Annotated in this window: 46 protein-coding genes; 35 read left to right on the top strand and 11 right to left on the bottom strand. The window is 46.6% G+C overall.

The genetic code is table 11. The annotated features are described in order from the left end of the window. Positions 1-44 precede the first annotated feature (44 nt). Both DZC51_RS08675 and DZC51_RS08670 read right to left on the bottom strand, forming a co-directional pair. Positions 45-1,372 (bottom strand): IS3 family transposase gene (locus DZC51_RS08675; RefSeq protein ID WP_370513675.1). Its coding sequence is split into 2 segments (ribosomal slippage): positions 45-985 and positions 985-1,372, totalling 1,329 coding nucleotides; the frame shifts between segments, so codons are not numbered across the junction. 232 nt (positions 1,373-1,604) lie between these two features. Further along, a complete protein-coding gene (locus DZC51_RS08670; protein ID WP_157294992.1) occupies positions 1,605-2,264 on the bottom strand; it encodes a response regulator transcription factor in 660 nt (219 codons plus the stop codon). Between the two features lie 552 nt (positions 2,265-2,816). On the opposite strand from DZC51_RS08670, the gene DZC51_RS08665 reads away from it, so the two are divergent. The 8 genes from DZC51_RS08665 (at position 2,817) to DZC51_RS08630 (ending at position 11,557) form a co-directional block, all read left to right on the top strand. Continuing rightward, positions 2,817-3,419, top strand: a complete 603-nt coding sequence (locus DZC51_RS08665; RefSeq protein ID WP_157294988.1) for a CalY family protein — start codon at positions 2,817-2,819, stop codon at positions 3,417-3,419. A 153-nt stretch (positions 3,420-3,572) separates the two neighbouring features. Further along, positions 3,573-4,172, top strand: coding sequence for a hypothetical protein (locus DZC51_RS08660; RefSeq protein ID WP_157294987.1), 600 nt, complete (start codon positions 3,573-3,575; stop codon positions 4,170-4,172). After that, a complete protein-coding gene (gene sipW / locus DZC51_RS08655; RefSeq protein WP_157294986.1) occupies positions 4,138-4,716 on the top strand; it encodes a signal peptidase I SipW in 579 nt (192 codons plus the stop codon). Before DZC51_RS08660 ends, sipW begins: the two co-directional genes overlap by 35 nt. A 157-nt stretch (positions 4,717-4,873) precedes the next feature. Next, positions 4,874-5,095: a DUF2188 domain-containing protein gene (locus DZC51_RS08650; protein WP_157294985.1), complete on the top strand. Its 222-nt coding sequence runs from the start codon at positions 4,874-4,876 to the stop codon at positions 5,093-5,095. A 265-nt stretch (positions 5,096-5,360) separates the two neighbouring features. Continuing rightward, positions 5,361-8,144, top strand: coding sequence for a Cna B-type domain-containing protein (locus DZC51_RS08645; RefSeq protein ID WP_198304086.1), 2,784 nt, complete (start codon positions 5,361-5,363; stop codon positions 8,142-8,144). A gap of 13 nt (positions 8,145-8,157) precedes the next feature. Beyond that, a complete protein-coding gene (locus DZC51_RS08640) occupies positions 8,158-9,930 on the top strand; it encodes a SpaA isopeptide-forming pilin-related protein (RefSeq protein ID WP_157294983.1) in 1,773 nt (590 codons plus the stop codon). A gap of 120 nt (positions 9,931-10,050) precedes the next feature. Then, complete coding sequence (locus DZC51_RS08635; protein WP_157294982.1) at positions 10,051-10,887, top strand: class C sortase; 837 nt, start codon at positions 10,051-10,053, stop codon at positions 10,885-10,887. Continuing rightward, on the top strand, positions 10,874-11,557 hold the full coding sequence (locus tag DZC51_RS08630) for a class C sortase (protein ID WP_157294981.1): 684 nt from the start codon (positions 10,874-10,876) through the stop codon (positions 11,555-11,557). Before DZC51_RS08635 ends, DZC51_RS08630 begins: the two co-directional genes overlap by 14 nt. A gap of 276 nt (positions 11,558-11,833) precedes the next feature. Here DZC51_RS08630 and DZC51_RS08625 read toward each other — a convergent pair whose 3' ends face one another. Beyond that, positions 11,834-12,064 carry a hypothetical protein gene (locus tag DZC51_RS08625; RefSeq protein WP_157294980.1) on the bottom strand — a complete coding sequence of 77 codons (231 nt, stop codon included), beginning with the start codon at positions 12,062-12,064 and terminating at the stop codon, positions 11,834-11,836. Positions 12,065-12,573: 509 nt separating this feature from the next. Here DZC51_RS08625 and DZC51_RS08620 point away from each other — a divergent pair. The 3 genes from DZC51_RS08620 to DZC51_RS08610 all read left to right on the top strand — a co-directional run bounded on the left by DZC51_RS08620 (position 12,574) and on the right by DZC51_RS08610 (position 15,304). Continuing rightward, entirely contained in the window at positions 12,574-12,804 is a 231-nt protein-coding gene (locus tag DZC51_RS08620; protein ID WP_157294979.1) for a hypothetical protein, read from the top strand. Between the two features lie 182 nt (positions 12,805-12,986). Beyond that, the gene (locus DZC51_RS08615) at positions 12,987-13,925 is read left to right on the top strand and encodes an LCP family glycopolymer transferase (protein ID WP_157294978.1); all 939 of its coding nucleotides are present in this window, start codon (positions 12,987-12,989) and stop codon (positions 13,923-13,925) included. A gap of 68 nt (positions 13,926-13,993) precedes the next feature. Next, positions 13,994-15,304, top strand: coding sequence for an O-antigen ligase family protein (locus tag DZC51_RS08610; RefSeq protein ID WP_157294977.1), 1,311 nt, complete (start codon positions 13,994-13,996; stop codon positions 15,302-15,304). 23 nt (positions 15,305-15,327) lie between these two features. Here the strand turns inward: DZC51_RS08610 and DZC51_RS08605 are convergent, their stop codons facing one another. Then, positions 15,328-16,149 carry an SGNH/GDSL hydrolase family protein gene (locus DZC51_RS08605; protein ID WP_157294976.1) on the bottom strand — a complete coding sequence of 274 codons (822 nt, stop codon included), beginning with the start codon at positions 16,147-16,149 and terminating at the stop codon, positions 15,328-15,330. 174 nt (positions 16,150-16,323) lie between these two features. Between DZC51_RS08605 and DZC51_RS08600 the strand changes: the two genes are divergently transcribed. The 15 genes from DZC51_RS08600 to wecB all read left to right on the top strand — a co-directional run bounded on the left by DZC51_RS08600 (position 16,324) and on the right by wecB (position 34,028). Continuing rightward, a complete protein-coding gene (locus DZC51_RS08600) occupies positions 16,324-17,049 on the top strand; it encodes a YveK family protein (protein WP_157294975.1) in 726 nt (241 codons plus the stop codon). Positions 17,050-17,052: 3 nt separating this feature from the next. After that, positions 17,053-17,769: a CpsD/CapB family tyrosine-protein kinase gene (locus DZC51_RS08595; RefSeq protein ID WP_157294974.1), complete on the top strand. Its 717-nt coding sequence runs from the start codon at positions 17,053-17,055 to the stop codon at positions 17,767-17,769. A gap of 50 nt (positions 17,770-17,819) precedes the next feature. Then, a complete protein-coding gene (locus DZC51_RS08590) occupies positions 17,820-18,587 on the top strand; it encodes a tyrosine-protein phosphatase (protein ID WP_157294973.1) in 768 nt (255 codons plus the stop codon). A gap of 102 nt (positions 18,588-18,689) precedes the next feature. After that, positions 18,690-20,510 (top strand): polysaccharide biosynthesis protein, encoded by a 1,821-nt coding sequence (locus DZC51_RS08585; protein ID WP_157294972.1) that lies wholly within the window; start codon positions 18,690-18,692, stop codon positions 20,508-20,510. A 71-nt stretch (positions 20,511-20,581) separates the two neighbouring features. Next, complete coding sequence (locus DZC51_RS08580; RefSeq protein WP_157294971.1) at positions 20,582-21,811, top strand: hypothetical protein; 1,230 nt, start codon at positions 20,582-20,584, stop codon at positions 21,809-21,811. Beyond that, positions 21,799-22,320 (top strand): acyltransferase, encoded by a 522-nt coding sequence (locus tag DZC51_RS08575; protein ID WP_232524095.1) that lies wholly within the window; start codon positions 21,799-21,801, stop codon positions 22,318-22,320. Before DZC51_RS08580 ends, DZC51_RS08575 begins: the two co-directional genes overlap by 13 nt. Positions 22,321-22,322: 2 nt before the next feature. Continuing rightward, positions 22,323-23,723 (top strand): lipid II flippase MurJ, encoded by a 1,401-nt coding sequence (locus DZC51_RS08570; RefSeq protein ID WP_157294970.1) that lies wholly within the window; start codon positions 22,323-22,325, stop codon positions 23,721-23,723. Beyond that, on the top strand, positions 23,720-25,834 hold the full coding sequence (locus DZC51_RS08565) for a bi-domain-containing oxidoreductase (RefSeq protein WP_157294969.1): 2,115 nt from the start codon (positions 23,720-23,722) through the stop codon (positions 25,832-25,834). Before DZC51_RS08570 ends, DZC51_RS08565 begins: the two co-directional genes overlap by 4 nt. 6 nt (positions 25,835-25,840) lie before the next feature. Further along, positions 25,841-27,916 (top strand): alginate lyase family protein, encoded by a 2,076-nt coding sequence (locus tag DZC51_RS08560; protein ID WP_157294968.1) that lies wholly within the window; start codon positions 25,841-25,843, stop codon positions 27,914-27,916. Further along, a complete protein-coding gene (locus DZC51_RS08555; RefSeq protein ID WP_157294967.1) occupies positions 27,916-29,148 on the top strand; it encodes a glycosyltransferase family 4 protein in 1,233 nt (410 codons plus the stop codon). Before DZC51_RS08560 ends, DZC51_RS08555 begins: the two co-directional genes overlap by 1 nt. Further along, positions 29,145-30,419 (top strand): nucleotide sugar dehydrogenase, encoded by a 1,275-nt coding sequence (locus DZC51_RS08550; RefSeq protein ID WP_157294966.1) that lies wholly within the window; start codon positions 29,145-29,147, stop codon positions 30,417-30,419. The genes DZC51_RS08555 and DZC51_RS08550 overlap by 4 nt, the downstream gene beginning before the upstream one ends. Before the next feature lie 10 nt (positions 30,420-30,429). Continuing rightward, entirely contained in the window at positions 30,430-31,053 is a 624-nt protein-coding gene (locus tag DZC51_RS08545; RefSeq protein WP_157294965.1) for a sugar transferase, read from the top strand. Further along, the gene (locus DZC51_RS08540) at positions 31,050-31,688 is read left to right on the top strand and encodes an acetyltransferase (protein WP_157294964.1); all 639 of its coding nucleotides are present in this window, start codon (positions 31,050-31,052) and stop codon (positions 31,686-31,688) included. Before DZC51_RS08545 ends, DZC51_RS08540 begins: the two co-directional genes overlap by 4 nt. Next, the gene (locus DZC51_RS08535; protein WP_157294963.1) at positions 31,689-32,849 is read left to right on the top strand and encodes a DegT/DnrJ/EryC1/StrS family aminotransferase; all 1,161 of its coding nucleotides are present in this window, start codon (positions 31,689-31,691) and stop codon (positions 32,847-32,849) included. A gap of 78 nt (positions 32,850-32,927) precedes the next feature. Continuing rightward, positions 32,928-34,028 (top strand): non-hydrolyzing UDP-N-acetylglucosamine 2-epimerase, encoded by a 1,101-nt coding sequence (gene wecB, locus DZC51_RS08530; protein ID WP_157294962.1) that lies wholly within the window; start codon positions 32,928-32,930, stop codon positions 34,026-34,028. Positions 34,029-34,127: 99 nt separating this feature from the next. Here the strand turns inward: wecB and DZC51_RS08525 are convergent, their stop codons facing one another. The 3 genes from DZC51_RS08525 to DZC51_RS08515 form a co-directional block, all read right to left on the bottom strand. Next, complete coding sequence (locus DZC51_RS08525) at positions 34,128-35,477, bottom strand: ABC transporter permease (RefSeq protein WP_157294961.1); 1,350 nt, start codon at positions 35,475-35,477, stop codon at positions 34,128-34,130. Continuing rightward, complete coding sequence (locus DZC51_RS08520) at positions 35,455-36,144, bottom strand: ABC transporter ATP-binding protein (protein WP_157294960.1); 690 nt, start codon at positions 36,142-36,144, stop codon at positions 35,455-35,457. The genes DZC51_RS08525 and DZC51_RS08520 overlap by 23 nt, the downstream gene beginning before the upstream one ends. 341 nt (positions 36,145-36,485) lie before the next feature. After that, positions 36,486-37,025 carry a DUF6241 domain-containing protein gene (locus tag DZC51_RS08515; protein WP_157294959.1) on the bottom strand — a complete coding sequence of 180 codons (540 nt, stop codon included), beginning with the start codon at positions 37,023-37,025 and terminating at the stop codon, positions 36,486-36,488. Positions 37,026-37,439: 414 nt separating this feature from the next. On the opposite strand from DZC51_RS08515, the gene DZC51_RS08510 reads away from it, so the two are divergent. From DZC51_RS08510 to DZC51_RS08475, 8 genes are all read left to right on the top strand, one after another. Then, a complete protein-coding gene (locus DZC51_RS08510; RefSeq protein WP_157294990.1) occupies positions 37,440-37,880 on the top strand; it encodes a VanZ family protein in 441 nt (146 codons plus the stop codon). A gap of 87 nt (positions 37,881-37,967) precedes the next feature. After that, positions 37,968-38,444, top strand: a complete 477-nt coding sequence (locus DZC51_RS08505; protein ID WP_157294958.1) for a pyridoxamine 5'-phosphate oxidase family protein — start codon at positions 37,968-37,970, stop codon at positions 38,442-38,444. A 236-nt stretch (positions 38,445-38,680) separates the two neighbouring features. Further along, positions 38,681-39,067 carry a hypothetical protein gene (locus tag DZC51_RS08500; protein WP_157294957.1) on the top strand — a complete coding sequence of 129 codons (387 nt, stop codon included), beginning with the start codon at positions 38,681-38,683 and terminating at the stop codon, positions 39,065-39,067. A 367-nt stretch (positions 39,068-39,434) separates the two neighbouring features. Then, positions 39,435-40,004, top strand: a complete 570-nt coding sequence (locus tag DZC51_RS08495; protein WP_157294956.1) for a GGDEF domain-containing protein — start codon at positions 39,435-39,437, stop codon at positions 40,002-40,004. A gap of 297 nt (positions 40,005-40,301) precedes the next feature. Beyond that, positions 40,302-41,642 carry a sigma-54 interaction domain-containing protein gene (locus DZC51_RS08490; protein WP_157294989.1) on the top strand — a complete coding sequence of 447 codons (1,341 nt, stop codon included), beginning with the start codon at positions 40,302-40,304 and terminating at the stop codon, positions 41,640-41,642. Positions 41,643-41,838: 196 nt separating this feature from the next. Next, entirely contained in the window at positions 41,839-43,164 is a 1,326-nt protein-coding gene (locus DZC51_RS08485; RefSeq protein WP_157294955.1) for an acyclic terpene utilization AtuA family protein, read from the top strand. Beyond that, positions 43,157-43,465: an AtuA-related protein gene (locus tag DZC51_RS08480; RefSeq protein ID WP_157294954.1), complete on the top strand. Its 309-nt coding sequence runs from the start codon at positions 43,157-43,159 to the stop codon at positions 43,463-43,465. The genes DZC51_RS08485 and DZC51_RS08480 overlap by 8 nt, the downstream gene beginning before the upstream one ends. A gap of 19 nt (positions 43,466-43,484) precedes the next feature. Beyond that, positions 43,485-44,774: a CitMHS family transporter gene (locus DZC51_RS08475; protein WP_157294953.1), complete on the top strand. Its 1,290-nt coding sequence runs from the start codon at positions 43,485-43,487 to the stop codon at positions 44,772-44,774. Between the two features lie 200 nt (positions 44,775-44,974). Here the strand turns inward: DZC51_RS08475 and brnQ are convergent, their stop codons facing one another. From brnQ to DZC51_RS08460, 3 genes are read right to left on the bottom strand one after another with little or no spacing between them, the layout of a single operon-like run. Further along, the gene (brnQ, locus tag DZC51_RS08470) at positions 44,975-46,336 is read right to left on the bottom strand and encodes a branched-chain amino acid transport system II carrier protein (protein WP_157294952.1); all 1,362 of its coding nucleotides are present in this window, start codon (positions 46,334-46,336) and stop codon (positions 44,975-44,977) included. 43 nt (positions 46,337-46,379) lie between these two features. Continuing rightward, complete coding sequence (locus tag DZC51_RS08465) at positions 46,380-47,360, bottom strand: proline dehydrogenase family protein (RefSeq protein WP_157294951.1); 981 nt, start codon at positions 47,358-47,360, stop codon at positions 46,380-46,382. 15 nt (positions 47,361-47,375) lie between these two features. Further along, entirely contained in the window at positions 47,376-48,359 is a 984-nt protein-coding gene (locus DZC51_RS08460; protein WP_157294950.1) for a proline racemase family protein, read from the bottom strand. Between the two features lie 164 nt (positions 48,360-48,523). Between DZC51_RS08460 and DZC51_RS08455 the strand changes: the two genes are divergently transcribed. Further along, the gene (locus tag DZC51_RS08455) at positions 48,524-49,885 is read left to right on the top strand and encodes a sigma-54 interaction domain-containing protein (RefSeq protein WP_157294949.1); all 1,362 of its coding nucleotides are present in this window, start codon (positions 48,524-48,526) and stop codon (positions 49,883-49,885) included. 480 nt (positions 49,886-50,365) lie between these two features. Here DZC51_RS08455 and DZC51_RS08450 read toward each other — a convergent pair. Next, positions 50,366-51,921, bottom strand: a protein-coding gene (locus DZC51_RS08450) for an IS3 family transposase (protein WP_157294948.1) whose coding sequence is annotated in 2 segments (ribosomal slippage) — positions 50,366-51,270 and positions 51,270-51,921 — 1,557 coding nt in all. Because the reading frame shifts where the segments join, the coding sequence is not laid out codon by codon here. Positions 51,922-51,990: the final 69 nt, after the last annotated feature.

The raw sequence follows: 51,990 nt of genomic DNA, 5'->3' as shown, positions 1-51,990 counted from the left end.
TGAACCGAACCCTATAAAGCGGACAGCTTAATAAAAGACCCTGCTTATGCGGCGATGAGATGACTCCGGTATTGTGCCGGAGTCATCTTTTTTAGATTCCATTGATATCGGTGGTTGTTGTACTCGTAAACATACTCATCCACCAGTAGTTTGAGCTCATCGAAGGTTTGGCATTGCCTGTAGTCAATTTCATCTTTCATATGACCGAAGAAGGATTCCATCGGCGCATTGTCCCAACAATTTCCCTTTCGGGACATTGATTGTTTGATGTTCAGGTCCTTGATGCGTTTCTGATACTCGGGATGGGTGTAGTGGAACCCTTGGTCTGAATGAAGGACGATTTCCGGATGAAGATTCTCTCCAAGAGCTCCTTCAAGCTTGTCCAGCGTCCGGTAGACGATTGGCATGGAAAGGCTGGTCGTCAGTTCATGGACGAGGATTTCCTTGGTCGCCGCATCCTTTATCGTGGAAAGGTAGGCTGGCTGGCCTTTGCCGTGATACAGATAGGTAATATCAGTCAGGAGGACCTTGCCCGGCTCATCCTGTTGGAACTCACGATTCAGGTGATTAGACACCGTACGGTGTTCCTGCGTCGCCTTCGCCATCTTCCTGTAGGGATGGGCTCTCCGGATTCTGGCATGAAGGCCGAAGAGGCCAGTGAGGCGAAGGATTTTCTTGTGGTTCATGACTACGCCATATTCATTCCTCAAAATCATATGTAGGGTGCGGTATCCTGCTTTCCCTTTCTTCCGTTCCTGGATCTCGATCAGTAGAAGGGCATCCTCATAATCCGCCTCCGCACGGAGGTCGCGTGAATCACGGCGGATCAGCCATTCATAGTAACCCTGACGGCGGACTCCCGCGACCCTGCATAGATAGGCGACGGCTCTCTTGAGCCCAAACGTCCGGATCACTTCTTCAATCAATGCATATTTCTCTCCCGGTGTAAGCCTTACTTCCTCAGCCTCCTCTCGGCTGCCTCTAACTTTTTTAACAATTCCAGTTCAGCCTCTAGATACTTGATCTTAGCCTGTGCCTTTTTCAGTTGTTCTTCCGCAGACAGATCTCGTGTTACCGGCCGGCCAGTGCTTCCGCGGCCCCGACGCTCAGACAACAGTCCTTCCTCGCCAAGGGCGTCATACGATTTCCTCCATCGCTTTAGCGATTGTTTAGGTATATCCGTCCCAATCTGCTTGGGATCCAACCCTGCCTCCAGGAAGATTTCGTATGGCGTCTTGCCTTCCTGATAGGCCTTCACGGCGTTCAATTTAAATTCAGGCGAGTATTGTATGGTCTTATCCGTTACATGAAGGACATTGGGATTGTCCTCGAGAAGTCGGCGAATGGATTCATTGATAGGTTGGCGGCTCATTGAAAATCTCCTCCGTTCAACTTTGTGTTCAGTATAGCGGAGTTTTTGACCACGCAAAAACCCCGAACCGGGACTTTTTTAAAAGTGTCCGTAGTTCGGGGTTCAGTTCAACCGGCGGACGCCGGTGGCTTTATTTTTGATGTAGTGTTCGTTTCCTGGATGGAGCGAGGTACCACTGTCCCCATTGGGTAACCATTCTCAAGTGTAGCAGTAATTCAGAATTTCTTGCTTCTCACACAGAAACTTCGTATTGATACTGCACTAAACCAATTTCATTCGCATAGAGCGCAGCTTGTGTTCGATCGCTGAGCTCCAACTTAGCGAGAATTTGGCTCACATGCTTTTTTACAGTATTTTCTGTTATGAAAAGTTCTTTTGCGATTTGCTTATTTGAATAACCTTTACCTAAAGTCTGTAATACTTCTTTCTCTTTAGAAGTTAACAACATCAAACGGTTATTGTCCGTTTGGGGCTTGTTCTGACTATGAAGCATCATGTCCATAATGGCGGGGTCGTAATATTTTCCGCCTCTATGAATGGCTTGCAGGGCATAAACGAATTCTTCAGGGTACGCACCAAGTGAAATATATCCTTCAACTTTGGTTTCGGTGGTTATGGGGGGGAGCGATGGTATTGTGCCTTTTAAAGGAATAAGAACTGCAAATTTGCATGAACATCCGGATTCTCTTACCTCGGCAATTAGATCAAATCCGTTCTCTTTTCCTAAGTGCATGTCTACAATCGCCAAATCCGGTTTTTCCTTTTGAATCAGGTCCAGTGCTTCTTGTTTGTTTGTTGCTTCTCCTTTTATATCCATCTGCTCCTGCAGAGATAGGATTGAACGAAGGCCTTTCCTTACAAGAGTCTGATCATCCACCAATACAATTTTCATCAACGTAAAGCCCCCTTACTCAGATAGAAGAACACCGGCCGTAAGCTATTTGGGAATAATCGACAGCAACAACATTCAAAATCTCTAAGATGAGTAAAGCTTCCTATTTGTCCGAGTATCTTAAGTACTGCAATTGTAGTAGGGACAAATATACTATGTATGGATATATTAGCAAAAAGTGTCATGGGTGGAATGGTGCTTATGTGCCATAATTATTCGCCATCAGAGGGGTTCAAAATTATCCGATAGAGGGGCGAGCAACCGAAGCCCGTTCTTTATACTTAGCAATAGTTCCACTTGATTTAGCCAACCGGCGATAGATCAAAAGGAGGGGGTTGGGTCCTGGTTAAAAGTCACTCGTTTCATGGATCCGAGAGCAGGTAACTTTGAAATTTGAAACTGTGCAGCGCAATACAAGTTTTCCGGTGAAAAGGTAAAAATCTGGCCATGCAGAGAATCCGATGGTGCTTTAGGTTTACTTAAGTACTTGGATCAACCATTACATCGAAAAAGTCTTGAGACAACAACAACATTTCTGAGGAGGAATTCTAAATGGGTATTAAATCGAAACTTGGTATGGGTGCAGCAACGGGTGCTTTGGCGATTGCATTGATTGGCGGAGGAACGTTTGCTTACTTCAGCGACACTGAAGTGAATGCCAGCACGTTCGCAGCCGGTACGCTGGATATCAACATCCAAGGCAATGATACAGACAACGCAATCATTGATGTAAACAACCTGAAGCCAGGAGACACGATGCTGCGTACTTTCAAGCTGAATAATACCGGCAGCCTGGACGTGTCAAAAGTATTGCTGACTTCTTCTTATACAGTCGGTGATACAAACGGAAATAACGCAGGCGCGGATCTTGGAGAACATATTAAAGTAAAGTTTTTGGTTAACAATGACAAACGGACAGAGGTTGTTCATGAAACAACGCTTAAAAAGCTTTCCAGCACCGACGTTGTTGACCGAGATCTCTTGGGGTGGATTCTTGGCGGAGAAAATGATGGGCTAAGAGCCGGTACTACTGATACTCTCACAGTCCAATTTGAATTCGTTGACAACGGCAAAGACCAGAACGTCTTCCAAGGTGACTCTCTGAAGCTCAATTGGAAATTTGACGCGAAACAAACAAGTGGTTCCGCTAAGTGAGAAATTGTTAGGAGGGGAATTCTTCTCCTCCTTTCTTTCTATTTACTAGGTCCAAGTTCCTCCCTGTCATATCTATTTCTCAATACATAATTTACTTGTGTCTTGAGAAATGGGTATTTATCAGGATATTTGGGTGATGGAGGTAGAGCGAAGGTGAAGATAAAAAAAACCATTAATGGTAATTCGGAAAGTCATCATCTCTTCTTATATATAAAAACTGCCCTTATTATTTATCTACTGATTTTCGGATTAAGTTATATCACCTCCGACACTTCTGCGTCTTTCAGGAAGCAGGTAGGTTGGTCGGAGTCTGTCTCTTTTGGTGAGTGGGCTGAGGATGAGGAGCCGGTTGAGGAGGACGTGGATGAACAGGAAGAGGAAGAAAACGCAGATCAGGAAAAAGAAGTAACAGAAAACGAAGAAGTACCAAAGGAAGAGCAGATGCCATCGGATGAATCTGAGTCGGCACCTGAAGAAAATAAAACAGAAGGCAAAACGGAAACAGATCAGAAGCAAAAAGAACCGGGAACTGACAGCAAGAAAGACTCGGAAAAGCTGGAGGACACCCCTGAAAAACAGACCGAAGAAAAGAAGACGCCTGTGAAAGAGAAACCGGAGACTCCAACTTCTGAAAACAAGGCTCCGGAAGACGATCAGATAGAGAAAACAGAAGAAAAGCCGCAAGAAAATAACACAACGAAAGCAGAGGGGGATCTAAATGAACTCGAAAAAAGTGATGAAGTGGGTCAGTAATCTTGTCACAGCCGTATTAATGGTCCTGTTGATCGGGATGGGAGCTTTGGTCATGGTGACAAAGCTATCGGGAGAAGAACCCCAGGTGTTCGGCTATCAGATCAAAACCGTTCTTTCCGGATCAATGGAACCTGAAATCCTTACAGGCTCTGTAATCGCTGTGAAACTGGCAGAGAAGAAAGAGCATTTTAAGAAAGGCGACGTCATTACCTTCCAGACGGAAGAGAACATTCTGATCACGCACCGTGTGACAGAGGTTTTGGAAAGTGGACAATCTGTGATGTACCGGACAAAAGGAGACAATAACAACGCAGAGGACATGGAGCCGGTGCTTTCTCAGAACGTAGTGGCTGAGTATACCGGGAAGACCGTTCCTTATCTGGGGTACTTCCTCAGTTTCGCTCAGTCAAAGAATGGCGCTTTCCTGCTCTTGGTTCCCGGGTTTCTACTGCTCCTCTATTCGGCCTTTACCATTTGGCGGGCCATCTCACAAATTGAATTGCACCAGAAAAGACCGGAAGAGGCAACGAGCGAGAAGCAATGAAAAGCAATGTGACGCAGAGGGGAACTAGTTCTCCTCTGCGTTTTTCAATGTAATCACCGTCAATAATAATTATAGCGGGGCATTAAACGGGAACTGACTTGCCGGAAAGCCTTCTTGGGTATAGATGAGTAAAGTTATTACGGAAGGACTGAGACGCATGGGCAAAAATCAGCATGTCATCCCGGTGAAAGGCGGATGGGCAGTAAAAGCGGAAGGGGCTTCGGAGCCCACCCATACTGCTGGCACCCAGCAGGAAGCCTTTGAGATCGGGCGGGATATCGCCAAAAAGGAATGCTCTGAACTGCTCATCCATGGCGAAGACGGGAAGATTCGGGAAAGGAACACGTACGGAAAAGACCCTTATCCACCGGAAGGATAATGAAGAATCTCATAAAAAACAACGAGCCGCCGCTGCCCTCCAATTGGAGGCAACGGCGGCTTTTTAACTTTCTGCTCATCTGGGTTTGATGAAAATTGATACATAAGACCTTAACTCGAACAAACGAATTTTAAAATTTATTTCTTCTTTTAGGTCATAAATCCTCTATCTGTTTCATAGATATGGTATGTAGGGCCTTTTTTGCTCTATTGAAAAAAGAGTTTAAGAGATGATCCGTCACTCAGTGACGAAAGGAGGAGGGATTATGTCGAGATTAAAGGGGCTATCGGCTGTGCTGGCTGTGCTTTTGGTCCTGCAGCTGATGGTTCCGGTTTTCGGAAATCTCGCCGGATCGGCATCCGCCCAGTCGGATGATGCCGGACGAATCAAGATCGAGAAAACCTCACAGACCGCGGAAGCCATCCAATGGCGGGTGACGGTCAACGCGTCCGGTGCCGAACATGACGGCATCCAGACGAAAATCAGTTTCGGCGCGGGCCTATCCCCGGCTGGAATCACTAACACCGGAGAGGCCAAGGCTTCCCAAACCGGTGATGGCTATGAGGTCCAATCGCCGGCGGGCAGCGGCACGACTGCATTCAGCATCACCGCAGGAGTCACCGATCCCGGTGCCGCTTTCCATGAAGTAAAAGCAGTCGCCGCCTACACAGACGGAACCTTCAAGGCATTCGATCGGGCCGAGGCGATCAAGCCGGAGGTCAAGGAAGCGGAAAAACCTACTGAGAAAACGGCCGAAAAGCCTGCCGAGAAACAAGCGGCAAAAGCCGAGCAGCCGGTAAAGGAGAATTCCGAAAAGGCGGAGGAGCCTGCCAAGGAAGAGAACGCTGAACAGCCGGCCAAAGAAGAGGCCGTAAAGGAAACAGAAAAGCCGGTGGAACAGCAGGAGCCGCCTGCTGAAGAAACCGTTCCGGTCGAAAAGCCTGCGGAACAACCGGCGGAGGAGCCCTCCGGAAGTAATCCCACTCCTGAAACATCCGTAGAGCCAGAAGGCGGAGCGGAAGCACCGGTTGAAGAAGCGGCACCGGAAGATGATCCTTCTCCCGAAGCAAGCAAGACCAAGGAAGCTGCCGCCAAAACAGAAACCAACGTGGGCACCGCAGCGCCGGTAGCGGTAGAGGCGGACATGATGGCCCCGATGGCGATTGCGACACCCGGAGTCTATATGCCGGACCCGAACGCTATTGTTGTCCCAACGAGGCTGGAAGGAGTGTCTACAAACGCCCATACTTTGCCTCATCGCATGTGGATAACGGGAGATAAGGTCTATGTCGCTGTGAAGTCCACGCATGAACTCCAATATATGACCCTCAAAGGAGTCACGACGAGTATTGCAGACGTCTATAATGCCTGGGTTTCAATTAAGATTGGCGAAACAACTTACCCACCGGACGGGCTGAACGGCAACACAAACGATTCCCACTGGACCGTGTTCAAGTTCAATGCGTCTGATCTTTTCTTGCTGGATAACCAGAGCATTCCATTCTTCATTAAAGGTATCGGAGGCGGGCATGACGTTGGCGGCAATCTCACCGTCACCATTCCGACGGTAGCAGTGACCGGTAACAAAGTCTGGGTCGGCGGAACCGAACGGCCTGCCATCACGCTGCAGTTGATTGCTCAGGCACCAGGCGAGGCAAAGCGGACCCTTGGAACGAAGGTCGTCAATGGGACGGAAGATCCGGCCTGGACGCACACATGGACCGGCGTTCCTAAGTACAATCCATTTGGCAGTCCGTACACCTATACCATCGACGAAGCATCCGAACCGCCGAACTACAAGAAATCGCTCGACGGCCTGACGGTCACAAACACGTACGCTCCCGAACAACTACCGATCAACATAAACAAAGTGTGGATCGGTCCTGAGGGTGAGTCGGTCACGATCCGGCTGTTTGCAGATGGCAAAGATACCGGGAAGACGCTCACTCTCGACACAGCAAACAGCTGGGCCGGTTCGTTCACTGTGAACAAGCTTCATGATAAAACCGGCGAGCCGATTGCCTACACGGTCAGGGAAGATGCGGTTCCGGGATACACTACCCAACTGACCGGGTCGGCCGAAGCCGGGTTCACGTTCACGAATACGCACAATGGCACGGTCGACATCAATGTCGACAAGGTATGGGTCGGCCCTGCGGCGGATTCGGTCACGGTCAATCTCCTGGCAGATGGCAGTGCGACTGGCGACTCCCTTGTCCTCAATGAAGACAACAACTGGCGCGGTACGTTCGAAGGTCTCTGGAAGTACGATGCGGTAACCGGAGCGGAGATCGTCTACACCGTGGAAGAAGTTCCGGTACCGGGCTATTCCTCGGACGTAACGGGTTCACCGGATGCCGGCTTTACGATCACGAACACAAACGACGCGACAACAATCGTCGATGTCCGAAAAGAATGGGTCGGCCCAGAAGCGAGACCGGTCACGATCGAGCTTCTCGCGGACGGTGAGGAGACCGGTAAAACCGTCACCCTGAGCGAGGCAAACAACTGGTCTGGAACCTTCTCCGACCTCCGGAAGTACAATCCGGAAACCGGCGCGGCGATCAGTTACAGCGTGACGGAACCGGAAGTGCCGGAGCGGTACGAGGTTTCCTATAGCATCGGTGAAAACGGAGAGTTCGTCGTGACGAACACCGCGCTGACCGGCTCGCTCACCGTCACGAAAGTCGATGAAGCCGGCGACCCGCTTGCCGGAGCGGAATTCGAGCTTCGGGATCAGGATGGAAATGTCATCGGCACCGGAACGAGCGGGGAAGACGGGCTGATCAAATTCGAAGATCTCGACTGGGGCAGCTATTTGCTTGTCGAGACGAAAGCGCCAGAAGGCTACCGTCTCCTGGCTAAACCGATTGATATCGAAATCAGCGCGGACCAGCTGGACATCGAACGGACGGTCGAAAACACCCCGACCGACTGGGAACTCCCGGCCACCGGCGGCTTCGGCACGATTCCGTTCTATATGGTGGGCGTTCTGATGATGGCGGCGGCGATGTTCACGCTGCTGAAGAAAAAGAGAGTCAACAAGTGAGAGGAGAATGGAAATGAAGAAGGAAAAGAGAAAGTCCCTCCGCCTCTGGTCTGCGTTGCTGTTGTTCATGGCCCTACTGATCCCTCAGATGGCATTTGCCTACACGGTATCAGGTGACCCGCAAAACCCAAGCCTTACCATCCATAAATTCGAACAGGAGCCGGGGGCGGATGCCGGCGATGAAGGAGACGGCTCCCCTGGACAAAATGCCGAGGGTAAAGCGGTCTCAGGCGTTGAATACACCCTGAAAATGACGCATCGATATAACGCCGAGAAAGATGCCTGGGTAGAAGAAAGTGGCCCTGAAATCAAGGGTACGACAGGCGCCGACGGAACTGTCACGTTCACCAAAGCGGACGGCCTCGAACTCGGCCGCTATGAAGTGGACGAAACAAAGGGCCCTGAACACATTATCTTGAACCCGGAGTCCTTCGCAGTCGACATCCCGATGACAAACAAGGAAGGGACGGCGCTCAACTACGACGTCCACATCTATCCGAAAAACGAAACGATCCGCAAGAATGTAGAGCTGCGGAAAGTCGATGAAAATGGAGAGGCACTGGAAGGCGTCACATTCAAGCTTTACAACAAAGACGGCTCTCCGGCAGTAGATAATGAAAACCATGCAGTTCCTGAACTCACCACCAACAACGACGGCGTAATCAATGTCTCGGGGCTGGCAGCAGGCAAGTACTACTTCCAGGAAACCGCCGTTCCTTACGGCTACGCGCTGAACACAACAAAAATCGGATTCACTATTCAAAAGACCGGTGACAAAGGCCAGGATATCGAAGTCGTCTGGGACAATGTCAAGCGCTTTGCGGAAAACGGCACGGTCACCAACTACTTCATCCCGACGGTCGACAAGGATGCTGAAGGAGAGAAGCAGTTCGACATCGACCGAGACAAAGTGTACAGCTACAACATCACAATCGACACTCCTAAGAACATCGACCAATACGATGCGCTCATCGTGACCGATGAACTCGACGGCCGCCTGGCGTATGAAGGCAACTGGTCGGTAACGGGAGCCCCTGAAGGAAGTTTCACATTCAAGCAGGACGGCCAGAAACTCGAGTGGAAGGCAGATCCTTCGCAACTTACAGGCGGCGGGGAAATCGTCATCACCTTCGATGCGAAGATCAAGCCGGATGCTATGCTCACTCCGGGCGAAACCGGCATCCCGAACACCGTGACACTCGACTTCGACAACTCATTTGGCTGGAGAACGATCAACGATCCTACGGCGCCACCTGAAGATCCAGAAACTCCGCCAGTCGTTACACCGACACAAGGCGGAATCCAGGTCATCAAGGTCGACGCGTCTGACAATACGGTCGTCCTGTCCGGAGCGGAGTTCAAGCTCACGTCTGACGAAGCCGGCAAAAACATCATCGACACTTCCGCAATGGGCGATGTCGTCGAAGTGAACAACACCGTGTACAACGGCCTGCTCGAGAACCTGACGACAGACAATGACGGTAAGTTTGAAATCTCAGGCCTCACACCGGGCACGTACTATCTCCATGAGACAAAGGCACCGACATACACGGATGACGAGGGCAAGCTGAAATCCTATCGCCTTCTGACCAAGCCGATTGAAGTCGTTGTGGAGAACAGCCAGGACTACCGATCTTATGAGGTTGAAAACTCCAAGTCCGACTGGATCCTCCCGACAACCGGCGGTCTCGGAACCACACTCTTCTCGGCAATCGGTCTCCTGCTCATGATGAGCGCGACTGTGCTCTACATGCGCCGTCGCAAAGCTGATACAAACGAAGCGTAATGGAATGAAAGCGGGGGAGAATCTTTTCTCCCCCATTTGTTTTTATTGAAGGCCGGTCCATGGATGGGCATGTGTTCAATGAAAACGAACGACGAGTATTTAGGATAGGGTGGGGACATAATGAAGAAAAAGATGGCGCTTATCGCGATATTCCTGATCGGGCTTGGGGTGTTTGCCTATCCGATCGTCTCCAACCTCTTTTCGACCCAAGTGCACCAGACCGTTGTCCGCGAGTATGACGAGACGGTCAAGGGGATGACCGCCGAAGAGATCCGAACTGAGAAGGAGAAGGCGGACCGCCACAATGAGGAATTGGCCGGAGCGGATCACGAATTCATCGATCCATTTTCGGAACAGGAAGGATCCGGAGAAAATGAAGAAAGCCGCAGCTATTACGACGCCCTGAATATCGGGCCGGCGCTCGGCTACGTGGAGATCCCGAAAATCGGCGCTGATCTGCCCATCTATCATGGAACAAGTGAGGAAGTGCTGTCTCAGGGTGCCGGCCACCTCGAGCAATCATCGCTTCCGACCGGCAAACCCGGTACCCATACCGTCCTCACGGCACACCGCGGCCTGCCGACAGCGAAGATGTTCCGCCATCTGGACCAAATGGAGATCGGCGACAAGTTTTTTGTGAAAGTGCTTGATGAAACGATGGCGTACGAAGTCCAGCACATCGAGGCGGTGCTCCCCGATGAAACCGGCTGGCTGCAGATGAAGGAAGGCGAAGAGCTCGTCACGCTGCTGACGTGCGACCCGTACATGATCAACACGCACCGGCTGCTCGTCACCGGCAAGCGTGTGCCGTTTGAGCCGGAAGACGAGGAACAGATCGCCGCATTGGAAGAGGACCTCAAGTGGCAGATCTATGCGCTTGCCGCAATCGCCGTCCTCATTGCGGGGGGCATCATCTATCTGATCAGAAAGAAGGTGGCGAAACGTGAAAAAGTATAAGGGCATCATTCTGCTGTTCGCCGCCGGGTTTCTGATCATGGCCTATCCGCACATCGCACAGCTCGTGAACCGCCACCTTCAACAACAGCAGGCGGAGGATTTTAGGACTGCCCTCGACGGCATGCCCGATGCGGACATCACCGAACTCCTGGAGCGGGCCCGCCAGTACAACGATGAGATCCATGATGACCTGGACGGCCTGCGTGACCCATGGGGGGACCAACAGGCGCTCATGGTCTCCTACAATGAAACAATGGGTTTCGGTGACGACGATGCATTCGGCGCGCTTGAAATCCCAAAACTCAATCTCCATACACCGATCTACCTGGGTTCATCTGATGCCGTGCTCGATAAAGGAGTCGGTCAGGTTGAAGGTTCCTCGCTGCCGCTTGGCGGGGCCAGCACCCATACTGTACTCGCCGGACACCGTGGCATGTGGACGAAAACGATGTTCCGCCATTTGGACAAACTCCAGCCTGGCGACGTCTTCTACATCCATACGATGGATGGCAAGCTCACCTACCGGGTCACCTCCCAGCAGATCATCTATCCCGACGAGACCGACTCCCTCGAGATCCGGGAAGGCAAAGACCTCGCCACCCTCCTGACCTGCCACCCCTACCCGCAAAACTACCAGCGGCTTTTGGTGCACGCGGAGCGGGAACAATAAGAAATGAAGGACTACCGGCGCGGCAGTCCCTTTTAATTTGGAGGAAGGTTTCCGGTACCGGCCAGAAACCCTTCTTTAATTTAGGGGAGGTAGTGATTCAGGCGCAGATGGTGGTAACCCACAGGGTAGGAGGTGGTAACTGGGGAGGGGGTTCGTTGTGATTCGGAAGCGTTTGATGGAGATTCAACCAGGGCAGGATACGACTAGAACGCCACGTCCGCATAGCCCGATATAGATGGTAGAGGGACTGCCGATCCGGCAGTCCCATTTTAATTCCTATCTGGCAGTCCTCCGTGGTTTGGAGAACTTTTTCACGCAGAATATCAGAAGGAAAAGGAAGATGAAAATGGTGATATAGGATGCGAGAAGAACCCAGATTCCCATCCCGATGCCATCCGCAAACATCTCCGAGAAGTAGGAAGGGTTATTGAGTATCTTGGTGATGCATCTTAAAACGAAGATGGCTGCCGCCGCAAACACTGCTTCCTGAAACGTTTCCTTGATCATTGCTACACCTTCTTTCATGGGTGTTGTATGTATAGGGATATTAAACACCATATATATGGGAATTGGAAGGGGGTTCTAAAGAGCACTTACCCGCTTGAATGGGGATCAGAAGAGCCGGAGCGGAGGGACTGCCTGAACGGCAGTCCATTTTGTTGAAATGTGGGAATTTACCACGGATGGTGGTAACTCAGAGGGTAGGAGGTAGTAACTGGGGAGGGGGTTCGTAGTGATTCGAGAGCGTTTGGTGGGGATTCGCCACTGCTGGGAAACTAAATGGTCTCTAGGTTTTCGGCGCAGCCGAAAACCTTCCCTCCAAAGATCTTAAATTTAGAGTGGATTGGACGGGATCCGGCTTCGGCGGACAGTGGAGCACAGAGCAGAGGTGGAAGCTCGCTTATGAATGGTCGGGACTCGAGGGGGTATAGGTGGCAACTCAATCTCCTAATCAACGTATAAAGTGTCACTCTATTGGCCAAGCTCTCTATATATAAGAAAAGGGAGGGGTCAACTTGGCACAGAATATGTTGGAGATTACACAGGCGCAGTATTATTTTCTGGCGGTGGAATGGATGGAGACGTATCGGCCCAAGCCAGGTGATCGGGAATTGGCCATCCGTGAGCAGTTGCAGAGCCTGACGACGTATGACTTGGTCAACCTATATGCGAGTGCAGGTCCTGAAATGGTGAAAAACGCAGTCCGGGAAGAGCTCAATCACAGAATCATTCAACTGTCCAAATAGGCTTCCGGCCGCCCCGGAAGTCTTTTTCTATGCAGGAACCTCATACACCCCGCTGCCGTCCAATCTGTAAAGGTCGTCACAACTACCAGTTTTTTCACATTATATAGAGCCTTTTTCCTTAACATCGCTTATAATGTTAACAATGTTTACACTTTACTATTAGATAGACAGGGGAATGAGAAATGGAAGAGAATCGTAAGCGGCGCCGCAAAAAGCGGAAACGCCGGATCTGGCCATGGATTGTCGGGCCAATTGTTCTGATTCTGGTTGCGGTCGGTGTGTATGTAGCGATGGTATATAAAGATTTGACGAATACGCTCGATACGGTGCATGAACCGATTGAACGCGAAGCTTCTGAGAAGCGCGAAGCGCCTGTGAATCTGAATGAACAGGAGCCGTTCTCCGTACTCGTTCTCGGTGTCGATGAGCGGGAAGGGGACCGCGGCCGTTCGGATACGATGATTGTGCTCACCGTCAATCCTCAAGAAAAGACGACGAAGATGGTCAGCATCCCGCGGGATACATATACGGAAATCGTCGGCAGAGGAACGATGGACAAGCTGAACCACGCCTATGCGTTCGGCGGCATCGAGATGGCGATGGACAGCATGGAAAACCTGCTCGATATCCCGATTGATTATGTGGTCCAAGTGAATATGGAGAGTTTCAAGGACATTGTTGACGCGGTCGGTGGTGTCACCGTGCTGAACAATATGTCCTTCAAATCTGGCGAGTACACCTTCCCTGAAGGGCCGGTTGAACTGAACGGGGAAGAGGCGCTTGCCTACGTGCGGATGCGGAAGCAGGACCCGAATGGCGACTTCGGCCGCCAGGACCGCCAGAAAGATGTCATCATGGGTGTCATCAAGCAGGGGGCTTCCGCCAACAGCCTCCTGAACTACCAGAGCATTTTCGGAGCGGTCGGCAAAAACATCCGCACTAACATGACGATGGATGAGATGCTCGGCCTCCAGGACTACCGAGGGGCAATCGGCAAAGTTGACCAGTTGTATGTGGAAAAAGGCGAGGGCCAGAAGATCGACGGCATCTGGTACTATATGATGAATGAAGAAGAATTGAATGCCATCTCGTCTGAGCTTAAGCAGCATCTGGGAATTTAAGAAATGATGGACCGGCCTCCGCTAATGGAGGCCGGTCCGGTTTTTGGAACGTTAGGGAGGGAACGAACTTGTCCAACACCCCGAACCCGGGCGAAAGCCCTGAACAATTAACCGACGAGATACACCAAGCACCCAAAAGAAAACTGGCCATCGATCCATTCATCATGCTGCTGTTTGCGCTCATCATGCTGCAGACGTTCGGAGTGTTCAGCTCGTCGTTTCTGATAAATGTGGTCACGATCGGAGGTCTGCTGTTTTTGCTGAAGCCGATGGCGGTAGATGCGCCATTCCGGCCGTTTGCTGCCCGTGCTGAGATTCCACTGATTCTGCTGTTTGCCTGGAGCTACATTAGCACGTTGATTGCGGAGGATCCGGTTTTCTCGTTGCAGTATTACCTAAAAATCCTCTTTCCAACAGTGGCGCTTCTCTTGGGTACGCTCTATGTCCGCCGCCCAAAGCTGCTGTTAAATATCGTGATGGCCATACTTGCTGCAGTTGGAACCGCACATGCGTTGTACACCTTGATTGGCTGGGCATTTGGTGACAGGGCGGTCGAGGCGGGACGCTGGCTTGCTGTTGAAATCGGAACGTTTGTGATGGATCAGCGCCATATGGGTCCGCGTCTCACCGGCCTGACACACAATCCAAATACACTCGGTATCTGGGTGTTCTTTGCCCTGCTCGCGCTGCTTTATATGAAGCGGGAGCGGATCATCAAATTCTGGCTGTTTGTTCCGGGGGTGATTGTGAATGCTAGTGTTTTACTCCTTACGGAGTCGAGGGGATCGATGGTTGCGCTTGCCGCATCCGTCGTGTTCTACCTGGTCGTCACGACAGGCGTTCCGCAACGGCCAAAACTATCGAAAAACCGCCTGCTGATTTCCATTATTCCGCTTGGAGCCTTGCTGCTTATCGGCTGGTCTGCTGCGGAGCGGGTATCCGCTAGAATCGGCAGCGGTCTCAACGGGCGGGAATCAGCATGGTCGTTTATCTTGCAGTTGTCGCAGGAGCACCCCGTGATCGGGACCGGGTTCGGCATGTCAGGCACAGTGCTAAGAGAAGGCGGTATCGGAATCGGGCCGCACAGTTTCTATCTGAAGCTGCTTGCAGACACCGGATTTGTCGGACTCCATCTGTTTTTCCTGTTTCTTGGCATGCTTGCCGTGTTGGTTGTATGGCGTCTGCGTATCGGGGAGGAGCCGGCAACCGTGCTGTTTGTCGCGGCGTTTCTGGTCGCTCTACTGACACACCAGATTGTCGAGGACCAGTTGTTCCGCGTCCACCCGATCCATTATCTATTTGTCTTCCTTACGGCTCTCCTCATCAGAGGATTTAATATTGCAAAATCCACAAACCAAAAAGAAGCTGCCACCCGGTAAAGGGCGGGAGCTTCTTTTTGGTATCAAGACGCAATAAAGTATGATTTCAGGCTTTCAGCCCAAGCTTCGACACCTTGGTCGGTGGGCTCATACTGGTCATTCACATATTCCAGCATGTCATCGGAATCTACGTCCGGCCACTGATCCCAATGGTCGATGAACGGGATGTCTCGTGACTCGACAAATTGATGCAGAGAATTAATCTGGGTCAAATAATACTGCGGTTCATGGATTGGCTGGGGTGGTGTTATGAAGAATGCGGCGTCTTCGACTTCTTCAAGGGCTTGCCTCCTGACTTCGAGGGCGTCTTCCTGTTCGTCTTCGATGACGACCAGTCCATTGTTATTGAGTGTAAATGGCTCGTAGATAACCAGGTCATATCCTTTGTCCCAGTCGATGTCCCCAAAACTTTCATCCATGAATGCCTCCGATGTCCCATCGAACGTCTGGACATCGGTTTCGATCCAGCCGTCATAAGCTTCACTCAGTGCATCGGCCAGCTGATTGGCCGGCGCTTCGAAGGAACTGCTGCCGACGGCGAGCAACTGGACAGTCTTACCCTCGCCAAGCCGGCTCATCAGCATCTCAACTGTGCTTTCCGGGAGATTAGCTGTTAGACCCGTGAGTTCATCAGGGGATGGGCCGGCTGCTTTGTCTTCAGATTTTTTATCTTCTGTAGAGCCCTCAGCCTGATCAGTTTCATCTGCAGGCTGTTCCTGTTTGATCGGGCGGTTCACGGGCTCAGCGCCCGCTTCTTTTACTTTCGCGTTCCAGGACAGGTAACTGAAGGCGAGTAATGCGATACAGGCAATCAGTACCAGCACCGTAACAAGTCCTTTCTTCATAAAAGTTGGATCCTCCTTTCGCCATTTTGTTAACAGAATGTAAAAAAGCATGATTTCTCTCTCATTTTAGCAGATAGGTGAAATTATTGTCACAATTTGTGAGAATGGCATGATATACTGAGGAAGTTATAGACAATTTACCGACGAAAGAATGATAAAGGGGCACAAGTGAGAATGGAAGAAACCATCAGTCTACAGGACTTGTTTAAGACGCTGCGTAAGCGGATTTGGCTGATCGTCATGAGTACGGTTATCGCAGCCACAATCGCAGGAGTCATCAGTTTCCTCGTGATGACACCAATCTATCAGGCGTCCACGCAAATCCTGGTCAACCAGACGGAGCGGCAATCCGAGGCGTTCACGTCACAGGATATCCAGACGAACCTCCAATTAATTAATACATACAATGTCGTCATCAAAAGCCCTGCGATTCTGAACAAAGTGATCGATGAACTTGATCTAAGCGAGACAGCCGCATCGCTCAACTCGAAAGTCACCGTAAACAGTGAGCAGAACTCACAGGTGGTGACTGTGTCCGTACAGGACCCGAATCAGAAACAGGCAGTCGACATCGCAAACACCATTGCGAACGTTTTTGAGCAGGAAATTCCGCAGCTGATGAATGTGGACAACGTCAACATCCTTTCGCCTGCGGTCATGCCTGCCAATCCGTCTCCTGTAAAGCCGGATCCGATGCTGAACATGGCCATCGGAGCGGTAATCGGGCTCATGCTCGGTGTCGGTATCGCGTTCCTTCTCGAGTACTTGGATACTACAGTGAAGACGGAGGATGACATTGAGGACCTAACAGGCCTTCCAGTGATTGGCATGATTAGCCCGATTCCAGATTCCGAGGTTAATTTATCGAACGTTGTCCAAACGAGGAGAAGGAGGGGTTAACCGATGGCGAGACGAAAACAATCTTCCAAGAAACAGCTGGAACAGCGCGCGCGCAAATTGGTTGTCGCGGCGAACCCCAAGTCAGTTGTTTCCGAACAGTTCCGGACGCTCCGCTCAAACATCACGTTTTCTGCAGTTGATAGGGAACTGAAAACCATCCTGGTGACATCTGCGCTCCCGGGTGACGGAAAATCGACGATATCCGCAAACCTCGCAACCCTGTTTGCACAGGATGGCAAACGGGTGCTTTTCATCGATGCAGATATGAGAAAACCCACTGTCCAGTATACATTCAGCCTGACCAATGCGGCAGGACTCTCCACGGTTCTTACTCAGCAAAGACTGGCAGGTGAAGTGATCAGGGAATCGGAGATTTCTCCAAATCTCCATATCATGACAAGTGGGCCAATTCCACCGAATCCGGCTGAGTTGCTAGGATCTAGATCAATGACGGTCCTTATGAACGAGATGGCCCAGCAATATGATCTCATTGTCTTTGATGCGCCTCCCGTCCTGTCTGTGACAGACGCTCAGCTTCTTGCAAACAAAGTCGACGGAACCCTACTTGTGGTTAATACGGGTGTAACAGAAAAAGAAAACATTAAAAAAGCGAATGACCTGCTCGGGAATGCAAAGGCCCGCATCCTCGGTGCAGTCATGAATAACTTTGAGTTAGATAAGGATCACTACTATTACCAGTACTACGGAACAGAAGAGTAAGGGGCCTGCCCTCTTACTCTTTTCGTCTTTCCCGAAAGGAAGTTAGTCCTATGATTGATATGCATACTCATGTCTTGTTCGGTGTCGACGACGGTCCGGAAGAGATGTCTGGTTCCTTGAAGATGCTACGTCAGGCTGAAGAAGAAGGCATTACCGAAATCATTGCTACCTCCCATGCCTGCCATCCCCAATTCCACGTTGACGCCGACAGTGTCTATGACGGTGTCGGTCGGCTGCGGAAAGCGGCCGAAACGGAAGGCTTAGGGATCAAGCTCCATACCGGTCACGAGATCCGTCTAAACGGTAACCTCCCGGAACGTCTGGACTCAGGTGACCTACTTACACTGGCCGGATCAAAATACGTTATGCTGGAGCTTCCGAGCCAGGGAGTACCTGACTATACGGTCGGCGTCATTCAGTCCCTAATGAACCGTGGGCTGATTCCGGTCATCGCCCACCCGGAGCGTAACAAAGCTATTGTTGAAAAGCCCCAGCGGCTCTTCCGCCTCGTGAATCACGGCGCCTTGGCACAGGTTACCGCAGGTGCAGTGTGCGGCACATTCGGCTCGCGCATCAAAGATGCCGCACTCACGTTGATCGATTCCCACCTAGTACATTTCTACGGATCGGACGCCCATAACACTGAAAAGCGGGGCTTCCATTTTGATGAAGGTCTTTCCTATCTCGAGAAAAAGGGTCGTGCCGACATGGTTGATATCATGCTCGAGAACAACGCGCGAATTTTGGAGATGCGGGACCCGGTATTATTGGAGCCGGAAGACCCGAAAAGCAAGAAGAAGTGGTTTATATTTGGGTGAAGTGTCAATATTTGTCAGTTCAAAGGTTTCAATTTTATGGAAGTGTTAGTATAATGATCACTGGTAGAATAGTCTCGTAACTGTAAGAAAGGAGTTAGGTGTGTGACTCATCCAAAACGTCTGATGTTATTAGGGTTGATTGACTCCTGCATAGTCTTTTTCTCAATATATATCAGTTTCCTCATCCTGAACCCCAATATGAATGTGATTCAGTCAAAAACGCTCCTGGTAAGCGCACTAACAATCTTTATCGCCCATCATCTGACAGCAGCCTATTACGGGTTGTACCGCAAGGCCTGGGCATACGCATCTGTAGGTGAACTGAAGGCAATCTTTAAGGCTGTCACGATATCGATTGTAGCTATTGCGGTCGTACAGTTCATCGGCCTTGGAGATGTATACGTGCGTGCACTTGCAATCACATGGATGCTCCATATGCTCCTAATTGGCGGTTCACGCTTCATGTGGCGGATGTACCGTGATTCCATTACGAAAAGACTTAAGCTTGGCGGAAGACGTACTATGGTCGTTGGAGCAGGACAAGCCGGCACAATGGTTGTCCGCCAAATGAAGCAGAACCCGCAGAACGGTCTAATGCCTGTCCTTTTCGTCGATGACGATAAGACAAAGCAACATCTCGACATCTTCGGAGTAAATGTTGCCGGAGGATCGAGAGATATCCCGCACCTCGTAAAAGCTTACAACATTGAAAACATTGTCATCGCCATTCCATCAATGTCCAAGACAGAGATGGCGGATCTTACCAAGACCTGTGTCGACACCGGAGCCAGGACTCAAACAATTCCAATGATTGAAGATGTGATGACCGGAAAAGTTTCAGTTAATGATATCCGTGACGTAAAAATTGAGGATCTACTTGGTCGTGAAGAAGTTGAACTAGATATGAAAGCTATTGCGGACAAGTTAGAGAGCAAAACGATTCTTGTTACGGGCGCAGGCGGCTCGATCGGTTCGGAAATATGCCGCCAAGTCATGAAGTTTAAGCCTAGGAAACTTTTAATACTCGGTCATGGCGAAAACTCCATTTATTTGATTGACCGTGAACTACGTGGATTAAAACAATCCGAAACTGAAATTGTACCGATCATCGCAGATGTACAGGACAGGGATCGAATCTTTGATATAGTCGCCGAGTGCGCACCCGATGTCATTTATCACGCGGCTGCTCACAAGCATGTTCCACTTATGGAAGCAAACCCTTTTGAGGCGGTAAAGAACAATATATTTGGTACAAAAAACGTAGCGGAAGCCGCGGATACATTTGGAGTGGGGTATTTTGTCCTCGTATCTACAGATAAAGCAGTCAACCCACCGAACGTTATGGGTGCAACTAAACGGTTTGCTGAAATGATTGTGCAAAACCTTGCCCTAAATAGCAATACAAAATTTGCGGCTGTACGATTTGGAAATGTACTTGGTTCACGAGGTTCAGTAGTGCCGCTATTCAAACAACAAATAGCAAACGGAGGCCCGGTTACAATAACGGACCCACGTATGACTCGTTACTTTATGACGATTCCCGAAGCATCACGCCTCGTTATTCAAGCTGGCACGCTTGCAAAAGGAGGAGAAGTATTTGTTTTGGATATGGGGGAACCTGTAAAAATTATAGATCTTGCAACAAACCTTATTAAACTATCTGGTTTTGACATTGACGAAATTGGAATAGAGTACTCAGGAATACGTCCTGGGGAAAAATTGTACGAGGAACTTCTTGATCCTTCAGAGGTCCAAGAAGAACATATCTTTCCTAAAATTCACATAGGAAGAGCAACACCGATAGCATATACTGAACAACAATATATTTTGAGTAACATATTAACGTTTAGCGAAGAAGAATTAAGAGGAACCCTAATAGGTTTGGCAAACCGAAAAGTTCCTCAATCCCCACAATATCAGTGAAGAAGAGCAGAAACAGAAATTTTCAAAAGTAATAGAGAAATGACAGGGACTTAACAAATAAGGGGTTTCAAATGTCAAAAACCAATTTATTAAAGCCACAATATTCGTTGCTTCTCGTATTTTTCCCTCTTTATTTTTCCTCTAGTGGTATATACCAATCAGTTGTTTCGGAAACTGGTTTACATTTAGGGGAAACTGGATTGGTTTTTCCATTAAGTTTATTCGTTGGAATTTTATTTTTTTTATATTTACTCTTCCAAATTATACTTCTTAAAGAAATTAAGAAAGAGATATTTAATAACTTTGTAGTTAAACAAGCAACTTTTATTTTTTTGTTTGCTGCAATCTTGATGCTATGTGGAGTTTTTATAAATGGAAACTTTGCACCAATAATTAGAGGAGGGCAAATAATTTCAGGTGGAGTAGGTATTGTTATATCAGTTTATATATTTATATATAAACAAATAAACCCTAAAGTCTTCTTCGGGTACTTAGGATTATTTTTTGTATTAATTATGATATTAAACTATATATCGTCCTTCTTAACTATAGGTATATCGAGTTTCGGACCGTCTTTACAACCTTCAATATTCGGGGTAGGGATATATCAAAGTAGAGTTTATTACCCTTATATTGTTTCTTTAGTATGTTTTATGGGCTTACCTTTTCTTAAAGAAAAATTCAACAGATTTATCCCCTTGTATCTACTATTATTTGGTTTTTATATCTACTGTCTACAAGTAAGAGGTGCATTACTAAGCTTTCTAATTGTATTATTAGTCGCAATAATTTTCTATCTTGATATCCCTAATAAGATATTGATGATAGTTACAAGCATTTTCTTTGTATTAAGCCCGATAGGGGCATACGTATTTGATAACTTAGGAAGAATAGGGCAAATTGAAAAAATACAAGATCTAAATGGTAGAACAGAAATATGGAAAGATATCCTTCTAAATCTTGATTTAGTTTCCTTTTTCTTCGGAAGCTTTATGTTGGATAAAGATGGAGTAACTGCTCATAATCAATACTTGCAAAATCTTGATCTGGGCGGAGTTTTGTTGCTTACTCCATTAATTCTAATAATAACTTATATTTTTATTTGTCTATATAAATCCGTTGCTCTTAGAAATCAGGATTTGTCTTTTCTGTTTTTAGTATTTCTAATTGTGTTTTTAGTTGATCTAAACGTGAATGTTCCATTAAGCAATACAAATCCAGCAATAGTTTATTGGTTCTATTTATCCGGACTAATATATTATTTCAATAGATTTGTAAGAAAGAAGGAATGGTTAAAATAAGAAACTTCCTCATTGTTTCCTTAGAATTTTTAATGAGTTTAATTTTCTATCTACCGAGATACAAGTTGTTTAACCAGTTAAAAAGATTCTTTTTAATTTTAATGGGATCTAAAATAGGTAAGAATCCAACATTCTATCCTGGAGTCTGGATAATGCCCCCAAAAAATTTAATAGTGGGAGACCAGGTTGATTTCGCTAAGGATGTACAGATAACAACAGGTGGAAAAATAATAATAGGAGACAGAGTTTTAATAGGTTATGGAACTAAAATACTAAGTTCTAATCATAAAATACCAAGCGATAGGCAGAAAATATTTTATGCTGGTCACAAGCATGAACAAGTTACAATCGAAAGAGATGTTTGGATAGGAGCAAATTCAATAATATTACCGGGTGTACAAATTGGCGAAGGAGCAGTTATCGCTGCAGGATCAATAGTTACAAAAAACGTCAAACCTTTTACTATTGTTGCAGGGGTTCCTGCTAAACAAATTAAAGAAAGAGAATGACGATGGATAGAAATAAAATTTTTAATTTATTACTTGGTCTATTGTTTTCTACTTTTCTAGTTAAGATTCTTAACTTCTTTAAAGAAATACAAATTTCATATTTTTATGGAACTGGTGAGATAATCGATAAATATAATATTATTATGATTGCTCCTAGTATTGCCTTAAGTACAATAGCTCCAGCTTTCGGGTTAATATTGGTTTCTAGATATACAAATGGACAAAAATTGAATATACAAAAAAAGGAAATAATATTTTTCGTAGCTTCAGTAGTTTTACTATGTGTTATATCACTTATAACTAACTTTCAATCTGGAAATAGCTTTGATTGGCTGGTTAGTTTGGGGATTTCTATCTTGTTTCTATTTCAAGTAATTCTTGTTTATTATTTACACTGTTTTAATGAATTTAATAAGGGTTCATTTTCTTCTATGATACAAATAATGACGAATCTTATAGTTGTTGGATTCTCAATTGTGTTTAAGAGCTATTATATTCTATTGATAGGGTTGTTTTTGGGTATTATCCTTCAGTTATTATACTTAGTAGGTGTAATAAAAGTTAAAAATTATACCCCAAATATCGAAATAAAAACATTAAAAGAAGAAAGTTTCTTTCACTCTTTCTTTTCTGTTGTTTTAGGATATGGATTAATAGAAATATTAGTCTCAGCTCAAAAGTTCTTTGCAACTTATTACAATGAAGAAGGCTTGGTTTCTGCTATTAATTATTCTTATAAAGTTATGAACTTGCCAATATCAATATTATTATTTGCAGTACTATCGGTATTATTTCCTGTAATGACACGAACAAACGAGGGTAAATTACAGGAAATCACTAAAGGACTATTAAGTGGGATTTCCTTTGTTATGCTCCCCATTGCTATTCTCTTTTATTTCTTTGCAGAATTTATTATAAGTATTCTGTTTGAAAGAGGATCATTTAATATTGATAGTGTAATAGTAACAGGTCGACAATTAAAAGGATTTGCCCTACTACTACTACCGTTATCCTTATACTCTTCCCTATTAAGAGTAGTATTTGTTAAAAAGGAATGGAGTTATATTTACAAGAGTGGTGTAATAATTTTAACTTCAATAATTCTTTTTAACCTAATTTCTTTGTATATTCAAGATGTAACTTTATTCACTTTTACTATACCAATCGCCTTTTATTTAGGTATAACTATAAGTTTTTGGAAGGTGATTGCTTCTTCATTAGACAAGGATTTCTATAAATCATTGTTAGGTTCTATTGTAATGATTTTAACAATAATAGTTCTAAGTTACACAAACAGCAACCATTGGATTTCTATTGCATTGTCTCTAATTATTTATATAGGTAGCCAACTTGTTCTAAAAAATACTTTGTTTAAAAACCTAATTGGGAGGGTTAGAAGTTGAAAAATCTAATACAAAATTTAAGTACCGGGGATACAGTGCTATTAGATGTGCCTATTCCAGAATGCACGGATTATAACATATTAATTCGCTCAAGTGCATCAGTTGTTTCAGCGGGTACAGAAAGAATGTTGGTTGATTTCGGAAAATCGAATTATTTGCAGAAGGCTAGGCAACAACCTGAAAAAGTTAAACAAGTAATTGATAAGATAAAAACCGACGGAATTCAAACAACAATTCAGGCGGTTAAGTCCAAACTTGAGCAACCTATACCATTAGGTTATAGCAATGCCGGTACTGTGATAGCTGTAGGAAGTAAAGTAAGCAGGTTTAAAATAGGAGATAGAGTAATCTCTAATGGCCCACATGCTGAAGTAGTTTGTGTTCCTGAAAACTTATGCGCGAAAATACCTGAAAACGTAGAGTTTGATGAGGCCTCTTTTACAGTTATATCTTCTATTGGTCTCCAAGGAATTCGGTTAATTAAACCAACTTTAGGAGAAACGGTAGTTGTAACAGGATTGGGTTTAATCGGCTTAATTAGTGTGCAATTGTTAAAAGCTCAAGGTTGCAAAGTTATTGCTTCGGATTTTGATCCCAACAAAGTTGAGTTGGCAAAATCATTTGGAGCAGACGCTGTCAATGTTGGAAGTGGAATTGATATTGTGGATTATGTAATGTCTAAAACAAAAGGACGAGGTGCAGATGCAGTCTTGATTACTGCCTCTACTAAAAGTAATGACCCTGTTTCTCAGGCAGCTCGAATGTCACGCAAGCGCGGGCGAATAGTGCTAGTTGGTGTGACAGGTCTCGAACTCAACCGGTCTGAATTCTATGAGAAAGAGCTTACTTTCCAAGTATCTTGTTCGTACGGTCCGGGACGTTATGATCCGGAATACGAACAGAGGGGGCAAGATTATCCTATTGGTTTTGTACGTTGGACAGAACAACGTAATTTCGAAGCGATTCTTGATATGATGCACGAGAAAAAAATTGACGTTTCCTCTCTAGTTACACATCAATATAAATTTGCAGATGCAATAAATGCATATCAAACTTTATCAGAAGATAGGAACGCTATAGGGATTTTATTGAAATATGAAAAAACGGAAATTAATCCAGAAAAATCAAAGTCCGTTAATTTGAAAAGTCTTGAATATGAACCAATAACGGGAGATCCTGTTATTGGCGTAATTGGAGCAGGTAACTATACTAAACAAACTTTACTTCCGGCAATGAGCAGTTTATCTATCAATAAGCACACAATTGTTAGTAACGGAGGTATGAATAGTGTTGATGTTGGTCAAAAAAATGGTTTCTATCGGGCTTCGACAGATATAAAGCATGTTATTGGAGAACCAGACATTAATGCGATTTTTATCACAACTAGGCATGATAGCCATGCGCGTTACGTTGAAACGGGGCTTGACAATGGAAAGCATGTATTTGTTGAAAAACCATTATGTCTGACAAGAGAAGAATTGCATGATATTCAATCGATAAATCATCAGCAGATATTAATGGTTGGGTTTAATAGAAGATTCTCTCCACATACCGTAAAGATGAAAGAATTGCTCGAAACGGTCAGCCAGCCAAAGTCCATTATTATCACCGTCAATGCAGGAGAAATACCTGCAGACCATTGGACGCAGGATTTAGAAGTCGGTGGAGGAAGGATAATTGGTGAAGGGTGTCACTTTATTGATCTTGCCCGTTACTTGGCTGGAACTAAAATCACTTCTGTTCAGGCAGTAAAAATGGAAACGCCAGGGCATGAACGGTTAGAGGATAAAGTATCCATTCAAATGACCTTTCAAAATGGATCGATTGCTACAGTGTTATACCTTGCAAATGGTAATAAAGCATTCCCGAAGGAACGGGTAGAAGTGTTTGCTGGCGGAAAGATACTTACTCTAGATAATTTTAAAACACTCGAGGGCTATGGGTGGAAAGGTTTCAACAAGTTTAAGACAAAAGGGCAGGACAAAGGGCACGCAAATGGAGTAAAAGCTTTTCTTGAAGGGATTCGAACTGGTGTAGAACCGATCCCACTTGAAGAAATTTATGAAGTGACAGAGGCAACATTTGATGTTGTTGATCAGATTAGAGGTTGATGAGTTTTGAGGGCAAAACTTCAAGTCGTTCAGAATATGGGACTGTCATGGACACTGTTTCGAGCAAGGTATGAGTTAGAAAAGAAACTAGGTTTATTGAAAAGACAATTTCCTGCATTTACTTATGACAAATTCGATATAGAAACACATTTGACTATTTCGACATCTCAGTTGAAAGACAAAGTAAGGGAAGTTTTACAACGGTCGTTTCCTCAGCCAAATAAGAAGTTCTTTACTGCTGAGATTTATTCAAGATTAAACTTATCAAATGCTGTTATCCGTGCTGATCGAATGTTAGCGGGACAATATGAATATTTTTTTAAACATACTTATTATCAATCCAAATTAGATTGGCACTATAGTCCTTTTAAGGATAAACAATCGCCTAAGAATCTTCACTGGTCAGAAATTGGAGATCTCTCTAGTGATTTTGGGGATATCAAATGGATTTGGGAACAATCTAGATTTACCTGGGTATACACATTAGTAAGAGCTTATGAAATTTCTAAAGATGAGAAGTACGCAAACGCATTTTGGAATTCTTTCGAAGACTTCATTAAAAATAATTCACCTGAATTGGGTGCTAATTACAAGTGCGGGCAAGAAATGTCGCTTCGTATTATGGCTTGGATCTTTGGATTAAACGCGTTTATTGAGTCACCGACTACTTCTGATGAACGAATTACATTGATGATAAAAGCTATTTATCATCATGCCAATCATGTCGAAAAGCATTTTGACTTTGCTTTAAAGTCTGTTAAAAATAATCATTCTCTTTCTGAAGCTGCAGGAATGTACACGGTTGGGACTGTTTTTTCATTTTTCGATAAATCTCCTCTTTGGAAGAGAAAAGGTTTGAAGTATATCCAAAGTGAAGCTGAATGGCAAATCTATGATGATGGTTCTTATATCCAACACTCATTTAATTATCAACGATTGGCTATTCAGGATTTGACTTGGGTTCTTAGATTAGGACAGATAGCTGGTGATAAGTTCAATGATGACTTCCTGAAAAAATTTTCTGTTACAGTGCAATTTATGTTTCAAATGCAAGACATGGAATCAGGACGGCTGCCGAATTACGGCATGAACGATGGGGCATATATTCATCCACTAACTTCATGCGAGTATCTGGATCACCGGCCTGCTTTGCAGGCAGCTTGGCTAACATTGACCGGTCATCGCCTTTATAAAGACCGAAGAATAGATGAAATTGCTTTATGGTTAGGATTGGACACCGAAAGCCCCGTGAATGCTCCTATACAAGATTCCATCCATTATAGGGAAGGCGGATACGTAACAACTAGGAAGAACAACCAATTTGGAATGATCCGTTGTGCAACATATCGTCATCGCCCTGCACAGGCTGACATGCTACATCTTGATTTCTGGGATGGACCTTATAACCTTTTGGCCGATGCTGGAACATACTCGTATAACACGGATCAAGAAACGCTGCTATATTTTAATGGAACTGCCTCACATAATACAATTATGGTTAATGACGAAAATCAAATGAAGAAAGCTTCACGGTTTATTTGGTTAAATTGGACTAAATCTAAGGTGAACCGATTCGAAACAACCGACCAAACAACAGTTTTTGAAGGAGAACATTATGGTTATTCTCCAGTCGTTCACCGGCGCGCCCTGTTCCATGCAGATAATCTTCTGGTCGTTGTTGATGATTTAATTGGAAAGGTGGAGGAAACAGAAATCAAGCTGAATTGGTTGTTTGGTGTTCAAGCAGTCAGAGAAAGTGAGGAAGGGTGGTCAGTAGATCTCCCAAATCATTCTGAATGGGAAATGAGAATTATTGGAGACGGTATCTCTTCAACGCTATATAAAGGATCTGAATCACCAAAGGCAGGCTGGAGGTCACTGTATTATAGCCATAAAGAGGCTTTTCCACAACTTGTTACAAATAAGATTATTAAAGGTCCGGATCGTATTATTACGTTATTTAGGAAAGATCGTAGCCCAATAACTAAAATTAACGAAACTACTTTAGAGTTAGACCGCTGGAAGCTGACCTTAAACCCTATTGGGTCAGCTCAAGTGTTTAACTCCTGGGAGATGCAGTGATGAAGATTTTGGTGCTCCATCAATATTTCTTAGGGAAGGAAGATCCAGGGGGGTCCAGATTCAATCAGTTTGTTAAATACTGGGAAGAATTGGGTCATGAAATAACTGTAGTGGCAGGAACGGTTCATTACGCTACTGGGAAGAAAGAGGACCGTTATAAAGGTAAGTGGATATTTAAGGAACCTTACTCTCGAAATGTTGAAGTCGTTCGAACTTATGTTTCAGAAGCATATAATAAGTCCTTTATCGGAAGACTCTGGGGATATTTCTCCTTTACATTATCTTCTCTTTGGGCGATCCTTTTTCATGTTAAAAAGCATGATGTAATGATTGTTACTTCCCCGCCATTATTTGTGGGTGTTACTGGAATATTAGGGAAATGGTTTAAGCGAACACCGCTTGTCTTTGAGATTAGAGACCTTTGGCCAGAATCTGCAATTGATACGGGCGTACTGACCAATTCTATGGTTATCAAAATGGCGTATTTTGTAGAAAAAATTTCATATAAATATTCGAATAAAATAAATGTCCTTACTCCTGCATTCAAGCAACAGTTAATAGAAACCAAAGGAATTCAGCAAAAGAAAATAATCTTTATACCTAATGGTGCAGACCTGGATATTTTTGAACCCGGCCCTCGGGATAGCTGGGTAAGAGAACAGTATGGCCTTGATAACCAATTCGTCGTGACATACATGGGGGCTCACGGGGTCGCAAATCATCTTGAATCTTTACTGGAAACGGCTAAAGAATTTAGTGACGATGAGCGGGTTACATTCGTATTAATTGGAGATGGAATGAGGAAATCAGCCCTTCAGCAGAGAGCTAAAGAAGAGAGAATTACTAACGTTTTATTTATTGACTCCCAACCAAAACACAAGATTCCTGATTTCTGTAATGCCTCCGATATCTGTACCGCAGTTCTAAAAAAGGTGGATACGTTCAAGACAGTGTATCCAAATAAGGTATTCGATTATATGTCTTGTGCCAAGCCAATTCTCCTAGGTATTGACGGCGTAGCAAGGGATCTGGTCGAAGAGAGTGGAGCAGGTTACTATGTTGATCCGGAAAATCCAAAGGAATTCGCAGCTCGAATCCGAGAGTTAAAGAAGAATCCTGAGTTGAGAAAAAGATTAGGGAACAATGGTTTGACATTTGTCAGAGAGAACTTTAGCCGAGAAGTGTTGGCAAAGAAGTATGTAGACGAACTACAAAAGGTGGCGAAGAAATGAAGAATTTATGTGTAATCGGTCTGGGGTATATTGGTCTTCCGACGGCAGCCATGTTTGCACATCACGGCTGGAAAGTTCATGGCGTTGATGTGAACCCTCGCGCAGTTGATATGATTAACCGAGGGGAAATTCATATTGAGGAAGTTGGCCTGCAGGAAATGGTGAAACAGGCGGTTGAGGGAGGGAAGTTAAAAGCATCACCCAACACAGTCGAAGCTGATTGTTTCATTATTGCAGTCCCAACACCGCACACCTCTGATAACAAAGCAAACCTTGACTATGTTGTGCAGGCAACCCGATCAGTATTGGAGAAAGTAGAAAAAGGTAATATTGTTATTGTGGAATCCACCATTCCACCTCGTACGATTAACGACGTTGTGGCCCCATTGTTTGAAGAAGCTGGGTGGTTGGTCGGTGAAGACATTTACTTGGCTCACTGTCCCGAGAGGGTTCTGCCTGGACGCATCCTGATTGAATTGGTTGAGAACAACCGGATCATTGGAGGAATTAATGAGGCTTCAACAGATAAAGCCGCAGAAGTCTATGCCACCTTCGTAAAAGGAGACCTTCTCAAAACTTCTGCGTTGAGTGCCGAAATGTCGAAGCTGATGGAGAATACATATCGTGATGTTAACATTGCGTTAGCAAACGAACTTGTGAAAATCTCTGAGCGCTTGGGCATTGATGCTTTAGAAGTTATTCAATTGGCTAACCATCATCCTCGTGTCAATCTTCATCAGCCAGGCCCGGGTGTCGGCGGTCACTGCCTTGCAGTTGATCCATATTTCATTATTGAAAAAGCACCAGAGGAGTCTAAATTAATTTCAGATGCCCGTGTGATCAATAATTCCATGCCGGATTTCGTGATTCAACAAGTTGAAAAGTTAACCGAATCTAGGAACAGTAAAGTGGCTATTCTTGGCCTTACTTATAAAGGCAATATTGATGATGTCAGAGAAAGCCCGGCAATGGAAATTGTAGAGAAGTTGTTAGATCAAGGTTATGATTTAGGCGTTTATGATCCGCATATCAAACAAGAGCAAGTGGAGTTCAAGTTGTCTTCTTTTGCTGATGCTGTTGCAGAGGCAGAGTGCATCCTTGTTCTAACGGACCATAATGAATTTAAAGATTTGGATGAAGGTGCAATTCTTACAGGATCAAAAAGACCAATAATACTTGATACGAAAAATTGTGTGGTTGTAAAATCTAAACAAATTAAATATGTAAACTTTGGAAACCTCACTACTAAGTCTACTTTCTTAAGAGTATGAGAGATGACTGATGAAAAGAATATTTGACATTGTTATAAGTTTTACAGCACTTATTATTTTATCTGGCATTATTGGAGTCACCGCATTACTAATCTGGATTAAAATCGGGTCACCGGTCATTTTTAAACAAAAACGTCCTGGCCTAAGGGGAGAACCGTTTCATGTCTATAAGTTTCGAACCATGACGAATGAGCGGGACCGGGACGGGGAACTCCTGCCTGACGAAGTAAGATTAACCGCATTTGGAAGGTTAGTCCGCAAATTGAGCCTGGATGAGTTTCCACAACTCTGGAATGTCTTTAAGGGAGATATGAGTTTTGTTGGTCCACGGCCATTGTTGATGGAGTATCTACCGTTGTATAACGAGCATCAGGCAAGGCGTCATGAAGTACGGCCTGGAATCACAGGGTGGGCCCAAGTTAATGGCCGAAACGCGATTTCATGGGAACAAAAGTTTGACTACGATGTCTGGTACGTGGATAATCAATCGTTTTGGCTGGACATAAAGATTTTGTTTATGACAGTCTTTAAAGTCTTTAAATCTGAAGGTATCAATCAGACAGGACAAGCGACCATGACGAAGTTCACCGGTACTCCGTCTGCTTCGGATCGAGGTAAGGAGTACGTCAAATGAAGAAGATTGTCATTATTGGAGACAGTGGTCATTCTAAAGTAGTTGCAGATCTTATCCATTCAAATGAGGACATGTCGGTTATCGCAAAATTGGATGATCGTTACGACGATGTAAATGAAAGTGAAGGGGTAACTAAAGGACCGATTTCATATTTAAGACAGTTGCTTCAAGACGAGCCTAGCACTTGCGTGGTATTTGGTATCGGGTCTAATGCGGTGCGTAAAAAGCTGCTTAATGAATTAGAGTTGCCAAGAACATCTTTTATTTCTTTGATCCATCCAACCGCAGTAATCAGTCCAAGTGCTGTAATCGGCTTGGGAACAGTCGTTATGCCAAGGGTTGTTGTCAATGCAGATGCTAAAATCGGGGATCATACTATTCTTAATACCGGATCGATTATCGAGCATGATTGTAAGGTCGCCGACTACGCCCATATCTCTCCTCAGGCTATAATAGCAGGTGGAGTTGTTGTGGGGGAAGGAACCCATATCGGTGCCGGTGCTTCGGTGATTCCAATGAGAACAGTTGGTGATTGGGCAACTGTCGGTGCAGGTGCGGCTGTGGTGTCCGATATTCCTAGCAATGTGACGGCCGTAGGGGTTCCGGCAAAAGAGATCAGGAAAGAAGGAATCTAAATGTCTGATCGGATTTTCCTTTCTGCTCCGCATATGAGTGGAAATGAACAGAAATATATAAACCATGCATTTGAAACGAACTGGATTGCACCTCTTGGACCTAATGTGAATGCTTTTGAAGAAGAACTGGCTTCTTACGCCAGCACACATGGTGCCGCAGCGCTTTCCTCGGGTACCGCAGCTATACATCTTGCATTAGATTTGTTGGGCGTTGGGAAAGGGGATACTGTATTTTGTTCCAGCCTGACGTTCATTGCGAGTGCAAATCCGATTGTCTACCTTGGTGCAGAACCCGTGTTCATTGATTCTGAGCCGGAGACATGGAACATGTCTCCCGTCGCGTTAGAGAATGCATTTAGAGATGCTGAAGCAGTTGGGGAGTTACCGAAAGCCATTGTAATTGTCAACTTGTACGGCCAGAGCGCCAAGATGGATGAACTGATTGACATTTGTGATCGTTATGGCGTACCAGTAGTTGAAGATGCTGCAGAATCACTTGGCTCCACTTATAAAGGTCGGAAGAGTGGTACATTTGGAAAATTTGGAGTCTATTCCTTCAATGGCAATAAGATCATTACGACTTCCGGTGGAGGTATGTTAGTTTCAAACGATACAGATGAACTCAAACGCGCGCGCTTTTTGGCCACACAGGCACGTGACCAAGCAAAGCATTATCAGCACAGTTTGGTTGGATACAACTACCGAATGAGTAATATCCTTGCTGGCGTGGGACGAGCACAACTCGAAGTGCTGGATCAACGTGTGGAAGCTAAACGGATTGTGTTCGATCGCTATGTGGAAGGCCTAGGAGATATTGAGGGACTTGAGTTCATGCCTGAGTTGGAAGGGACAATGTCTAATCGTTGGTTATCGGTAATGACACTGGATCCAGAAAGAATAAAAATTACTCCTTATGAATTGATCGATGCCCTGGAAGCAGAAAATATTGAAGCCCGGCCGGTTTGGAAGCCACTGCATATGCAGCCAGTGTTTGAGGGGCAAAAATTCTATCCGCATGCTGAATATGCAGTGAGTGAGCAACTGTTTGCTACAGGGGTTTGTTTGCCTTCTGGAACGGCGATGACCATCGAGGAACAACAAAAAGTTATCAATCTGGTAAGGTCGATTCTAACTAAATCTAAAGTAGAGCTAACAAAGTAATTTGTTGTAACAAGAAATTTAGAAAGGCTCCTAAAGAACGAATGATTCTTTGGGAGCTTTTTAATGAGGTGACGGAGAATGACGAAAAAAGTAATGGTGGTTTTCGGAACTCGTCCGGAAGCGATTAAAATGTGTCCGCTGGTCAAAGAACTGAAGACGAGAGAAACGTTGGAGACAATCGTTTGTGTAACCGGACAACACCGTGAAATGCTTGATCAAGTTTTGCATGCATTTGAAGTCCAGCCCGACTATGATCTTTCTATTATGAAAGCTAAACAAAGTCTATTTGATGTTACCATCAATATTCTCGAAAAGATGAAAGCTGTCATTGAGGAAGTAAAGCCGGATGTGGTCTTGGTACATGGAGATACGTCTACTACGTTTGTAACTTCATTGGCATGTTTCTACCTGCAGATTCCGGTTGGTCACGTCGAGGCCGGCCTGCGTACATACAATATCTATTCTCCTTATCCGGAAGAGTTCAACCGACAGGCAGTAGGCCTTGTGGCAAAGTATCACTTTGCACCGACAGAAACGTCTAAGGAAAACCTGGTGAAGGAAGGAAAGAATTCGGCAGATATCTATGTCACAGGTAATACTGCAATTGATGCACTTCAGACGACTGTCCAAGAAGATTACTATCATGAGCAGCTCGAATGGGCATCAGACAGTAGACTGATTATGATTACCGCACACCGTCGTGAGAATCTTGGCGAGCCAATGAGGAACATGTTCCGTGCCATCAAGCGAATTATCGATGAACAGCCGGATATTAAGGCAATTTATCCAATTCATATGAATCCGGTTGTGAGGGAAGCTGCAAACGAGATATTAGGTGATTCTGACAGGGTTAGAATCATCGAACCCCTAGAGGTGTTGGACTTCCACAATTTCCTCGCACAATCGTATATGATTCTTACTGACAGTGGCGGTATTCAAGAGGAAGCTCCAAGCCTTGGTAAACCCGTTCTGGTCATGCGTGATACAACGGAGCGCCCTGAAGGTATTGCTGCGGGAACACTTAAATTGGTCGGGACTGAAGAGGACACGATCTATAATACTTTCAAACAGCTTCTTGAGGATGAAGAAGAGTACTCGAAGATGAGCAAGGCAAGTAATCCTTATGGGGATGGATTTGCTAGTAAACGAATTGCGGATGTTTTGGAGCATCATCTGTGAACATATTAGGGACCGAAGAGAATGTTGGTTCTCTTCGGTCCCTTATCTTTCCTCACGTAAAAATCTGAGGTGCTTTAGTAGTGTGAATCACGTCTTTATCTATTCGAATCTTAATGCCCGACTCGGTTGTAACTTAGCCGCTTTAATTGCCGGATAAACCCCACAGACAATACCAATCAGGATTGAGGATCCAAGTGCGAGCTGGAAAATCCACATCGGCAGAACAAGAGGGAAGATTGTGATGGCTCCATTCCACCAAGTGACAAATCCATATCCAAGCAATAGCCCAATGATTCCTCCGGCCAGGCAGAGCAGGATCGTTTCAAAGAGGAATTGGAACAAGATCTCGATAGTGGATGCGCCCAGTGCTTTCCGAATTCCGATTTCCCGGGTTCGTTCCCGGACGGACATGACCATCACGTTCATTATGCCTGCACCGCTTATGACGAGTGCGGTTGCCGTGATGCCAATCAGCATGATCTGCAGAATTCTTGTGACCGTATCGATGGCACCCAACATCTCGGTTTGCTTAACTGTGCTGAAGTCGGTTTCCGGATGGTTGATTCCGACCGCCGCGTGCACATCTTTTTCCGCTTGGTCAAGGTTGTCGATGGAATCTGCTTTGACATAGATGCTCGTCAGGTTTTCTGTGCTGGTTACCTCGAGCGCTGTCTGGACCGGCATGAGGATGCTGTTGTCGGATGTCATGCCGAGGGTAGCTTTTGATTTCAGCACGCCAACGACGGTGAAGGCTTCTCCTTGGATGGTCACTTCCTTTCCGACCAGGCTTTCTTCTTCAGCCGATGGTACTGCGGCACTGGCGGAGGAGCCGGTCAGCCTGTCCAGCAGCTTCTGCCACCAGGCTTTCTCCCGCTCTACTTGCTGTGCAGGATCCGTTTCAAGAAGTTCCTTTTTTTGATTTAGCAGTGATGTGTGAATTCCGCTCCCGAGCACAACCACTCTGTTCTTGTTTGCTTCTTCTTCCTCTGTAAAGAACCGGCCTTCTTTTAGGGTCGTATGGAAGACTCCCTGATAAGAACTGCTCGTGCCCACCAGCATGCCTTCCACGCTGGTGGGTTCTTCATTTTCATTGGTGTATTGGATGCGGCCGACCGTCTCCAGCATGGGGGTGACAGATTCGACGGATTCCAGCTTGCGGATCTCCTCGGCATCGGTGTTCGTCAGGGTGCTGGGCAGGCTGGATACGCCGTTCAGGAAGTTATGGGCCCCGCCGCCGTCCTTCAGCACACGTCCGGGCATGACCATGATCTGTTCCGCGCCGAGACCGCCCATTTGCTTCATCACTGTATCCTTGACGCCCAAAGAAATGGCAGAAAGGGCAATCACGGCAAATACTCCGATGACCACGCCGAAAATCGATAACAGCACCCGGAACTTATTGCTCCAAATCCCGAGGAGCGCCATCTTAAAGGCTTTGAACAGTCTCATACGCTTGCTCCTTTATCCGTCCGCCTTTTAGGTGCAGAATCCGCTGGGCCCGTTTTGCCACTTCCGGATCATGCGAGATCAGGATAATCGTCACCCCGCGCTCATGCAGCTCATCGAAAATCTCCAGAATTGACTCCGTCGTCTTCTCATCCAGGCTTCCCGTTGGCTCATCGGCAAGAAGCAGGGAAGGCTCATTCACAATCGCACGCGCAATTGCAACACGCTGCTTCTGGCCGCCTGAGAGCTGATGCGGCTTCGCCTTCAGTTTTTCCTCCAGACCGACCATTGAGAGAGCTTTCTTTACCCGCTCCCGCTTTCTTGACTGCCACTTCCGCTTATAGGCCAAGGGGAGGAGTACATTCTGATACACTGACAAATTCGGGATCAGCTGATAATTCTGGAACACAAACCCGATTTCTTCATTGCGCAAAAGCGTCAGCTTCCGATTGCTCATCTTATGGATTTTCTTATCTCTGAATATGTATTCACCAGCATCGGGCCGTTCCAGCGTTCCGAGGATATTCATCAGCGTGCTCTTCCCCGTACCCGAAGCCCCCATGATCGCCACGTACTCACCCTCATCAACCTGAAAATCCAGCCCTTCCAAAACCGAATCCTTACCGGCAGCCGACCGATAGGACTTACTGATACTCTTCAACCGGATCATCCAAAATCCTCCAATTTCAATAACCGTACTGACTTAATACATCTACCTTTATTCTTTTACACGAAACCTGAAGTGAAGAGAATGGACGGAAAGACATGAGTTGTATGAGTGGAGGAGTGGGGAATCAGATGGAGTGAGGGTACAAAAGCCGTATTTAGCTGGTGGGGGAAGGGAGTGATTACCTAGGTGGGATGAGTGGTAACGTTGAAAAGCAACTGGAAGGGGAAAGGAGTAGTCTTATCTGGTACAGGTAGGTAAGCACTCAATACCCCAAGGTAACCACTCGCATTGCAAATAGAAAAAAGCCAGAAGGGAAGAGATACATTCCCATCCGACTTCTTTCATTTATCCTCTTCCACTTTCCCCTCAATGAACCATTCCTCGATAAACTGCAACTCTTCTTCTTTGCTTAGGAGGCCCCTTGCTTTACCGAGTGTGCCGTCCTGGAGGTCCCAGATGTAGTTGTGGTCCGTGTCGGCTTCGCTGAAGTCTCCTTGTTTCCACTTGGCGATGATCTGGAGCAGCTGCTTTTTCACTTCTGGGGTTCGGATGTTATCGGTGCTGGAGACGATCGATTCCAGCTGTTCAATGTTCCTTGTGGTCATCGGCACAGCTCCCCATTTCTGATTGGCTACGATTTTCTGGTGGGTCATCTGGTGCATAACGTCCAGAATCTTCTCTTCAGGGGAATTGCCGTTGACACCCACCCGGTCCAGTCCGTCGATCTCCTTTAATGCCTCGGTTTCCTCAAATGTTTCCACGAACTCATCTTGCGTTAGTACTTCATCAGGCTCGGAGTAGGCAAACCGGGTCTGATAGGTGATGAAGCCGGCGATGGCCAGGAGCGCCAGCGTTGCTATTAAGATTCCTTTCCTTTTCATTAAATCACTCCGATCTTTGTGGCGTCTTGAAATCGAGTTATCAGTATTTACTGATTATAGCATTTTCCCTATGAAGAAAATGTTGCATTTTAGGAGGGAAATCATAAATCTAGCTGTTAATTGTCGACAACCTCTTGCATGACTACGTTCCACCGAATAAGTTGGTCGATTGTTTTCTTCCGTTCATGGAATACAGGCGTAGAGACCTTTATCAGGCAACTCGGTCTCCTTGATAGGGGAAGACTTACATAATGGCCAGACGCAGGCACATTAATTACCTGGTCGAGTTGAGTGGTTATCTATATATAGCCAGCAGATGATGTTCAGTAAGTGGGTTGACGTTCGGTTGTGGATGGTAGAATGAAAGTGCGTAGCGATACCGTTTAACATGGGGTGTTTAAAATCCAGAGATTGATGAACGAGGAAAGAAATAGTAGCTTACCTATATATGCTTTGCTGTGGGCTGCTGTCATTATCATTGCGACGTGTACAAGCGACCCTCGAACATTTTTATTTGAAGCTAAAGTGAGTTATCATATTGAATTCGCGCCAAACTTTTATGAACTTCTCATAACAAGTGATTTTAACTTCAACAGTAAATTTTACTTGGTACAAAAAATAGGACACTTCTTATCGTTCGGGCTTTTGTATGTTTTGCTGTTAACTTGGATTAAAAGACTAGGTAAAGCGTTTGTCCTGTGTGGCTTGTTTGCGTTGTTGACCGAGGTTCTTCAGCTATTCTTCGGGCGCAATGGCCGGCTTTATGACGTGGGCATTGATTTGCTGGGTATCTTATTAGCTTATCTAATATGCTCTTATATAAAATTGGCAACGGATGCGCGATTGGCTCGATGACCGGATCTCCTGAGCGAATACCTCAGCTCTGAATAAAGGATTAATAGAAAGGGTAACTTACCTCTATAACACAAATGAGGTGATCAGATGAAACAAGAAGAAATGGAAACGCTCAGGGACCTGATCAAAGACGTCGACACCGCGATGCTGACGACGGTATCCGATGAAGGACTAGTCTCCCGTCCGATGAAAACACAGGAAGTCGAATTTGATGGCGACCTCTGGTTCTTCACCAAGAAAGAAACCGACAAATACAAAGAAATCCTTCACAACAAAGACGTCAACGTCGCCTACGCCGGCAAATCCTACGTCTCCGTCCGTGGGCGAGCTGAAATCGTAGAAGACATGGCCAAGAAAAAAGAACTCTGGTCCAAAGGCTACGAGAAAATCATGCAGACCACCTACGACGACCCCGACGTCATCCTCATCAAAGTAAAAGCAGAAGCCGCCGAATACTGGGAAAGCGGCAGCCTCGTCAAGAACATCGCGTTCATGTACAAGAGGATGACCGGGAAGGATACGGAGTCGGCGGAAATTAATGAGACGCTGGAATTGGATAAGTGATTGAAATGGAGGGAAGCAGCCTGCGTGGCTGCTTTTTCTTTTGAGGGAGTCTCAAACCAAGTGGGAACTGAAGGGAAGAAAGTCAAGGTGTCCAGTTCTTCTTGAGTGGAGGGTGATAAATGGTGGCGTTTTGGTTATCTGCAAGAACAGGGCAACGAATTCGGGAAGGACTGAATGAGTGGCCCGTGCTGCCCCTTTTTTCTGTATAATTGTATCAATATTAGGAGGTAAGCTATATGTTTGGTACAGGAGTAAAGAAGCAGGATAAGGACTATAAGAAACTACTAGACCGGCTGGGCAAGCAGTACAAAAAGGATTACTTCATGGCGTTGGCCATTAAGGATGTACAGGATAATCTTTCAAAGGTCCGTGGCGCTCGGTCGGACTATCTTGATATGACTGTGGAGTTAGGTGTGGCCAGCACAAGTAAACTGCACAATTGGAAGTGGGTGGCCAATCAGGCCGTGCGGAATAACTATGCTGAGGTCAAAAAGGTATATGAGGATTTGGGACTGGATGTATCTAAAACACAGGATGCTTCTGAAATCTACCGCACCGTAATGGATTACAAGTTTGCCACACTGAAAAAGATAGTGGATTCTGAATTAAAACCGCATGGCTGATGCCGGCGGTTATTTTTTATCTGAAGTCGGACCTGTGGTTAGTAACTTGTGAACCAACGGGGATTTCCATTGCTTCGACTCCGTTCGACATTTCGGCGAAGCATATGTCGGATGATGTCTTGAATTAAACGTTGTTAATAATGGGTCATATTGGTAATATAAGCACAAGAGTCCTTTAGGAAGATAGATTATAATACCTAATCAGGTGTCTTTGTTTTTATAAAAAACCTTTTTAGTGCTTGTTTTATTGGGTACATAGTAATGAATTGGTGCGATGACGGGTACTAGCTGCAAGCGGCTAGAGTCCCTGTTCTTCGGACCATGTTTGGAGATGGGTACGGGTTAATGATGCAGGGGGGGCTTGGAGATGAAGAAGTCGATGAAGTTTCTGGTGGGTCTATTATGTCGACGTGCCAGGCGGGAATGGAAATTGGATAGACTCCGGCAGCTTGTGTATAAGGATGAACTGACTCAGATCGGAAATCTGCGGGCATTCCGGGAGGAGACGGCCCACCGGATCAAATCAGGAAAGCCATTCGGAATTCTTTATCTCGATCTAGACCGGTTTAAAAAGGTGAATGATACATACGGCCATCGGGCTGGTGACAAAGTGCTCCGTGAAGTGGCCGGTGCACTGAAGAATGCGGCATTGCCTGGTGTACATGTTTTCCGTCTGGGCGGAGATGAGTTTGCCATGATTGTCCCGGAGGCGTCAGAGACAGGCATGGCCTTATTGAAGCTTCGACGTGAGTTCGACATCGCCAAGCGTGTCCGGATCGGTTCTTTTGCTGTGGGAGCTTCGATGGGCTCTGCCCGGTTCCCGGAAGATGGACGGACAACTACCGAGTTGCTTGACGCTGCGGACCGGCGGATGTATGCCGAGAAGGCGCGGAGGAAAGCAGAACTACCCTATACATTGGCTGGCGACATCTGTTGAGATGTCGTTTTTTCTATGTTTATAAGGAGAATTTCTCACCAGTTCCCACCAACGGGTTCCTGAGTCCTTACCTTCGGTGTCTGAATCCTAACGAAGAACATCTGAGTCTTTACCTTTCTTGTGTGAGTGGTTACTTGAATAATTTAACCCACCAAGGAAATCACCATGGCTTTATCCTGAAAATATTGACTAGTGATTAGCACATGATATATTCAGTAATGAAATGTAGTTCTAATGGGTTATATTGCTAATTAAATTGTGAGTATAAATAGCGCGGGCTTTTAAGGGGGTGGGACTATCCAACAGACAGCGGAGTGGTGGAAAGCGATAGTGGAATCGATCAATGACGGGGTATTGGCCATCGACCGGGAGGGGATTGTTCAGACGATCAATCCGGAATATACACGGATTACAGGAGTGACTTCTGATATCATCGGAAAACCATTGGTTTCCTATCGGCCCGGAGCCCGGCTCCCGCAGACGCTCGCAACTGGGGAAAGCCAAGTGGGGGTATACCGGAAAACGCATGACCGGGAATACATAGTCGATATGGCTCCTGTCATTATAGAGGGGAAAATTGTTGGAGCGGTCTCTGTGTGCAAGAGCCTGAATGAAGTGCAGGTACTTACGCAGGAACTTGAGCAGCAGCGCAAGCGGGTGCGGGAGCTGGAAGAGCAAATGGATGCTCTATATAAAGTTCGGTATGTCTTTGAAGATATCATCACGAAGAACAATAAGGTGAAAGAATTGATCTCGGTGGCTAGGAAAACGGCGAAGACCGATTTGCCGATTCTGATCAAAGGAGAAAGTGGCACGGGCAAGGAGTTGTTCGCGCAATCAATTCATCATTCAAGCGGCCGTTCGGCAAAACCGTTTATCGCAGTGAATTGTTCCTCCATACCGGCTGATATGATTGAAAACGAACTGTTTGGCCATGCGGGTGGAGCTTTTCCGGGTGCATCGGTAAATGGAAGACAGGGTTTGTTTGAGATGGCTGACGGTGGGACGCTATTTTTAGACGAGGTCAGTGATTTGTCCATTGATGTCCAGGCAAAGTTGTTGCGTGTACTGCAGGAAGGGACCATCCGGAGAATCGGTGAAGGTGCGGAGCGCAAGGTTGATGTGCGGATTGTGGCTTCGACTCACAGGGACCTGGATCACATCATCACGAAAGGGTTGTTCCGAGAAGACTTTTTGTATCGGTTGAACACAATCGCTTTGGGGATTCCGCCATTGCGAGAACGGAAAGAAGATATTCCCTTCATTACACGATCCATTTTGAACGGGAAGTATAGAGTTGACGATGAAGTGAAGCGTCTGTTCATGAAGTATGACTGGCCGGGGAACATTCGGGAACTGCGGAATAGCCTCGATTATGCCATGTGCCTGGTCAATGAGCGTGAACCCATTTCCATGGGCGATCTGCCTGATGTGCTGCAAAAGCAGCATCGATTATACTGCGAGGAACCGAAAGTCTTTCCGTTGCATGCGGCGGTGGAGGAAGCAGAAAAAACAATCTTGCAGTCCGCCTTGCAGTCCAGTGGATCGACCGTTGAGGACCGGCAAGAAGTGGCGAGATCGCTCGGAATTTCCCTCGCTACCTTGTACAACAAAATGAAGAAATACAATATGAAGTGACTCATTCTAATTATCTGGAATGAACAATTACTTATTCAATGAAGTTGGAAACGCAATGAGGACAACGGTTTGGGGAGATAAAGTCCGCTGTATATTCTAATCATTTGGAAGAAGAAATGCCCTGAAACCAGGCATTTCTTCTTTTTGCTTTGATACCATTTATAGAGACAGATAGATTAAACAACGGGGTGATGAAATGTTGCGGATTGGATCAGGGGCCGGCTTCTCTGGAGATCGACTGGAACCTGCCGTGAAACTTGCTGAAGAAGGAGAACTTGATTATCTGGTTTTGGAATGTTTGGCAGAGCGCACGATCGCGCTTGCTCAGAAGCGCAAAAAAGCAGACCCTTCTCTCGGATATGATCCTTTGCTTGAAAAGAGGATTCGTTCTTTACTGCCGATCCTGTTGGAAAAGAATGTTCGCCTGATTACCAACATGGGAGCAGCCAACCCTATTGGCGGTGCTCTAAAAATCATTGAGGTTGCCGAAGAGATGGGGTTATCCGTGAAAGTTGCCGCAGTGACCGGCGATGACGTGCTGCCTTATGTATTATCCAATGGGGATTCTATTCAGTTCAGTCCGGCTTTGTATGAAAGCGCTGACATTGTTTCGGCAAACGCCTACATGGGGGCTTCTACGATTCTCCCGGCGATTGAAACTGGGGCGGACATCATCATCACGGGAAGGGTTGCCGACCCGTCGTTGTTCCTGGCGCCGATGATTCATCATTTTGATTGGTCAATGGATGACCATGATCTGTTGGCGAAGGGAACTGTGGTCGGGCATTTGCTGGAATGCGGGGGCCAATTGACCGGAGGTTATTTTGCGGACCCGGGAAAGAAAGAGGTCAGTGGCATGGCATCACTTGGTTTTCCGTTGGCTGAAGTAAAGACTGACGGCACCGCTTTGCTGACGAAATTACCCGGTACCGGAGGGGCACTGACATTGCGTACGGTGAAAGAACAGCTCTTGTATGAAGTGATGGACCCATCCGCATACATCACTCCCGATGTGGTCGCAGATTTCACAACCGTTCAATTGCAGGAGGACGGAGAGGACCGCATTTTCCTGTCTGGAGGAAACGGGAAACAGCGGCCTGATGAGCTAAAAGTCAGCATCGGTTTTGACGCCGGCTATATCGGTGAGGGAGAAATCACTTACGCCGGTGCGAATGCAGTGGGACGCGCGGAATTGGCGGGCGCCATTATCCAGGAGCGACTGGCGGATACTTTTGAGGAACTAAAAGTGGATTACATCGGGGGCACTTCTGCACACCGTGGCTCGTTTGGTCATAAGGAAACACCCTATGAGGTTCGGTTTCGAGTTGCCGGCAAAACCTATGAACTCGACAAGGCTAAGTGGATCGGCGAAGAGGTTGAAGCCCTTTATACAAACGGGCCTGCCGGTGGAGGCGGCGCTCGGAAATATGTAAATGAAGTGGTTGGCATCGTGTCCGGAATGATTCCAAGAGACAAAGTCGAGCCCGACTTCAAGGTCATGGAGGTGGGGGGAATTGACTAAGTTATACGAACTGGCGCACAGCCGCGCGGGGGACAAGGGGGATGTCCTTATGCTGTCGCTCATTCCGTATGAAGAGGAGCTGTACGGGAGATTGCGGGAGCAAGTGACTGCGGAGCGGGTGAAGGAACATTTGCAGCATATTGTGAGTGGCGAGGTCGAACGATACGAGATGCCAAATATCTCGGCATTGCAGTTTGTGTGCCACGGAGCCTTGCTTGGTGGCGTGACGACTTCCCTGGGGATGGATACACACGGGAAGACATTAAGCTATGCACTGTTGGAGATGGAAATAGAGCTCTAATTAATAGGGGGAAATGAATATGTTAGCTCTGTTGGGCTTTCTAACAATTGTGGTGTTTCTGGCACTGATCCTGACGAAGCGGGTATCTGTGATAGTGTCGCTGATTATCGTTCCAGTCGTATTCGCATTAATCGGGGGCTTCTGGAGCGAGATGGGAGGATTCATGCTGGACGGCGTCATCAGCGTCGTGCCGACCGGGATTATGCTTGGATTCGCCATCCTTTACTTTGGCGTGATGAACAATGCTGGGCTGTTCGACCCGCTCATCTCCCGTGTTTTGCGGGCAGTGAAAGGAGATCCGCTTAAGGTAGTAGTGGGCACCGCGGTGATTGCGATGCTCGCACATCTGGACGGATCAGGGGCATCGACATTCCTGATTACGATCCCGGCGTTGTTGCCGCTTTACATTAAATTGGGGATCAGCAGGATTGTGCTGGCGGGAATCGTGGCGCTCGGAGCGGGAGTCATGAACTTGCTACCGTGGGGCGGTCCTACAGCGCGTGCTGCATCTGCGCTGGAGCTGGATGCAAGTGTCATTTTCAACCCGGTCATCCCGGCAATGATTGCAGGAATTATATGGGTATTGTTCGTGGCATACTGGATCGGCCGGAAAGAGCGGAAACGGCTCGGAATAGCGGATATGCAATACGACTTCCATGCGGAACTGTCGGATGAAGATAAAGCGATGAGGCGACCGAAATTATTCTGGTTCAATCTGGTGCTGACGATTATTACGATTGTCGCACTTGTAAAAGTATGGCTTCCGCTTCCGATCATCTTCATGCTGGCATTCGCCATCGCTGTCATCATCAACTATCCAAAGCCGGATGACCAGATGGAACAGGTGAGAACACAGGCAGTGGGTATGATTACAGTGGTCTCCATCATTTTTGCGGCAGGGATTTTCACCGGCATTTTGTCGGGTACAGGCATGATCACTGAAATGGCCAATGCGCTTGTCAGCATCATTCCTGACGAGGTCGGCGGCATGATGGGGATTATCGTAGCGTTGATAGGAATGCCGCTCAGTCTACTGTTTACACCGGATGCCTTTTACTTTGGCGTCTTGCCGATTGTGAGTGAAACGGCAGCGGCGTACGGAGTCGATGCTGCGAGTATCGGCAGCGCGGCCATCTTGGGACAGATGACCACCGGCTTTCCGCTCAGTCCTTTAACTGCTTCAACATTCCTATTGATTGGACTTGCAGGCGTCGAACTGGCGGACCATCAGAAGTTTGTGTTCAAGTGGGCATTTGGCACGACGATTGTGATGACAATCGTGGCAGTTATTACGGGAGTGATTCTTTGATGTTATTGAAGCCGGGGGAAACTAAAGAAGATGAGCCAATAGCCGTGAGTGATGACAATGAGCGGTTGAGTGTTTACTCAAATTGTCGAACAGACTGCTTAGAATGCAACTTATTACTTTGCATCTAGCACAAGAATCGCCCCTATGCAGCATGATAGCCGCATAGGGGCGATTCTTTCCTTTTATTAGGATCTACTTAATTAATTCACTGGAATATTTCCTGAAGACGACGTGATCATATCGTCCTGCTCCTGCCTACTTTTCGAAATGACCAAGCCGATAACAAATCCGACCGCCCCAGTCACAATCCAGCCTGCGCCGTTCTGGAAGAGAGGAATGAAGCTGAATGCGTTATTGATCGCTTCCGGTGCAATGCTGGCTTCTTTTAGTGCATCCAGCACGGCGACGAAGCCGACGCCGATCATCGTGCTTACATAGACGGAACGGCGACCTTTAAACAAGTTATTCGCGAAGATCAGGACGATCAGGGCGATGGCCAGTGGGTAGAGCAACAGCAAGATCGGAGAAGCAAGTTCCAAGATCCTCGTCAATCCGAAGTTGGTGATGGTCAAGCCGACTGCGGCGAAGATGAGCAGCCACTTTTTATAAGACACCGACGGTACAATCCGTTCAAAGTATTCGGCCACCGCTGACAGGCAGGCCACATTCGTTGTAATGCCTGTCAGGAAGATAACTGTCCCGATGATGAAAATACCGACTTGTCCGAAGAGGGCGACCGCGCTTTGAGCCAACACTTCGCCGCCGTTTTCCTTGGCACCGATCTGGTCAAGGCTCGTCGCCCCGATCCAAGCCATCGAGACCTGCAGGATGACCAGGCCGATGACTGTGATGATCCCCGCCTGGATAAATACTTTGGATATTTCTTTGTTCGATTTGATGCCCAGTGCAGCAATGGACTTGATGAAAATCCCGCCGAACACAAAGGCGGCCAGTACATCCATTGTATAGTACCCCTGTGTAAACCCTTTCAGAAATGCCCCGCTGGCAGTGACATAATCTCCGGTCGGTGTTCCAAATCCACCCATAGGGGTGATGATTGACTTAACGATTAAGAGTAATAACAAAATACCGAAAATTGGAGTGATGATTTTGCCGAGTCGATCAACAAACTTTGACGTATTCCAAGATAGGATGACCGTCAGGACAATGAATACGACTGAAAATGCGAATAAGATGAGACTGGTATTTGCGGTGTCCGGCAGCAACGGATAGATGGAGATTTCATACACCACTGAAGTGGTCCGTGGAATGACATAAATCGGTCCCAACGTCAGGAATAGCAGGACAGAAAAGATCACTGCGAAGACCGGATGGACCCGGCCGGCCAATTTCTCCACAGTACCTCCGCCCCGTGTAAGCCCTATGATGGCAAGCAATACGAGCCCTACACCTGTCAGCAAGAAACCGCTCATGGCGATCCAGGTGTTCGTGCCTGCCTGCTGGCCAACCATAGGGGCAAAGATGACATTACCAGCGCCCAAAAACATCGCAAACAGCATGAAACCAATGGCAACGATTTGGCCTGTTTTCACTTGTTGCATCTTTATTCCCCCTAATAGTTGTCAGTATAAATAATGGAACGGATCAGTGCTTCGTTTTCTTTGTCATTCTGCCGAGCAGGAAAGCGCCGGCGCCGAGTCCGATCATGGTGTTCGTTTTCTTATTGAACGTCTGTTTTACAATCAGGTTCAGGTTCTGAGGGCGTTCCGCGAGACGGCGCATAAAGTAGCCGTACCAATCAACACCGAACGGCACATAGGTGCAGAAGTTGTAGCCTTCTTTTGTAAGTTGCAGCTGCATGTCTTTCCGGAAGCCGTAAAGCATTTGGAATTCAAATTTGTCATTAGGGATTTCGTGTTCTTTGACGAATTTCTTTACGTGATTGATGACGTGATGGTCATGGGTGGCGATCGAAGTGAAGGTTCCGTTCAGCAAATGGTATTCGATCAATTTGATATAGTTCGCATCGATCTCTTCTTTTGTCTGGTACGCCAGGTTTTCAGGTTCTTTGTAGGCACCTTTCACAATCCGGAGACGGTAGTCTTTATATTTCTGGATGTCCTCCTCCGCACGGAAAAAGTACGCTTGGATGACTGTCCCGACATTGTCATAATCCTTATGTAGCTCATCCAGAATATCAAACGATGGCTGCAGGTGGGAATGGTCCTCCATATCAAAGTTGACGAAAATTCCGTATTCATGGGCTGCTGAAACAATCTCACGCAAATTCTCAAGGCAGAAGTCATAATCCACATCGAGGCCAAGCTGTGTCGGTTTCAGTGAAATATGCGCATCCAGGTTGTGTTGATGAATGACTTCAATCACGGCAAGGATTTGCAATTTTGCCTGCAGGGCTTCTTCCTTGTCAAAGACGAATTCTCCTAGATTATCGATTGTGGCGGAGATGCCGCTTGCATTCAGTTTGCGGATGCTCTCCACCATTTCATCGACGGTCGTACCCGCCACAACTGATTGCGCGCCAAGCTTTAATCCCCATCGTTTGGCGGCACCGTTCAACATCCTGTTCTGAGACAACATGATAAAGAAATCTTTCGTTACATTCATTTTCCTGACCTCCGATTATTTTAATAAGAATCCTTCGCTGAAAGGATCGGTTTCATCCAATGTGAACTGATGCATGCCAGTCATCCAGGCGGAACCTGTGATTTTCGGGATGATGGCATCGTATTCGCCGACTTTCGCTTTCCCGATGATTTCCCCTTTGAACTGGGAGCCGATGATGCTCTCCTGAATGATCTCTTCGTTCTCTTCCAAGTCCAGAGTGGCAAGTTTGGCGCAAGTGCCTGTTCCGCAAGGGGAGCGGTCCACTTGTCCGTCACCGAAGATGACGGCGTTCCTGTAATGGAAGCCATTGCGCTTCAGACTGAATTCCACAAGATCGACGGTGTTGATATCCGGAATTTCCGGGTGTGCAATCTTCAGTTGCTCATTTGCGGCCTGTCGGATCGCCAACCCGAGCTCTGTCAGCTTGTCCTGTTCGTCGATGGTTAATTGAAGACCGAACTGGTTGGCGTCGAGGATAGAGAAGAAGCTTCCGCCAAACGCGATATCCATCGATACACGACCGTACTGTTCCGTGGAAACACTTACATTTTTCAACAGTACAAAGGATGGCACGTTGATGAAGGAGACTTCTTTCACCTTGCCGTTTTCATAGCGCACTTCGCACGTCACGATGCCGGACGGCGTATCAAGAAGGAGCTTGTCCTTTTTTTCGATCAGCCCTTGGTTGATGGCGATTGTGACTGTGGCAATCGTTCCATGCCCGCACATATTCAAGTAACCGCCGCTGTCCATGAAGATGACCCCGAGATCGCAGGATGCTTCGCATGGTTCGGTTAAAATGGCACCGAACATATTCAGGTGGCCACGAGGCTCGTGCATGAGCAGTTTCCGGACCGCATCCAGGTGAGTCTGCATATATTGTTTTTTCTGCATCATTGTTTGCCCAGGGATTTCGGGCAGCCCATCCACCACGATGCGGGCGGCTTCCCCCATTGTGTGGGCGTCAATTGTATGGATGAAGTCCTTAGCTAACACCATAGAGAATCCTCCTTCGCATAGAAAAAATCCTTCACCTTATATCTATGCAAGAAGCGTGCCAACTTTTTAAAGTGCGGTAAATCAATATTGTTTATTTATTGAATGTACATATGGTTTACAACAGTGTAAACTGTAAGCGTTAACAACCGGAGGGGGTAAATCCGATGCCTGATCAGCATCACCTGTTTTATCTGCAGACAATATTGGAGACGAGCAATGATGCAATTTCCATTATTAACTCAGATGGCGTGGTCGAGTTTTGGAACGAACATGCCGAAAATCTATATGGCATACCGTCTGAAAAGATCCTCGGGAAAAAGATGAATGAGTTTTTCAAGAAAGAGGATCTGAAAATCCTTGAGATATTAAAGACGAAAGAATATGTTTTGAATATTTATCATCAGCCGCGTCCTGACAAACATATTAAAATCAGCGCTTCCCCAATTTTAGATGATGAAGGAAACCTGCTCGGTGCCTTATCCATCGATCAGGACATCTCGAACATCGTTGAGTTGAACGAGAAATTGACGCTAACCACCTCAGAACTTCAAAAGATCAAGCATCAGTACAATGAGCAAAACCTGAATGAACCCTTATCAACGGTCAAAGGAAGCAGCGCAGCTTTGCAGACAGTAAAGAACCTTGCACTGAAAGTGGCGAAAACAGATGCAACCATTTTGATCCAAGGGGAGAGCGGAGTCGGCAAAGAATTATTCGCCCAAGGGATCCACGAAGCAAGCTCCCGTAAAGACAAGCCGTTTATCGCCGTAAACTGCGGAGCTATTCCGGAAGCCCTTTTCGAAAGCGAATTTTTCGGCTATGAAAAAGGGGCCTTCACGGGGGCCGATAAGAATGGGAAGGCCGGAAAAGTGGAGATGGCATCTGGCGGAACATTGTTCCTCGATGAAGTCGGAACACTCCCATTGGAGATGCAAGTAAAACTGTTGCGGATTCTGCAGGAAAGGGAAGTGTACCGGATTGGCGGTCACTCACCGATCAAAGTGGACATCCGGATTGTCGCTGCCACGAACAGCGACTTGGAGGAGATGGTCCGGCTCGGAAAATTCCGCGAGGACTTATACTATCGCCTGAACGTCGTCACACTCGACATCCCTCCATTACGGGAAAGGGCAGAAGACATACCGGCTCTAATGGAGGCCTTTATCCGGGAGTTCGGCTATCAATACGATAAAGAGCCCCCCGAATTAACCGAAGGAGCGCTCGCGGCCTGCCATCATTACGAATGGCCCGGCAATATCCGGGAACTTCGCAACATGGCAGAAAGAATCGTCATTATGATCGACACACCAACAATCGGACTGTCCGATCTGCAACTCATCATGCCTCACCTTGTCGAAGAGAAGAAACAGCCGAGACTTTCTCTTGAAAAGGATCAGCTTGAAAAAAATCGGATCACCGAAGCCCTGCGGGAAACGTATGGCAACAAAACAGCAGCTGCCAAAAAGCTGGGGATCTCCCGAGTTAGTTTGTATAAAAAGATTAAGCAGTATGGGATTGATGCATGAATCGAAATGGCGTCTGACGAAAGCCGAGTCCAGAGACACCCAAGGACCCTATAACCGAACGCACTCCGGATGAATAAGATGAGGGGAGGTTCAGGGAGGGGGAATGATGATGACTGGCATTCACGGCGAGTGGTCGGGGGAGCAAGACGAGGTCAAGTGGCATGTGGGTCCGGATTTTTCCATTCCATATGCATCCGAAGAACGTGGTCAAAGCTCGATGTACGGAGAACATCCGGCTCTGTTCGCTCAGGATCAATTTACAGCTGACGGGGGTCCGGTCTACGCGGTTCCGTCTTTCCCATGGCAACAGGGAGACAGTTACGGAGCAGGAGGAGGCCAGTGGCAACCATTTGGGCATTATCCTCAAATGCCGATGCCTTGTTGTTCGCATTGTGGATATTCCCCGTGGCAGGGGTTCCGGTACTAACCGTATGGTGAACTGCACCCGGTCAAGCAGACAGAGGAAATAAGTAAAATTGATTAAGCGGCTTCAGTCCTGTATTCAATGGGACTGAGGCCGTTTAGTCGTTCCTGAAGACGGTCGTGGTTATAAAAACGGATATATGCATCAACGGCGTTCTTAAGCTCATCAAACGATTGATATGTACTCAAATAATACTCTTCGCATTTTAAGGCAGCCCAAAAAGACTCCATCGGCGAATTGTCGATGCATCGGCCAACCCTGGACATGCTTTGCGTGATGCCAGCCTGATCTAGTTTGATCTTGAATTGCCTGCTGGTGTATTGGAATCCACGGTCACTGTGGAGAATCGGCTGGGCACCTGGTTCAGCCCGCAGGGCTTGATCCAATGTCTCGAATACCAATGCATTGTTGTTGGAACGGCCCAGGACATAAGAAACGATGGAACCGTCATGGAGGTCACGGATTGCACTCAGGTATGCCTTGGATTCAACACCGTACTTGAACTCCGTGACGTCCGTGACCCATTTCTGATTGGGCTTGTCCGCAAGAAATTCCCGGTTCAGAATGTTCTCCGCCACGTGTTGCGGAGTGGATAGAAAATAGCGTTTCTTTTTACGGCGGATGACCGATTGGATTCCACCAAGTCTCATCAGGCGGTATACCCGCTTGTGATTGAATTTGCGGCCATGCCTGCGTTCAAGTACCATCTTCATTCGGCGGTATCCGTAGATGCCTTTGCGCTCCTTGTGAATCTCCCGGATGTCTGTAAGGAGTTCCTGGTTCAATTGCTCTTCTTCCGTGGGAACTCGGTTCAGCCATTGATAGTAGGAAGATCGGCCAATGCCAGCGAGTTCACACAATAATTCAATGGGATGTCCTTCCGACTCATGGACCTCGCGGATAGCCAGATAACAGTTTTCCTGCCGGACCCCGCTTAGAAACGCCTCCTTTCGATTTCGTCCAACTTTTTTAGGAGTGCATTCTGAGCCCGAAGGCGCTCATTCTCCTTCTCAATCCGCTTGATCTCCAACTTCAGACGCTCCTCGCTGGTCAGCTCTTCGTCTGCCTTTTTGCGTCCGCGTCCGTCCTTCAGTGCCTCTTCCTGGCCTTCTTCGTATTTCTTCACCCACTGGTAGACCTGATTATAGGAAACCTTGTAGGTTTCGGCTGTTCCCTGATAGTCCTTGCCGGATGCGATACATTGCTGGGCAATCTCAACCCGCTCTTTTAAGGTCGTCTTCCTTCCCTTGGTCATGGGATCCCTCCGTTCCTTAAGTCCCTTGGGGACTTCTCCATGACCATTATACTTTTTCAGCCAATCCCTCAAAACAGAACGGTCGCTGATACTGTATTTGATAACAATTTCACTGGGTGTCAGTCGACCGCTTAAGTAATCCTTAATTGCCGAGAGCTTCAGTTCCTTTGAATAAGAATTCCATCTCGAACGGGGCTTAAGACCGGTTTCTCCAAACGATTTATATAGGATTAGCCACTGTTTTAATGTGCTTTCTGACAATCCAAATTGCCGGCAGAGTCGGGCTTTCGAGATTCCACTCTCATAAGCTCGGATGACCTTCATCTTTTCTTCAAGAGAATATCCTTTGTAAGCCATAGGAAAAGCTCCCTCCAAAGTAAACAGAGTTTTGTTTTTTCCTCTGTCTGCTTTGAAGGGAGCATATCA

The sequence above is a fragment of the Bhargavaea sp. CC-171006 genome (assembly GCF_009761675.1).
GTDB classification, from domain to species: domain Bacteria; phylum Bacillota; class Bacilli; order Bacillales_A; family Planococcaceae; genus Bhargavaea; species Bhargavaea changchunensis.
Note: the sequence above shows the minus strand (reverse complement) of the source record. Positions and strands in the feature narration are given on the sequence as shown.

Excerpts from the sequence above, each read along its gene's own strand:
- DZC51_RS08670 (WP_157294992.1), bottom strand. The coding sequence starts at position 2,264 with ATGAAAATTGTATTGGTGGATGATCAGACTCTTGTAAGGAAAGGCCTT.
- DZC51_RS08665 (WP_157294988.1), top strand. The coding sequence starts at position 2,817 with ATGGGTATTAAATCGAAACTTGGTATGGGTGCAGCAACGGGTGCTTTG.
- sipW (WP_157294986.1), top strand. The coding sequence starts at position 4,138 with ATGAACTCGAAAAAAGTGATGAAGTGGGTCAGTAATCTTGTCACAGCC.
- DZC51_RS08650 (WP_157294985.1), top strand. The coding sequence starts at position 4,874 with ATGGGCAAAAATCAGCATGTCATCCCGGTGAAAGGCGGATGGGCAGTA.
- DZC51_RS08645 (WP_198304086.1), top strand. The coding sequence starts at position 5,361 with ATGTCGAGATTAAAGGGGCTATCGGCTGTGCTGGCTGTGCTTTTGGTC.
- DZC51_RS08640 (WP_157294983.1), top strand. The coding sequence starts at position 8,158 with ATGAAGAAGGAAAAGAGAAAGTCCCTCCGCCTCTGGTCTGCGTTGCTG.
- DZC51_RS08635 (WP_157294982.1), top strand. The coding sequence starts at position 10,051 with ATGAAGAAAAAGATGGCGCTTATCGCGATATTCCTGATCGGGCTTGGG.
- DZC51_RS08625 (WP_157294980.1), bottom strand. The coding sequence starts at position 12,064 with ATGATCAAGGAAACGTTTCAGGAAGCAGTGTTTGCGGCGGCAGCCATC.
- DZC51_RS08615 (WP_157294978.1), top strand. The coding sequence starts at position 12,987 with ATGGAAGAGAATCGTAAGCGGCGCCGCAAAAAGCGGAAACGCCGGATC.
- DZC51_RS08605 (WP_157294976.1), bottom strand. The coding sequence starts at position 16,149 with ATGAAGAAAGGACTTGTTACGGTGCTGGTACTGATTGCCTGTATCGCA.
- DZC51_RS08600 (WP_157294975.1), top strand. The coding sequence starts at position 16,324 with ATGGAAGAAACCATCAGTCTACAGGACTTGTTTAAGACGCTGCGTAAG.
- DZC51_RS08595 (WP_157294974.1), top strand. The coding sequence starts at position 17,053 with ATGGCGAGACGAAAACAATCTTCCAAGAAACAGCTGGAACAGCGCGCG.
- DZC51_RS08590 (WP_157294973.1), top strand. The coding sequence starts at position 17,820 with ATGATTGATATGCATACTCATGTCTTGTTCGGTGTCGACGACGGTCCG.
- DZC51_RS08580 (WP_157294971.1), top strand. The coding sequence starts at position 20,582 with ATGTCAAAAACCAATTTATTAAAGCCACAATATTCGTTGCTTCTCGTA.
- DZC51_RS08575 (WP_232524095.1), top strand. The coding sequence starts at position 21,799 with ATGGTTAAAATAAGAAACTTCCTCATTGTTTCCTTAGAATTTTTAATG.
- DZC51_RS08570 (WP_157294970.1), top strand. The coding sequence starts at position 22,323 with ATGGATAGAAATAAAATTTTTAATTTATTACTTGGTCTATTGTTTTCT.
- DZC51_RS08555 (WP_157294967.1), top strand. The coding sequence starts at position 27,916 with ATGAAGATTTTGGTGCTCCATCAATATTTCTTAGGGAAGGAAGATCCA.
- DZC51_RS08550 (WP_157294966.1), top strand. The coding sequence starts at position 29,145 with ATGAAGAATTTATGTGTAATCGGTCTGGGGTATATTGGTCTTCCGACG.
- DZC51_RS08545 (WP_157294965.1), top strand. The coding sequence starts at position 30,430 with ATGAAAAGAATATTTGACATTGTTATAAGTTTTACAGCACTTATTATT.
- DZC51_RS08540 (WP_157294964.1), top strand. The coding sequence starts at position 31,050 with ATGAAGAAGATTGTCATTATTGGAGACAGTGGTCATTCTAAAGTAGTT.
- DZC51_RS08535 (WP_157294963.1), top strand. The coding sequence starts at position 31,689 with ATGTCTGATCGGATTTTCCTTTCTGCTCCGCATATGAGTGGAAATGAA.
- wecB (WP_157294962.1), top strand. The coding sequence starts at position 32,928 with ATGACGAAAAAAGTAATGGTGGTTTTCGGAACTCGTCCGGAAGCGATT.
- DZC51_RS08525 (WP_157294961.1), bottom strand. The coding sequence starts at position 35,477 with ATGAGACTGTTCAAAGCCTTTAAGATGGCGCTCCTCGGGATTTGGAGC.
- DZC51_RS08520 (WP_157294960.1), bottom strand. The coding sequence starts at position 36,144 with ATGATCCGGTTGAAGAGTATCAGTAAGTCCTATCGGTCGGCTGCCGGT.
- DZC51_RS08515 (WP_157294959.1), bottom strand. The coding sequence starts at position 37,025 with ATGAAAAGGAAAGGAATCTTAATAGCAACGCTGGCGCTCCTGGCCATC.
- DZC51_RS08510 (WP_157294990.1), top strand. The coding sequence starts at position 37,440 with ATGAACGAGGAAAGAAATAGTAGCTTACCTATATATGCTTTGCTGTGG.
- DZC51_RS08505 (WP_157294958.1), top strand. The coding sequence starts at position 37,968 with ATGAAACAAGAAGAAATGGAAACGCTCAGGGACCTGATCAAAGACGTC.
- DZC51_RS08500 (WP_157294957.1), top strand. The coding sequence starts at position 38,681 with ATGTTTGGTACAGGAGTAAAGAAGCAGGATAAGGACTATAAGAAACTA.
- DZC51_RS08495 (WP_157294956.1), top strand. The coding sequence starts at position 39,435 with ATGAAGAAGTCGATGAAGTTTCTGGTGGGTCTATTATGTCGACGTGCC.
- DZC51_RS08485 (WP_157294955.1), top strand. The coding sequence starts at position 41,839 with ATGTTGCGGATTGGATCAGGGGCCGGCTTCTCTGGAGATCGACTGGAA.
- DZC51_RS08475 (WP_157294953.1), top strand. The coding sequence starts at position 43,485 with ATGTTAGCTCTGTTGGGCTTTCTAACAATTGTGGTGTTTCTGGCACTG.
- brnQ (WP_157294952.1), bottom strand. The coding sequence starts at position 46,336 with ATGCAACAAGTGAAAACAGGCCAAATCGTTGCCATTGGTTTCATGCTG.
- DZC51_RS08465 (WP_157294951.1), bottom strand. The coding sequence starts at position 47,360 with ATGAATGTAACGAAAGATTTCTTTATCATGTTGTCTCAGAACAGGATG.
- DZC51_RS08460 (WP_157294950.1), bottom strand. The coding sequence starts at position 48,359 with ATGGTGTTAGCTAAGGACTTCATCCATACAATTGACGCCCACACAATG.
- DZC51_RS08455 (WP_157294949.1), top strand. The coding sequence starts at position 48,524 with ATGCCTGATCAGCATCACCTGTTTTATCTGCAGACAATATTGGAGACG.